The 57,671-nt window shown below is 45.8% G+C and carries 50 protein-coding genes (2 of these 50 cut by a window edge); 31 read left to right on the forward strand and 19 right to left on the reverse strand.

The window, feature by feature from the left end; all coding sequences use genetic code 11:
- The 3 genes from ACTHPG_RS15295 to ACTHPG_RS15305 all read left to right on the forward strand — a co-directional run.
- Positions 1-38, forward strand: partial view of a hypothetical protein gene (locus ACTHPG_RS15295; RefSeq protein WP_440390445.1) — the final stretch only. It extends 418 nt beyond the left edge of the window; the window shows 38 of its 456 coding nt (coding positions 419-456); its start codon lies beyond the left edge, outside the window; it ends in the stop codon at positions 36-38.
- 498 nt (positions 39-536) lie between these two features.
- Positions 537-1,544, forward strand: coding sequence for an ROK family protein (locus ACTHPG_RS15300; RefSeq protein WP_440390446.1), 1,008 nt, complete (start codon positions 537-539; stop codon positions 1,542-1,544).
- Between the two features lie 65 nt (positions 1,545-1,609).
- On the forward strand, positions 1,610-2,254 hold the full coding sequence (locus ACTHPG_RS15305) for a sugar O-acetyltransferase (protein ID WP_440390447.1): 645 nt from the start codon (positions 1,610-1,612) through the stop codon (positions 2,252-2,254).
- 56 nt (positions 2,255-2,310) lie between these two features.
- On the opposite strand, the gene ACTHPG_RS15310 is transcribed toward ACTHPG_RS15305, so the two are convergent.
- From ACTHPG_RS15310 to ACTHPG_RS15320, 3 genes are all read right to left on the reverse strand, one after another.
- Positions 2,311-4,131 carry an ABC transporter substrate-binding protein gene (locus ACTHPG_RS15310; protein WP_440390448.1) on the reverse strand — a complete coding sequence of 607 codons (1,821 nt, stop codon included), beginning with the start codon at positions 4,129-4,131 and terminating at the stop codon, positions 2,311-2,313.
- 70 nt (positions 4,132-4,201) lie between these two features.
- Entirely contained in the window at positions 4,202-5,713 is a 1,512-nt protein-coding gene (locus ACTHPG_RS15315) for an ABC transporter permease (RefSeq protein WP_440390449.1), read from the reverse strand.
- A 12-nt stretch (positions 5,714-5,725) separates the two neighbouring features.
- Positions 5,726-7,168, reverse strand: coding sequence for an ABC transporter permease (locus tag ACTHPG_RS15320; protein WP_440390450.1), 1,443 nt, complete (start codon positions 7,166-7,168; stop codon positions 5,726-5,728).
- Between the two features lie 142 nt (positions 7,169-7,310).
- Here ACTHPG_RS15320 and ACTHPG_RS15325 point away from each other — a divergent pair, with 142 nt between their 5' ends.
- On the forward strand, positions 7,311-9,062 hold the full coding sequence (locus tag ACTHPG_RS15325; protein ID WP_440390451.1) for an ABC transporter ATP-binding protein: 1,752 nt from the start codon (positions 7,311-7,313) through the stop codon (positions 9,060-9,062).
- Positions 9,063-9,171: 109 nt separating this feature from the next.
- Here the strand turns inward: ACTHPG_RS15325 and ACTHPG_RS15330 are convergent, their stop codons facing one another.
- The 3 genes from ACTHPG_RS15330 to ACTHPG_RS15340 all read right to left on the reverse strand — a co-directional run bounded on the left by ACTHPG_RS15330 (position 9,172) and on the right by ACTHPG_RS15340 (position 11,949).
- Positions 9,172-9,951, reverse strand: coding sequence for a hypothetical protein (locus tag ACTHPG_RS15330; RefSeq protein ID WP_440390452.1), 780 nt, complete (start codon positions 9,949-9,951; stop codon positions 9,172-9,174).
- A gap of 107 nt (positions 9,952-10,058) precedes the next feature.
- Complete coding sequence (locus tag ACTHPG_RS15335) at positions 10,059-10,820, reverse strand: LuxR C-terminal-related transcriptional regulator (RefSeq protein ID WP_440390453.1); 762 nt, start codon at positions 10,818-10,820, stop codon at positions 10,059-10,061.
- A gap of 64 nt (positions 10,821-10,884) precedes the next feature.
- On the reverse strand, positions 10,885-11,949 hold the full coding sequence (locus ACTHPG_RS15340; protein ID WP_440390454.1) for a suppressor of fused domain protein: 1,065 nt from the start codon (positions 11,947-11,949) through the stop codon (positions 10,885-10,887).
- A gap of 147 nt (positions 11,950-12,096) precedes the next feature.
- Between ACTHPG_RS15340 and ACTHPG_RS15345 the strand changes: the two genes are divergently transcribed.
- The 5 genes from ACTHPG_RS15345 (at position 12,097) to ACTHPG_RS15365 (ending at position 18,870) form a co-directional block, all read left to right on the forward strand.
- A complete protein-coding gene (locus ACTHPG_RS15345; protein ID WP_440390455.1) occupies positions 12,097-12,390 on the forward strand; it encodes a hypothetical protein in 294 nt (97 codons plus the stop codon).
- Between the two features lie 288 nt (positions 12,391-12,678).
- Complete coding sequence (locus ACTHPG_RS15350) at positions 12,679-14,136, forward strand: glycoside hydrolase family 1 protein (protein ID WP_433745939.1); 1,458 nt, start codon at positions 12,679-12,681, stop codon at positions 14,134-14,136.
- Between the two features lie 191 nt (positions 14,137-14,327).
- Positions 14,328-15,752, forward strand: coding sequence for a glycoside hydrolase family 1 protein (locus ACTHPG_RS15355; RefSeq protein ID WP_440390456.1), 1,425 nt, complete (start codon positions 14,328-14,330; stop codon positions 15,750-15,752).
- A 233-nt stretch (positions 15,753-15,985) separates the two neighbouring features.
- A complete protein-coding gene (licT, locus tag ACTHPG_RS15360; RefSeq protein ID WP_253439676.1) occupies positions 15,986-16,837 on the forward strand; it encodes a BglG family transcription antiterminator LicT in 852 nt (283 codons plus the stop codon).
- Positions 16,838-16,965: 128 nt separating this feature from the next.
- Positions 16,966-18,870: a beta-glucoside-specific PTS transporter subunit IIABC gene (locus ACTHPG_RS15365; protein ID WP_440390457.1), complete on the forward strand. Its 1,905-nt coding sequence runs from the start codon at positions 16,966-16,968 to the stop codon at positions 18,868-18,870.
- 72 nt (positions 18,871-18,942) lie between these two features.
- On the opposite strand, the gene ACTHPG_RS15370 is transcribed toward ACTHPG_RS15365, so the two are convergent.
- Positions 18,943-19,848, reverse strand: a complete 906-nt coding sequence (locus tag ACTHPG_RS15370) for a LysR family transcriptional regulator (protein ID WP_440390458.1) — start codon at positions 19,846-19,848, stop codon at positions 18,943-18,945.
- A gap of 183 nt (positions 19,849-20,031) precedes the next feature.
- Here ACTHPG_RS15370 and ACTHPG_RS15375 point away from each other — a divergent pair, with 183 nt between their 5' ends.
- Both ACTHPG_RS15375 and ACTHPG_RS15380 read left to right on the forward strand, forming a co-directional pair.
- On the forward strand, positions 20,032-20,625 hold the full coding sequence (locus ACTHPG_RS15375; RefSeq protein WP_440390459.1) for an ankyrin repeat domain-containing protein: 594 nt from the start codon (positions 20,032-20,034) through the stop codon (positions 20,623-20,625).
- A 53-nt stretch (positions 20,626-20,678) separates the two neighbouring features.
- Entirely contained in the window at positions 20,679-22,022 is a 1,344-nt protein-coding gene (locus tag ACTHPG_RS15380; protein ID WP_440390460.1) for a uracil/xanthine transporter, read from the forward strand.
- 83 nt (positions 22,023-22,105) lie between these two features.
- Here ACTHPG_RS15380 and ACTHPG_RS15385 read toward each other — a convergent pair whose 3' ends face one another.
- The gene (locus ACTHPG_RS15385; protein ID WP_062835701.1) at positions 22,106-22,483 is read right to left on the reverse strand and encodes a PilZ domain-containing protein; all 378 of its coding nucleotides are present in this window, start codon (positions 22,481-22,483) and stop codon (positions 22,106-22,108) included.
- A 182-nt stretch (positions 22,484-22,665) separates the two neighbouring features.
- On the opposite strand from ACTHPG_RS15385, the gene ACTHPG_RS15390 reads away from it, so the two are divergent.
- The 10 genes from ACTHPG_RS15390 (at position 22,666) to ACTHPG_RS15435 (ending at position 32,025) form a co-directional block, all read left to right on the forward strand.
- Entirely contained in the window at positions 22,666-23,136 is a 471-nt protein-coding gene (locus tag ACTHPG_RS15390; RefSeq protein WP_440390461.1) for a DUF6386 family protein, read from the forward strand.
- 28 nt (positions 23,137-23,164) lie between these two features.
- On the forward strand, positions 23,165-23,845 hold the full coding sequence (locus tag ACTHPG_RS15395) for a hypothetical protein (protein WP_440390462.1): 681 nt from the start codon (positions 23,165-23,167) through the stop codon (positions 23,843-23,845).
- Between the two features lie 25 nt (positions 23,846-23,870).
- Positions 23,871-24,521, forward strand: a complete 651-nt coding sequence (locus ACTHPG_RS15400; RefSeq protein WP_440390463.1) for an SMI1/KNR4 family protein — start codon at positions 23,871-23,873, stop codon at positions 24,519-24,521.
- A 14-nt stretch (positions 24,522-24,535) separates the two neighbouring features.
- Positions 24,536-24,862 (forward strand): hypothetical protein, encoded by a 327-nt coding sequence (locus ACTHPG_RS15405; RefSeq protein ID WP_440390464.1) that lies wholly within the window; start codon positions 24,536-24,538, stop codon positions 24,860-24,862.
- Between the two features lie 342 nt (positions 24,863-25,204).
- Complete coding sequence (locus ACTHPG_RS15410; protein WP_440390465.1) at positions 25,205-25,753, forward strand: sigma-70 family RNA polymerase sigma factor; 549 nt, start codon at positions 25,205-25,207, stop codon at positions 25,751-25,753.
- Positions 25,743-26,882 (forward strand): DUF4179 domain-containing protein, encoded by a 1,140-nt coding sequence (locus tag ACTHPG_RS15415; RefSeq protein ID WP_440390466.1) that lies wholly within the window; start codon positions 25,743-25,745, stop codon positions 26,880-26,882. The genes ACTHPG_RS15410 and ACTHPG_RS15415 overlap by 11 nt, the downstream gene beginning before the upstream one ends.
- Before the next feature lie 201 nt (positions 26,883-27,083).
- The gene (locus ACTHPG_RS15420; RefSeq protein WP_440390467.1) at positions 27,084-28,127 is read left to right on the forward strand and encodes a pectate lyase family protein; all 1,044 of its coding nucleotides are present in this window, start codon (positions 27,084-27,086) and stop codon (positions 28,125-28,127) included.
- Between the two features lie 310 nt (positions 28,128-28,437).
- Positions 28,438-29,916: a methyl-accepting chemotaxis protein gene (locus tag ACTHPG_RS15425; protein ID WP_440390468.1), complete on the forward strand. Its 1,479-nt coding sequence runs from the start codon at positions 28,438-28,440 to the stop codon at positions 29,914-29,916.
- A gap of 138 nt (positions 29,917-30,054) precedes the next feature.
- Entirely contained in the window at positions 30,055-30,744 is a 690-nt protein-coding gene (locus tag ACTHPG_RS15430) for a DUF4274 domain-containing protein (RefSeq protein WP_440390469.1), read from the forward strand.
- 57 nt (positions 30,745-30,801) lie between these two features.
- Positions 30,802-32,025, forward strand: a complete 1,224-nt coding sequence (locus ACTHPG_RS15435) for a GNAT family N-acetyltransferase (RefSeq protein WP_440390470.1) — start codon at positions 30,802-30,804, stop codon at positions 32,023-32,025.
- A gap of 114 nt (positions 32,026-32,139) precedes the next feature.
- Here ACTHPG_RS15435 and ACTHPG_RS15440 read toward each other — a convergent pair whose 3' ends face one another.
- Together ACTHPG_RS15440 and ACTHPG_RS15445 are read right to left on the reverse strand one after the other, a co-directional pair.
- The gene (locus ACTHPG_RS15440; protein WP_440390471.1) at positions 32,140-32,505 is read right to left on the reverse strand and encodes a VOC family protein; all 366 of its coding nucleotides are present in this window, start codon (positions 32,503-32,505) and stop codon (positions 32,140-32,142) included.
- A gap of 161 nt (positions 32,506-32,666) precedes the next feature.
- Positions 32,667-34,289: an alkaline phosphatase gene (locus ACTHPG_RS15445; RefSeq protein WP_440390821.1), complete on the reverse strand. Its 1,623-nt coding sequence runs from the start codon at positions 34,287-34,289 to the stop codon at positions 32,667-32,669.
- Positions 34,290-34,940: 651 nt separating this feature from the next.
- Between ACTHPG_RS15445 and ACTHPG_RS15450 the strand changes: the two genes are divergently transcribed.
- The gene (locus ACTHPG_RS15450; protein ID WP_440390472.1) at positions 34,941-37,184 is read left to right on the forward strand and encodes a carboxylesterase/lipase family protein; all 2,244 of its coding nucleotides are present in this window, start codon (positions 34,941-34,943) and stop codon (positions 37,182-37,184) included.
- 484 nt (positions 37,185-37,668) lie between these two features.
- Here ACTHPG_RS15450 and ACTHPG_RS15455 read toward each other — a convergent pair whose 3' ends face one another.
- Complete coding sequence (locus tag ACTHPG_RS15455; RefSeq protein WP_440390473.1) at positions 37,669-39,255, reverse strand: choice-of-anchor I domain-containing protein; 1,587 nt, start codon at positions 39,253-39,255, stop codon at positions 37,669-37,671.
- Between the two features lie 228 nt (positions 39,256-39,483).
- Positions 39,484-40,266 carry an SDR family NAD(P)-dependent oxidoreductase gene (locus ACTHPG_RS15460; protein WP_440390474.1) on the reverse strand — a complete coding sequence of 261 codons (783 nt, stop codon included), beginning with the start codon at positions 40,264-40,266 and terminating at the stop codon, positions 39,484-39,486.
- A 147-nt stretch (positions 40,267-40,413) separates the two neighbouring features.
- Here ACTHPG_RS15460 and ACTHPG_RS15465 point away from each other — a divergent pair, with 147 nt between their 5' ends.
- From ACTHPG_RS15465 to ACTHPG_RS15480, 4 genes are all read left to right on the forward strand, one after another.
- Entirely contained in the window at positions 40,414-41,307 is an 894-nt protein-coding gene (locus tag ACTHPG_RS15465) for a LysR family transcriptional regulator (RefSeq protein ID WP_440390475.1), read from the forward strand.
- A gap of 369 nt (positions 41,308-41,676) precedes the next feature.
- A complete protein-coding gene (locus ACTHPG_RS15470; protein WP_440390476.1) occupies positions 41,677-42,129 on the forward strand; it encodes a helix-turn-helix transcriptional regulator in 453 nt (150 codons plus the stop codon).
- A gap of 110 nt (positions 42,130-42,239) precedes the next feature.
- Positions 42,240-43,442 carry an MFS transporter gene (locus tag ACTHPG_RS15475; protein ID WP_440390477.1) on the forward strand — a complete coding sequence of 401 codons (1,203 nt, stop codon included), beginning with the start codon at positions 42,240-42,242 and terminating at the stop codon, positions 43,440-43,442.
- A 191-nt stretch (positions 43,443-43,633) separates the two neighbouring features.
- Positions 43,634-44,077: an Hsp20/alpha crystallin family protein gene (locus tag ACTHPG_RS15480; RefSeq protein WP_440390478.1), complete on the forward strand. Its 444-nt coding sequence runs from the start codon at positions 43,634-43,636 to the stop codon at positions 44,075-44,077.
- Between the two features lie 139 nt (positions 44,078-44,216).
- Here the strand turns inward: ACTHPG_RS15480 and ACTHPG_RS15485 are convergent, their stop codons facing one another.
- Positions 44,217-44,774 (reverse strand): DUF1697 domain-containing protein, encoded by a 558-nt coding sequence (locus tag ACTHPG_RS15485; RefSeq protein WP_440390479.1) that lies wholly within the window; start codon positions 44,772-44,774, stop codon positions 44,217-44,219.
- Between the two features lie 34 nt (positions 44,775-44,808).
- The gene (locus ACTHPG_RS15490; RefSeq protein ID WP_440390480.1) at positions 44,809-45,459 is read right to left on the reverse strand and encodes a hypothetical protein; all 651 of its coding nucleotides are present in this window, start codon (positions 45,457-45,459) and stop codon (positions 44,809-44,811) included.
- 331 nt (positions 45,460-45,790) lie between these two features.
- Between ACTHPG_RS15490 and ACTHPG_RS15495 the strand changes: the two genes are divergently transcribed.
- Complete coding sequence (locus ACTHPG_RS15495; RefSeq protein WP_440390481.1) at positions 45,791-47,425, forward strand: nucleoside hydrolase-like domain-containing protein; 1,635 nt, start codon at positions 45,791-45,793, stop codon at positions 47,423-47,425.
- Between the two features lie 84 nt (positions 47,426-47,509).
- Here the strand turns inward: ACTHPG_RS15495 and ACTHPG_RS15500 are convergent, their stop codons facing one another.
- The gene (locus ACTHPG_RS15500) at positions 47,510-48,073 is read right to left on the reverse strand and encodes a TetR/AcrR family transcriptional regulator (RefSeq protein ID WP_440390482.1); all 564 of its coding nucleotides are present in this window, start codon (positions 48,071-48,073) and stop codon (positions 47,510-47,512) included.
- Positions 48,066-49,280 (reverse strand): MFS transporter, encoded by a 1,215-nt coding sequence (locus ACTHPG_RS15505; protein WP_440390483.1) that lies wholly within the window; start codon positions 49,278-49,280, stop codon positions 48,066-48,068. The genes ACTHPG_RS15500 and ACTHPG_RS15505 overlap by 8 nt, the downstream gene beginning before the upstream one ends.
- Before the next feature lie 219 nt (positions 49,281-49,499).
- Here ACTHPG_RS15505 and ACTHPG_RS15510 point away from each other — a divergent pair, with 219 nt between their 5' ends.
- Both ACTHPG_RS15510 and ACTHPG_RS15515 read left to right on the forward strand, forming a co-directional pair.
- Positions 49,500-50,306, forward strand: coding sequence for an alpha/beta fold hydrolase (locus ACTHPG_RS15510; protein WP_440390484.1), 807 nt, complete (start codon positions 49,500-49,502; stop codon positions 50,304-50,306).
- A gap of 24 nt (positions 50,307-50,330) precedes the next feature.
- Positions 50,331-51,314, forward strand: coding sequence for a sensor domain-containing diguanylate cyclase (locus ACTHPG_RS15515; RefSeq protein WP_440390485.1), 984 nt, complete (start codon positions 50,331-50,333; stop codon positions 51,312-51,314).
- 133 nt (positions 51,315-51,447) lie between these two features.
- Here ACTHPG_RS15515 and ACTHPG_RS15520 read toward each other — a convergent pair whose 3' ends face one another.
- A complete protein-coding gene (locus ACTHPG_RS15520; protein ID WP_440390486.1) occupies positions 51,448-52,935 on the reverse strand; it encodes a DUF5123 domain-containing protein in 1,488 nt (495 codons plus the stop codon).
- Between the two features lie 102 nt (positions 52,936-53,037).
- On the opposite strand from ACTHPG_RS15520, the gene ACTHPG_RS15525 reads away from it, so the two are divergent.
- Positions 53,038-53,694 carry a DUF2625 family protein gene (locus ACTHPG_RS15525; protein WP_440390487.1) on the forward strand — a complete coding sequence of 219 codons (657 nt, stop codon included), beginning with the start codon at positions 53,038-53,040 and terminating at the stop codon, positions 53,692-53,694.
- Between the two features lie 152 nt (positions 53,695-53,846).
- Here the strand turns inward: ACTHPG_RS15525 and ACTHPG_RS15530 are convergent, their stop codons facing one another.
- Positions 53,847-55,187, reverse strand: coding sequence for an MFS transporter (locus tag ACTHPG_RS15530; protein WP_440390488.1), 1,341 nt, complete (start codon positions 55,185-55,187; stop codon positions 53,847-53,849).
- Positions 55,188-55,432: 245 nt separating this feature from the next.
- On the opposite strand from ACTHPG_RS15530, the gene ACTHPG_RS15535 reads away from it, so the two are divergent.
- Complete coding sequence (locus ACTHPG_RS15535) at positions 55,433-55,822, forward strand: VOC family protein (protein WP_440390489.1); 390 nt, start codon at positions 55,433-55,435, stop codon at positions 55,820-55,822.
- Between the two features lie 35 nt (positions 55,823-55,857).
- On the opposite strand, the gene ACTHPG_RS15540 is transcribed toward ACTHPG_RS15535, so the two are convergent.
- On the reverse strand, positions 55,858-57,671 hold the 3' portion of the coding sequence (locus ACTHPG_RS15540) for a cation-translocating P-type ATPase (RefSeq protein WP_440390490.1). The gene runs 838 nt beyond the window's last position; 1,814 of the gene's 2,652 nt are visible here — the last part of the coding sequence; the start codon falls outside the window, past its right edge — the gene reads right to left on this strand; it ends in the stop codon at positions 55,858-55,860.

Below are 57,671 nucleotides of genomic sequence, written 5' to 3' on the forward strand. Positions count from 1 at the left end.
CTTTATTGCCTGCTGTACAGCGAATATACTCGAAATAAACTGCTTGTATATGGGACAAACGGCTGTCGAAAGAATCGTTGAATGATTCTTTCGGCGGCTAATTGTTATGGACATCGAGTGGAAATATGTTGCTGTAGTTGACAAAGAACTGATATCCTCGCATACTTACTTAATATACTTTATAAAGCTTATTTATTAATTAAATAATGAAGCACATGTGAGGAATATCGCAAAATCATAAATCTGCAGGAAACAGGGAGGTGTGCATGAATGGCATATGTTATTATGGCGATTATAATTTGGGCTGGTACCTATGCTAGTATGGCCTTGTCGAAACAGCCGATTGAAGTGAAACCTGTGAAAACGATGGATGATTTATTTGAGTGAATAGAGCAGCTTTGACGATTTCGATTATTGGTGAGCACGAAGGAATTCGTGGGTTCGAGTAAGGTATTGCGTTGTGCTATGATATGGAGTGAAATGACATCCATACCATTGCTTTGGCTCCATTGAACCAGAGTAGAAACGAGAGGATTATGAAAAAAGCCAATGCTACAATGATGAAATACATCAATTTGAATAATGTGCGTGAAGTCATGCAGCAGATTGAGACGGCGACCAAACCGCAATTAGCCTCACTAACCAATCTTAGTGTTGTTACCGTTAATGCACTGATCCAGGAGTTATGTGATGGCGGAGAGTTGTTCCAGGATAAAGTGGTTCCCTCGAATGGCGGTCGTCCTGCTCAGGCATATCGATATAATTATAATTTCAAGCTTGCTTTGGTTCTTTACATCAAAGAGATGAAAGGCCAGGAGTTGATTTCGGCTACGGTCATGAATCTGGAGAATAAGGTTGTTTTGAAGGAAGAGAGCATCCTGCCTACTTTTGATAAACAACATGTGCTGCAACTTATCGCGCGTTTCGTTGCGGAGTACCCCTCCATTGATATGATTGGCATCGGCATTCCAGGACAAGCCGTGGACGGGGACATCACCGTGAGCAGTCATGATGAGCTGATCCATTCCCATCTGATCCGGGAGATCGAGAGTGAGTTCCAACTGAACGTTCTCGTGGAGAATGATGTGAATGCAGCGATTAGCGGGTACTGTACACAGCATGCAGATATGAAGGAACAGAGTGTAGCAGGAATTTATTTTCCGAACCGATATCCGCCGGGTATGGGCATGATGTTGAATGGACAGATGATTCGCGGGAAAAACGGGATGTTTGGTGAAATTAAGTATCTTCCTTATTCACCAGATTGGAAACGTGACATAAGCAAAGATGACTTTGTAGTGCAGGTATGTCATATTCTGCAAACAATCAATGCCGTCGTTGCACCGCACCAGATTGTTATTTATCAGGAACGTGTGGAGAGAGAAGAGCTGGATTTGGCGTGGAAACAGTATGGGGAGCAGCATCCCATGCCGTCATTGCCCGAGATCGTGCATCAGGACTCGTTCCAACATGATTTTGATGCTGGATTAAGGGGAATGGTTCTTCAGGCATTGAAATCAAGCATTCTATCAGAAGCCCTATAACCCCGCAGGTCATGTCAGCGGCTTTTATTTTTATTTTATAAGTGAACTCGTGATGAGGAGGATTCATGATGCGTGAAGAGGAGAGAATCATGAAGGGCATCTTGTTTAGTCCAAGTGATTCGGAATTAAAGACCATCAAAAGGCGGGCCCATAATCTCAGTCAGCGTTACAGTCAGACCTTTGAAGAACAGACTGAGGAAAGGAATGAGATATTGCAACAGCTACTGGGGCAGATCGGTGAAGGTGGATTTATGCAAGGCCCCATCTTCTTTCATTATGGTGTGCATACCCGGATAGGCGATCACTTCTTCGGTAATTACAATCTGACCGTACAAGATGATGCACAAGTGACGATCGGGGACTATACCAGTTTTGGTCCCAACGTTACGATTGTTACCCCCATTCATCCCATGATTGCCAGCGAGCGGAGACAGATGGTGGATCAGAAGGGTGATGTGAAGTCGCTGTGTTATGCCAAACCGGTCACGATTGGTAACGATGTATGGATCTCGGCAAACGTTACCGTTTGCGGGGGAGTTACGATTGGAGATGGATGTGTCATCGGAGCAGGCAGTGTCGTGACTCGTGATATTCCACCACATTCATTTGCCGCAGGCGTTCCGTGTAAAGTGATTCGCAAAATTACTGAAGCAGACAGCATGCGAAATTACCCCGATATTTTGGCAGATTGCCGTGTGCCGGAAGAATAAAAAAAGGCTGTCACCAGGATCGGTAGATGATCCGGTGACAGCCTTTTTGGTAACGTTTATTTGGAGGCGTTATAGTTGCTCAAGAATTCTTTTACTTTTGCAGGATCAGCTTTCAATTCATTCCCCGTCTGAACGAGCGGGCTTACTGTGGAGTATGCTTTGAGTTTGTTGTTCTTGTAGAAGCTCAAAATCTCATCCTGATTAATGGAGTACAGTACGGCTTTTCTCAGGTCGCTGCTCTTGGCAACATCACGATTGGCCGTGTTAAACAGGAGATAAGAAACGGCGTTGCTTGGGATACTTTGCAGTGTCAGCTTACTGTCATTTTCGATGATGTCATACTTGGTTTCAGGTACGCCGTAATATAAGTGAATTTCACTGCTGCGAAGAGCAGAGAGGGCGCTGTCTGCATCCGCGATGAACCGGACATTGACCTGGGCGATTTTCGGCGCATATTCAGTGCCTTTGCGGTATCCCGGATTTTGCAAGAATACAGCTTCGTAGTCATTTTTATAAGACAAAATATAAGGTCCGCTAGTATAGAGGGTGTTATTATATGCTGCGCCTTCAGTTACCGTGTTCTGATCACCGTAAGGAATATCTTTGTTGACGTCAAAGGAAGCTACATCATATGTGTTGATGCTCTCCACCTGTTTTTTGGACACGATCCCGGCAGATTGGTGAGCCAGGTAGTTCAGTACTTGTGGGAAAGGTTCCGTTGTTGTCAGTTTAACGACCTGATATTTTCCTGCGCTATTATCCGCTTTGGTTTTGTCAGTTACGAGTTCTGTAATTTTGCTGCCCAGTCCTTGTTCCAATGCTTCGAGGATTGTGCCGTTACCGCTGGATTGTTTAATGGATTGCAATGCACTCAGATCCGTTACAACCTCAGCTTCTTTGATGTGTTCATGCAGACTGTATGTCCGGTGATCCGGAACGGAATCTTTGTTTTTCGCACGATCCAGGGAGAAGATGACATCATCTGCACCCACACGTTCGCCTGTATCTACAGCTTTTTTGTTATCAATCTTCGCAAAGTTGATATCGTCTCTGAGAATGAAGTAGTAGTCTGAATTACCTTCGGCAATGCTGAAATTATGAGACAGTGATCCTTCTGCTGTCAGTTGATCGTCATCCGTGAGGTTAACGAGACGTACATACATATTCGTATTCAACTGGTTGATGGAACCGTCATTTCCTTTGATCGGATCAAGGGAAGTCAGTACGGATGCGCTTTGCGTCAGAATCAACGGATCTTTGGCATTTTTGGAGCTGTCTTTGAACTCAATCGGTTCCCAAGCCATCGCGCGGGATTTGGAGAGACGCACGGTGTCGACATTCAGAATGTCTTTGTTCACAGCCTGACTTTTCAGGGAAATGTACAGAGGAGCGATGTACGCCTGATCGGTTACCAAACGATCCTCCAATTGTTTATACGTATCCTTGTATTCGTCTGGTGTTTGGGTAGCGGCCTGATCAATGAGCTTATCAATCTCCTCATCTGCGAGGATGCTGTAATCTCCACCTGTTTTGAAAAGGGAACGTACCGCATAGTCGGGATTTCCCGTTACCGTAGTCCAGCTGGACAAGGCAATGTCATAATTCCCTGCATCCTGCTGGGATTTGAAGCTGCCGTAATCCGGCTGCAGGTTCAGCTTCACATTGAAGCCGTTTTTGGTCAGCTGGTCACGGACAATGTTTACATCATTTTCGGAAGAACTCATGGCGAGCAGCTCAATGTCTGCCGGTTTTTGTGCAGTTTCTGTGGTGTCCGCTGGTGCGGTCTCCGCCTGGGATTCGGTTTTCGTTTTTACACTGCAGCCGGAAATCACAATGACGAGAATTAATAGCAGTGAGATCAGTGTCCGTTTTTTCATGGGATTACCCTCCATATCTAGAATGTGTGATGTGTGAATTTTTATATATTTTCTTCATTCAACCAATCATTTAGGCCTTCTCCAGTTTGGGATCAAGCGCATCACGCAGACCGTCTCCGAGGAAGTTAAACGAAAGAACCAGCAAAATAATAGCCAAGCCTGGATAAATGGCCAGATAAGAGTGAGTCTCCAGGTATGTGCTGCCCAGCTTCAGAATGTTACCCCATTCCGGAATATGCGGCTCCACGCCGAGTCCCAGATAACTCAGACTGCTGGTAGCAATAACAGCTCCGCCAATCGTGAGTGTAGATTTGATAATCATGGGGGCAAGGGAGTTGGGAATAATGTGTTTGAATATAATCGTACGATTGTTGTACCCCAGTGCACGCGCAGCTTCCACAAATTCAAAAGTAGATACATAGAGTACACTGGCTCTCATCGTACGGGCGTACGTTGGAATGGAACCCAGACTAAGCGCCAGAATAAGATTGACGGTGTTGGCTCCGAACGCTGCAATAATCGCAATGGCGAGCAGAATTCCCGGAATCGCATAGAGAATATCAAGCAGACGCATGATGATATTATCCGTATGCCTGCCGTAGAAGCCGGAGAGCGCTCCGAGGACTCCACCGATCAACACAGGAATGATCGTCGACATGCAACCTACAATCAAGGAGATCCGTGCACCGAATACAATCCGGGAAAATAAACATCGTCCGAAGTCATCCGTTCCCAACGGATACGCCAGGGAAGGGGATTGAAGCAGAGCGGAATAGTTATTTTCCACAGCCATGCTGTAGTCAAAGGTAAAGAAACTGCAGATGGATATCGAGAACAGAAAAATGATAAAAAACAAACCGGACATGGCCGTCATATTCGGAGCAAGGCGCTCCCACAGATCATTCCAGAAGTTTGATTTTTGTTTCCCCTGTCTGCGAATGCGTCCAATGATGGAAATACCGAGCAATAGTGCAAATACATTACCTGTGATCGAGGTCAGCATCAGCACTGCACTGACACCGATCATCCAGCGAGGAAGGATCGAGGTCGCGTTATATCGGGATACGATAATCAGTACGACCAAGTCAATGACCAGAATAAATATCAGCACCGCCATGGCTGGCAGAAAGTTGTCAGCCACATAAGGTTTGAAGATATTTAACGCGGATACACCGATCACGAACAGCTGGGTTAACAGCATGTATACCGCAAAGGTATAATCCACGTTTCTGGATTTTCGAATCAGATGAAAGGCTGCCGTCACGATAAATATATTGCCTGAAATGATAGCAAGCAGCTGAACCCATGCCAGCCTGCGAGTCAGAGCAGAGACGGTACCGGTGCGAATCAAGTCTTTTCGAATCCGAAACGTGATGACCGTTTGAACCAGTGTGAAAAATAAGTAGATCCCAAGGATCGTTAGCAGAAATGGTTTGAACGTCTGCTCGCTCCAGTCATAACTGTTGAACAGGAACAATGCAGTCAAGAGAAGGGACGTGACCCAAGCGAAGCTAGCCTGACTGTATTCACGAGAAGACTTAAGCCGGAAACGCATTTCTTGTGTTAAGGACGAGTTTGTCATAGTACACCTGCTTTAATATTGTTTCATCTTGGAGCGCACTCTTGGATCAACAAAAGCGTAGAGCAGATCAACCGCTACATTGATAATGGAGATCGTAATGGCAGTGTATATTACTCCGCCCATGATACTCGGAATATCGGGAATGAATTGCTTATCCACAATGTAACTGCCGAGACCGCTGATATTGAACACTTTCTCCGTTACCGCTGCCCCGCCCAACATGGCCCCGAACTGAAGTCCAACCACAGTTACAATTGGAATCAATGCATTGCGTACTGCGTGTTTCAGCATGACTTGACGTTCGCTTAATCCTTTGGCACGGGCGGTCATCACATAATCCTCATGAATGACTTCCAGTGTGGAAGACCGGGTCATCCGAGCCACTGCAGCGGTCAGTCCCGTACCCAGCACAATGGTGGGCATAATGATCGACAGCCAGTTCTGCGGGTTAAAGGTGGCGGGAAGCCACTGCATTTTGATCGAGAAGTTCAGAATGAAAATAAGTCCTTGCCAGAAATTCGGGATCGATAAACCAATCAGAGCAATAAACATGAAGGTGTAGTCGAACCACGAATTAGGCTTAATTGCAGAGATGATACCAATGGGCAATGCAATGACGAGTGCTAATAGCAGGGAGATGACCGCCAGCGTCAAGGTAATGGGAAACTTCCTTGCAATCGTTGCAGTTACGTCTTCATTTCCTGCAAAAGACTTGCCAAGATCGAAGAAGGCGACTCCCTTGATATTGTTCCAGAGCTGTGTAAGATAAGGCTGATCCAAGCCATAGACTTGATTGAATGCTGCAATCTGTTCCTGCGTCGCTGTCTCTCCCAGAATGTTAGCTGCCGGGTTGAACGGAGACAGATACAAAATCGTAAATACGAGTGTGGCTACGCCCAGAATGACAAATACCGTCATCAGTATTCTTTCAAATATGTACTTTAGATAAGGATTACCATACAAAAACAGGATGCCATACATCAGACAGCCTGGAATAATGGATATCGCGAAAAACCATGGTTTATCGATCAATGAGTGGAACGTATCGGCCATTGTAAGACGTTGATTTCCCTGTTCCTGAAGTATGCGGGATGTCCGCTCCTTCAACGCTGTCTGAACACTTTCTTCCAACCAGTCCTCGGTCTGACGCTTGAATTCTACCTCACTGACCTGCTGCTGGAAAAAACGATGTTTGCGACGCAGTTGTTCTTCCACTTCCAACTTCAGCTTGTTCCGGTAGGAAGAAGCGAGCAATTCTTGCTCAGCCGCCTGCCTGGCAGCTACCCAGCCGTCATTTTTTCGATTCGAACGCCATATTAGAAACACGACCAGATTGATCGGTAATCCAAGAATGAACAGAACATATCGGTAAGAAGGATGAAGCAGCATTTTGCCATAAATAAAACTTAAATTGTCCACCAACCGCGAGATCCTGCTGCCTTCTGCAAAATTCAAACCAAACGTACCTCCTTTCATTCAGGTTTAAATTGCATTATTCCGATTGATATAGTATATATTATTTAGGGTCTAAACAATTGTCAAGGTAATAATTGTATACATATGGGTAGGCGAAAAACGGATGAGAGCTGGTGATATCATGGAACCTTTACTGAAAGTTAATGATCTATCTGTCTCTTTTCACTCCGGAGAGAGTGAGTTTCAGGCAGTGCGAGAAGTGAGTTTTGAAGTGCGAAAAGGCGAGACGCTTGGCATTGTAGGAGAATCGGGTAGTGGAAAGAGTGTAACCGCACGTTCCATTATGAGGCTGCTTGCCTCCCCGCCTTCACAGATGAAGAATGGAGAAATTCTATTTAAGGGTGTCGACCTTGCCAATAAAACGCAGAAAGAGATGGAGAGCATCCGTGGACGTGATATTGGCATGATCTTTCAGGATCCGATGAGTTCCCTTAATCCGACAATTAAAGTGGGTAAACAGATCTCCGAGAGTTTGATCAAACACCAGAAGGTGTCCAAAAGGGAAGCCAAGAAACAGGCGATTGCCATGATGGAGCGGGTGGGAATAACTCGCAGCGAAATACGCTACAACCAGTATCCACATGAATTCTCCGGAGGTATGCGTCAGCGGGTTATGATTGGTATTGCACTTGCTTGTCGTCCTGAATTACTCATTGCCGATGAACCGACAACCGCACTGGATGTTACCATACAGGCACAGATTCTGAACTTGATGAAAGATATGCAGGATCAACTGGGCACATCGATTATCCTGATCACCCATGATTTGGGCGTAGTAGCAGGCATGTGTGACCGGGTTGTTGTGATGAAAGAAGGGCAGATTGTGGAGACCGGGACTACGACAGAGATTTTTGCTAATCCCAAGCACCCGTACACAATCAGGCTTCTGAATGCATTGCCACGTCTGGATCAGAAGAAAAAGCCCAAACCGGTATCATTGGTCCCGCGAGATCTGGAAGATGAGAAGCCGCTGCTTGAGGTGAAATCGCTCAAACAACATTTTAATCTGGGCAAAGGGAACACCTTAAAGGCTGTGAATGATATCAGTTTCCATATTCGGCAAGGAGAGACACTCGGTGTTGTAGGGGAATCTGGCAGTGGAAAATCAACCACGGGGCGGGCCATTCTGCGATTGCATGAGCCAACAGGTGGGGATGTGCTGTTTAAGGGAGTTCCGCTTAATCGTCTGTCCGCTTCGGAGATGAAAACGATGCGCAGACATATGCAGATTATTTTCCAGGACCCCTATGCATCTTTGAATCCCAAAATGAGAATTATGGATATTATTGGAGAAGCGCTTGATATCCATCAACTTGCTGGCAATGCCGCTGAGCGGGAGAAGCGGGTAGAGGAACTACTGGAAATGGTGGGTCTTGATCCTACCCATGCGCAGCGTTATCCTCATGAATTCTCAGGTGGACAGAGACAGCGAATTGGTATAGCGCGAGCACTGGCTGTGGAGCCGGAATTCATCGTATGTGACGAACCGCTATCTGCACTGGATGTTTCCATACAGGCTCAGATCGTTCAACTGCTTGAAGAGTTGCAGCAGCGACTCGGATTGACCTATCTCTTCATTGCGCATGACTTGTCCATGGTTAAACATATCAGTGATCGAGTGGCTGTTATGTATAACGGGAAAATAGTGGAGCTCGCTGAGAGTGAAGAATTGTATTCTAACCCGCAACATGCTTATACCAAGGCATTGCTATCTGCTATTCCTGTGCCTGATCCGGCAATAGAAGCGAAGAAAAAGAGGCATGTTGTCAAAGAAGCGGCTAGGGAAAATGTGGACGTAGAGGACCGTTATAATCTGGAACATTCCAGTTGGGTAGAAGTCACGGAAGGACATTGGGTTGCCATATCTGGCTAGTGTTCATATCTGTGTTATTTTATAAAAGAAGCCCCGCCAACGATCTAAGGAGATCGTTGGCGGGGCTTTGTCATGTATAATCGGTACAATCGTAATCTTGGAAATTCAATTATTTGAATTGAACCGATTTCTTGATGGTATCAATCTCGGCTTTGGTCGCATCATCCATGTATGTGAAGATGAAATTGAAAGCATAACCTTCAATAATTGTACTATAGTAGTCCTGAGTAATGGTTGAACCATCACCTGCATCCATCGTAATTTGCATCAGATCCATCTCTTTACCACCGATAGTTTCGGTTGTGAAATCCTTGTAATCGTAAGGGAACTGGCTATCCACCATGAATTTTTTGGTTGCTTCCAGGTAGTCTTTACCTGTACGAATGCCCTGCAACAAGCTTACTTTCTCAGCAATCGCCATTGCGGAAGGACCAACTTGACCTCCATCCAATGGGTACTGTGAAGCCATAAGCAGATTCAATGTTTTGGTCTGAGACAGTTCAATTTGTTTTTTCTTGGTTTCATCATCACCAGCAATCGCTTCGGATGAGGCACTTGTCAGTTCATTCATGCCTGCAGCATCCTGGAACTCCCAAGCTTCCGGGAACTTCAGAGATACACCAAAGTAGTCGTTGGAATAAGATCCTTTTTCCGTAGTCCCCAGCTCAACGTCTTGGGAGTTGTCGGTTTCCTTTGATTCTTCACTTGCTGGTTCTGTGTTATCTGTTTCTTCCGTATTTGCTGTTTCGGAATCTGTGCCAGTTGTTGTTTCAGTCGCGGCAGGCTCTTTTGTTGCTGCGGTGTTATCTGCTTTGTCACCGCAAGCAGCTGCAACCAGCATAATCATAATGAGCATTGCGAATAAAGAAGCTTTCTTTGGAATTGTCATATTACCCTCCTGAAATGTGTGTGTTTTCTCTCTCTACATCTTGCTTGTTACCTAAATTGTAGCACAAACGTTCTCATTTACTACCTATAGGAATCTATAGGGGTCCTTTATAAATAAGACAATCGGCTGGCAATTGAAACAGCTTCGGTGCTGGACTGCACACCTAATTTGTTGAAAATCACTTTTTTGTGATGATTCACGGTGCATTCCTTGATTTTCAATTGTAAAGCAATGGCTTTCACGGTGAGGCCTTCCGCTATCATTTCCAGAATGGTTAACTGACGCTTGGTGAACTCCACTGCTGGTTTCTCACAAGGTTCAGCAGCCTTTTGACTCTGGTAACTGTTCTGCATATATGCGGGAATTAGCTTGGCAATAGCAATCAGCTCACCCTGCATATTCGCGTTAATGGTAGACACATCCAGATAACCGAAATGTTGCGATCCCATATATAGAGGTGCAGCGTAACAATGCCAACTTTGGAAATAGGGGCTTTCGTGCTGCTCGGGCAATAGCAGTACGGGAGTATTGTTGTCCATCGTTACAGATATGGCGTTTACACCACAGCACTCTGCAGTGAAGAACATGCCCGGACGAATGGGGGAATGTTCTACTACATCTTGAAGATCTGAACTGTAATTCATAGAGAGGAGCACACCGTTGGTATCTGTCAGTAGAAAAAGATAAGTGCCCGTTAGATTTTCTTGGATAACCGAGATGCTGTTCTGGAAGGCATGGATCAGGAAATGATTGATTTTACGAAGCCTATCCAGACTGGATTTCGGTAAATATTCAAACGAAGCCGTTCCTGTTGCATGCGAGCAAGAATGGGACTCGTCGTGTCGTGAGACAGATGTAATGGCAGGCATATGGTTTCCTCCTTGCTGCACAATCGTTAAATACTAAACTTCTTATATCGAATCTGATATGTTCTTATCCAATCGTTTGAATGATGTTTCCTTCCTGATCCTTAATTTCTGTTTTAACGATCTGAACGAGCATATGATCCAATGAAGTGATCTGGAATGTTCCTTCAGCCGGACGAAGGTTCTGAGCCAGCTCCTCAACAATCTGTGTGTTCACCGTCACTGTAATTTGTTTATCTGATTCCAGTACTGCAGGAACTTCTCCAGCTTCAAAAAGGATATTAATATCCGGTCCGATCAAGGACAGAGATTCACCTTTCGAGATTCGGCTACGAAGGATGGTACCAACTAATGCGGCTTGTTTGGCACCAAGCTGGAGTTTGGCCGGCACCGACTTTTGAAGTAATTTTTTGTGAGGCGACTCCCAATCCAGTTGTTGTATGAATAAAAACGCTGTGCTGGACCCGTCCTTTTCAATTCCTTGCTCGACCGCTTGTATAACCGAGGGAATATCTGCGTACGAATTTCTCATCAGATCCGTCACATAGTTGGGCATGAATATGGAGGAGGCCGACAGGAAGCCACGAGCATTCCAGCTCTGGATCATTTCCAGTTCCCGACCTGTAATGCCAACCATCTGAATAAATTGCACTGAACCATTAGGCGTAGAGATCGCGGGTAAATCCGGGTCCTCAATGAACGAGAGTGCAGTCAGCAAAGTATCGGAATCCAGACAGATCGGACCATTGGCGTCCATGTAATCTCCTGGCTGAAAGATATTTCCGCTGCTGAAAACGTAACGTCCTACATTTTGTAGCAGATTCAGCGCCCAGGCTGGCGGTTCAGTCTCTTCTTCACTGCGTGTAAGACGAAATGTGAGTTCAAAACCATACCCGCTTTTGGATGTATCCTGTATCTCTTTTTCATATAATTCAGAGAAACCATATGTGACAAAATGCCAGTGAGACATAGGGGTGTTCACCGCATAAACGCTTATGCCATCAAGTGGATCGGGACCTCCGAGCATATAAGGAATGGAGGTGCCATAATGCTTCGGTTCCTGCTCTCCGTACAGTTCTTCGATAGCTTTGTCAATCGCATCCCAACCGGATGTATTTTCTTCGTGAGTCATTTTTGAATCCTCCTTGACTGTTCTTTCCCCCGAAAAACATTTAAAATTAAGTCTACCTGTTACAGAAGTGGTTTCAAGCGGCTTAAGGATGAATTGTGTGATATAGGACCACAGGGTTACAAATGGCAATATGGGGAGTGAAGTTACATGAGTATGAAAGATATGTATTTAAGTGAGTTTAATCAGGCAAACTGGGACTCATTTTCCGAACTGTTTGAAGAACTTGGGCAAGAGCTGGACCCCAAGTGGGTTGAACGTGCGCGATTACAAGAGATTCCGGCGGATATAAGTCGGGTGCTTTTGTGTGAAATGGGGGAATATGCTTTTGAATGGATCGCAAAAGACATCCCGGCTCTAGGGGACCAAAGTCCTGCTGCTTACCTGAAAATGGAGGGAGGAGCGCTGGCATTAAGGGCAGCCATTATGCATATGCCACGCTAATTTTTCCGCTGGTGAGATTGTGCGACGATCATATGATCTAGTGAAGTTGATTTTGCAAAATAGATATGTTACGCTTACATTACAAGAGCGAACACAACAGAATATGCAATAACATCTTTTGATGGATTGTAACTGTGAAGACAGGCAAAACCTAAACTGATGGTGAAATGAAGGCTCCTTTTTTTGGTGCTATTTTACCTTGAGTTTAGGTTTTTCTTGTTTTCTGCTCTTCATTACAGTTCGTTACCTTGAAAAACCAAAATAAATTTCGAAAAGAGGTTGTTGTTCATGACCACGGCAAAAAAAGGATTCCCCGAAAACTTCCTATGGGGCGGCGCTACAGCTGCCAATCAATTGGAGGGTGCATTCGATAAGGACGGCAAGGGCCTCTCCACAGCGGACATGATCGCTCATGTTCCCAAAGAGAAGCGTACAGGCGGACATGCCATGGAAATTTCCTCTTCCCGAATTGAAGAGATCCTCTCCGGCAAAATTGAAGAACGTTTCCCGAAACGTTTTGGTATTGATTTTTATCATCACTTTAGAGAAGATATTGCGTTGTTCGCTGAAATGGGCTTCAAAGTATTCCGTTTGTCCATTCACTGGGCCCGTATTTTCCCGAACGGTTATGATCAAGAGCCGAATGAAGCAGGCTTGAAATTCTACGATGAAGTATTCGACGAGTTGTTGAAATATGGCATCGAGCCACTCGTTACATTGTCTCACTATGAGACACCGCTTGGCTTGACGCAAAAATATAATGGCTGGGCTGGTCGTGAAGTGATCCAGCACTACGTTCGTTATGCAGAAACGGTGTTTAACCGTTATAAAAATAAAGTGAAATACTGGCTGACGTTTAATGAAATTAACGTTATGCTGTTCAGCCCTTACACTGGCGGCGGCATTCTGATCGATAAAGTGGACAACAAGCTGCAAACAACCTATCAAGCGCTGCATCATCAATTTGTAGCAAGCGCATTGGTAACGAAACTTGCACACGAGATTATCCCTGGTTCCCAAGTGGGTTGTATGCTTGCGCGTATGGAAACGTATGCTGCAACATGTAATCCGGTTGATGTTCGTCTGGCTCAACATGAGAACCAGATCAACCTCTTCTTCACAGACATGCATGCTCGTGGTAAGTATCCGAATTACATGGCTCGTTATTTTGAAGAGAATAACATTGTCATTCAAAAAGAAGCAGGCGATGACGAGATCTTGCTGAACAATACAGTAGATTTCATCTCCTTCAGCTACTACATGTCCGTAACCAAATCTGCATCTGCAGACAAGGAAGAAACAGCGGGTAACCTGACTGGCGGCGTGAAAAATCCTTATCTGGAAGCGTCCGACTGGGGCTGGGAGATCGATCCGATCGGTCTGCGCGTAACCCTGAACAACTTCTGGGATCGTTACCAGAAACCATTGTTCATCGTAGAAAATGGTTTGGGTGCCTATGATAAAGTTGAAGAAGACGGTTCGATCCATGACTCCTATCGTGTGGATTACCTGAAAAAACACATCGAACAAATGAAAGAAGCCATCAAAGATGGCGTGGATCTGATTGGATTCACAGCATGGGGCCCGATTGACCTGGTGAGCATGTCCACTTCCGAAATGTCCAAACGTTATGGTTTCATCTACGTGGATCTGGATGACGAAGGCAACGGAACACTCAAACGCTCCAAGAAAGATTCGTTCGACTGGTACAAAAACGTAATCTCCAGCAATGGTGAGCAGCTGTAATTCTCCCGTTTCAAGGATTGTTACCGCATAAAAGCGGGCAAAACCTAACACAAAAGTTGGCATGGAAGGAATCTGATATTCCTGACAGCCCTTTTAGTTGGAGATTGTCCGCTTTTTCATGTCGGCAAAGGATAGAGTAATGCGTTTAGACAAAGAATGAAAATATCGTTAATTAGAGAGGAATGATTGATATGACTACACCATTTCCGAAGGATTTCCTATGGGGCGGCGCTGTAGCAGCCAACCAACTTGAAGGAGCTTATAATACAGATGGCAAAGGCCTGTCTGTCCAAGATGTAATGCCACACGGGATTACAACACCCAGAACGGAAGCACCTACGGAAGATAACTTGAAACTGATCGGGATTGATTTCTATAACCGCTACAAAGAGGATGTTAAACTGTTTGCCGAAATGGGCTTCAAAGTGTTCCGTACATCGATCGCTTGGTCCCGGATCTTCCCTAAAGGAGATGAATTGGAGCCGAATGAGAAAGGTCTGCAATTCTATGATGACCTGTTCGATGAGTGCCACAAATACGGTATTGAACCACTCGTAACGATCTCTCACTATGAGACACCGCTGCATTTGTCCAAAACGTATGATGGCTGGGTTAACCGTAAAATGATTGACTTCTACGAGCGGTATGTAACGGTTCTTTTCAATCGTTTCAAAGGCAAAGTAAAATATTGGCTGACGTTTAACGAAATCAACTCCATTTTGGAAGAGCCATTTATGAGCGGCGGAATCTACACGCCAAAAGCTGAACTGTCCAAGCAGGATCTGTACCAAGCCATCCATCATGAGTTGGTAGCCAGTGCCCTCGCGGTGAAACTGGGTCATGAAATTATGCCTGAAGCCAAAATCGGCTGTATGGTTCTGAGTATGCCTACCTATCCGCTGACTCCGAATCCGGATGATGTGGTTGCAGCGATGCATGCTGAACAACGTAATGATATCTTTGCTGATATTCATGCACGTGGTTACTATCCGAAATACATTAATCGTTATTTCAAAGCAAATAATATCAATATCAAGTTTGAAGACGGTGATGCCGAGATTCTGAAGCATACCGTAGACTTTATCTCGTTCAGTTATTATGTAAGTATCTGTGAGACTGGTGATCCCGAGAAACGTATCGAAGGAAAAGGAAACCTGTTCGCAGGTGTACAAAACCCTTATCTTAAAGCGAGTGAGTGGGGCTGGCAGATCGATCCGCAAGGATTGCGCGTAACCTTGAACAAATACTGGGACCGTTATCAGAAACCATTGTTCATTGTCGAAAATGGTCTGGGTGCAGTGGATGAACTGATCACGGACGAAGATGGCAATAAAACGGTGAACGACGATTACCGTATTCAATACTTGAATGACCACCTGGTACAAGTGGGCGAAGCGCTTGAGGATGGTGTAGAAGTAATGGGTTATACGTCCTGGGGCTGTATTGACCTGGTAAGTGCTTCAACAGCAGAGATGAAGAAACGTTATGGTTTCATCTATGTAGATCGCAACAATGACGGTTCAGGAACATTGGATCGTTACAAGAAAAAATCATTCCACTGGTACAAGGACGTTATTGGTACCAATGGCGCAAGTCTTAAGAACAACAACGCGTAAATACTAGTTCTGAAAGCTTAGTTGTAGAAGCGCCTTCTTATGTCACATTAACGCACATTAACCGCTTTCACAAAAACATTGTCATCTGGATAATTATATGGTAAGATGGGCCTAAGGCTAATGAATACTGGATTGTTACTGTTCAATCAGGCAAAACCAGAGGCAGGGCATGTTTCATGACCTGCTTTGGTTTTGCCTTTTACTACTTTGACGGTGCAAGGTGATGTGAAGAAATGAAAATTGAGAAGGTGCTGAATAACAACGTAGTTACCGTAATAGATCCGGGAGGAAACGAACTGGTCGTTATGGGACGTGGAATTGCCTTCAAAAAGCATACTGGTGAATCGATAGACGAGAGTCTCGTCGAAAAAATATTCTCGCTTGAAAGTAAGGAAGTATCACAGAAACTCAAAACACTTCTGTCTGATATCCCTGTTGAATATGTCGAGTGCTCGGATGAGATTATCCGTTATGCCGAGACAGTGTTAGGTGAGAAGTTGCATGAAAGCATCTACATTTCACTGACGGATCATATTCATTTTGCCATTGATCGACATCGTCAAGGATTGCAGATTCGTAATGCACTTTTCTGGGAGATCAAGCGCATGTACCGGAAGGAATATGCCATTGGACTCAAGGCGCTACAGATTATTGAGGAAACGTTGGGTGTCCTGCTTCCCGAAGACGAATGCGCATTCATTGCGATGCATCTGGTTAATGCCCAGATGAACGGTGAGATGAGGGAAACGATTAGCATCACAAACATCGTTAAGGACATTCTTAATATCGTAAGACGTAGCTTTGTGATCGAGCTTGATGAAGATTCATTGAGTTATTATCGATTTTTAACTCATCTGAAGTTCTTTGCCCAACGTGTTTTGCAAGGAACGGCGATTGAAGATAAAGAAGAAGATAATCCGCTTCATGACTTGGTGAGCAAGCAGTATCCGGAAGCACATGCATGTGCAGTAAGGATCAGTGACTATACGCGTAAGATCTATAATCGGGTGTTGTCCAAGGAAGAAATACTGTATTTGACCATTCATATTGAACGCATTGTCAGAAATGAACAAACAATTGAATAAAGTTGGGATTGTTACTGCTAAAAAGGCAAAACCTAAACGTTGAATAATGATAAGCTTTTCTGCTTTGTCATTATTCAGTGTTTAGGTTTTTTTTTAACCTTCATTACACATAAAAGGAGCAAAACACAATGGATAAACAACAATTGTCCAAGGATATTTTGAAGCTTGTTGGTGGCGAAGAGAATATCGATCAAGTCACTCACTGTATGACAAGACTCAGATTTAACCTGAATGACAACCAAAAAGCGGACAAAGCGACGCTAAAAAATACACCAGGCGTTATGGGCGTGATGGAAAACGGTGGACAGTTCCAGGTTATCATTGGTAACGATGTACCTGTGGTGTATAACGCACTCGTTGGCAACATGTCCAAATCACCAACCGCAGATAATGCATCAGCTGCTTCAACTGGAGAAAAGAAAAAGAGAAATCCAATAAGTGCGTTGTTCGACTTTATTTCAGGAGTATTTACGCCAATCCTGCCAGCGATTACGGGCGCAGGTATGATCAAAGGGATCGTGGCGATCCTTGTAGCCCTGGGCTGGTTGTCTGATACTAGCTCGACCTATATCATCTTGTCTGCAATCGGGGATGGTGCCTTCTACTTCCTGCCAATCATTCTGGCAATTAGTGCTGCGCGTAAGCTCGGCAGTAATATGTATATTGCTGCAGCGCTCGCAGCGGGCATTATGCACCCGACGATTACAGCGTTGCTTGCCAATGGTGACACTACATTTGTGGGAATTAAGGTTATAGCAGCAACATATTCTTCTACGGTTATTCCGATCATTCTCGCCATCTGGATTGCTTCTTATGTAGAGAAAGCCGTTGATCGTGTTACACATGCTTCATTGAAGCTTCTGATTGTTCCGACGGTTACCCTGTTAATTATGGTTCCGCTGACGTTGATGACTGTTGGACCATTGGGTACGGTTCTTGGTAATGGTTTGTCTGGTGGTATTTCATGGTTGTTCGATAACATGTCCATCTTTGCAAGTATCCTGATTGGTGGTACGATGTCACTGTTGATCATCACAGGTATGCACTATGCACTGTTGCCGATCATTGTCGGTTCAATGACAACACTGGGTTACGACTTTATTATTCCACTGATGTTTGCAGCTAACTTGGCACAAGGTGGTGCAGCATTTGGTGTGGGTCTCAGATCTAGAAATAGCAAAACCAAATCGCTTGCCTATTCCACAGGTCTTACGGCTATTATGGGGATTACGGAACCAGCGATGTATGGTATCAACATGAAGTTCAAAAAACCATTTATTGCAGCTCTTATTGGTGGAGCTATCGCAGGCGGATTCATGGGGATTGTAAATGTTAAAGCTTATGTACTTACAGGTCTAGTGGGTCTCCCGAGTATAGCAGCATTTATCAGTCCAGCAATTAGCACACTGCTCTATGCTTTGGCAGGTGGTTTGGTTGCCATCGTAGCTGCGGCAATTCTGACGTATATTCTTGGATTCGAAGAAGAAAATGCATCGGAGCCAGCTGCACCAGTGGCTGAGCCAGCAACAGCAGCAGCAACAACTTCTGCTCCTGTTGTAACTGAAGAAGCAAAAGCACAAGATGAGCAAGTATTCAGCCCGATCACGGGTGAAGTTAAACCGCTGAGCGAAGTGCCGGACCCTGCATTCTCTGAAGAGATTATGGGTAAAGGATTCGCGATTCAACCATCTGAAGGACGTGTGGTATCTCCAATTAACGGTACAGTATTCTCATTATCGAAGAGTGGACATGCTATTGGTCTGGTGAGTGATACTGGCGCAGAGATGTTGATTCATATCGGAATTGATACCGTGAAATTGAAAGGTCAATTCTTCTCTCCTAAAGTTCAAGCAGGTGCGAAGGTTACCGTAGGTGATGTATTGATGGAGTTCGACCGGGAACAGATCGAAAAAGCCGGTTACACAACGATTACACCTGTTATTATTACAAACATGCATCAGTATGAGTCCATTGAGTCTGCTGGTCGCACGACGATCAAAGAAAAAGACTTGTTGTACACAGCGAAAGCTTAATTATACGAATGAAACAGCAGCAGCTTCATCGGAACTTAATCCGGTAAAGCTGCTGTTTTTTACTTATAGCCTTTACACCAGGGGAAGCATACCCTGTACCAATTGCACAAAGTGTTGTGCAGGCTTGGACAGATAACGGTTCTGCAGCCAGACCAGCGCCGAGCCAACCGTGGAATGCTGATCTTGAATGCGGTATACGTGGAAAGGGTGCTCTTGGTATAACTGTAGTACCGTGTGAGGCACGATGGAACTGGCGAAGCCAAGTCGGACCAGCTCCAGCAACATATTAATGTCCGAGCACTCACCCATGATGGAGGGTGTGACCTGATGTTCACGGAATTTGTCCAAAATTAGCTCGAACATACCGAGTCCTTCTGTACTTGGAAGCAGTAGAGGAATTCCTGTAAGCTGGTTGAAATAAGTCCCCATCTCCCGTCCTGGACTCATCTTCATTGGGGCATCTAGCAGTGTTGAAGAAATATAGAAGAGTGGCTCCTGAGGCAGGTGCAGCACCTCATAACGTTCGGTCTGGACAGGCATGCGTACACATGCAAGTTCAACTACGCCATCCTCCAGCAATCGGCATAATTGAGCCGATTCATTTTGTTGAATTTTATAAGTAACCTGTGGATGGGTGGTGCGGAACTGTTGCAGGGCTTGCGGGATCAGACGATCCGATATGGTATTGATGCCGATGGCGAGTTTGCCCCTTATGCCGTCACGGAAACTTTGCATCTCCATTACAGCTTCCTCCATATATTTGGTCAAGGTGACCGCATAATCATAGAAGCTGCGACCGGCCTGCGTTAGTTCCATCATACGTCCTTTGCGTTCAAACAACATCACACCAAGCTCTTCTTCCATTAACTTAAGCTGCTGGCTTAAGGGGGGCTGAGCCATGTGAAGTCTTCGGGCTGCTGCTGTAATCTGTTTCTCCTCAGCAATGGCAATGAAATAGCGACACTGTTTGATATCCAAGTGGTGGTCTCCTTCGTTTGCAAACTATATGTAATTCATATGGAAAGCCAACAAAACATGTATTTTTCATATACTATGTTCTTATGTTACCATACATTAGATTTGCATACCTGACTAACAGGGCTTGGTTTCTCTATGAATGTTACAGCATAAGAAAAACCTTGAATTGGAGGATGAAACAACGTGGCTAGAACAGATAAAACAATACATGATGCCGCTCAAGAAGGGCATACCGATGAGGTCATTCGGTTTATTACACAGGGTAGCCGGTTGAATGAACAGGATGCATTGGGGCGAACACCCCTGATGGCTGCTGTACACGGTAAGAAGATGGACACGGCAAGCATGCTAGTGGAGGCTGGAGCGGACATTAACCTTCAGGATGCACGATTGGATAACATGCTGTTATATGCGAGTGCCGCGGGCATGTATGACATGGTTGAACTGGCTATTGAAGCAGGTGCGGATACAAGGTTAACGAATCGTTTTGGCGGTACAGCCCTTATTCCAGCAGCTGATCGGGGCCATGTGGACATTGTCCAGCTTCTGCTGACACGCAGCGATGTGGATGTGAACCATATCAACAACCTGGGCTGGACAGCCTTGCTGGAAGCAGTCATTTTGGGAGATGGCGGACGGCGTCATCAGGAGATTGTTGCCCTGCTTTTGCAATATGGTGCAGATCCAAAGATCGCGGACCGGGACGGGGTTACACCGCTCGCACATGCGCGCCGGCATCAATATGCCGAGATGGAACAACTATTGACTGAAGTCTGAAGTGACATAGAGTTTTTTATAGATACTGTAGAGCGAAAGGATATTTCTTATACATGAACAGACATCAAGAGCACTTTTTACAAAAGAATATGAAGGACGTATCTTCACTTATTTTGGCAGGCATACAATGGTTTTTCTTCCTGTTCACCAATACTGTTGTTGTTCCGCTATCCATTGGACATAATTTTCATCTGTCCCCGGATGCAATCGCAGCCTCGATGCAGAACGCATTCATACTTACTGGAGCAGTATGTATTTTTCAAGCCGTATTCGGTCATCGATATGCGGTTATGGATGGTCCGTCAGGATTATGGTGGGGATTAACGCTAAGTTTAACGGTATCTGCTTCATCGGCCGGTATGAGTCTGGAACGTATTGGTGGTGGATTGGCTGCTGGTTTTCTGTTAGCGGGACTCACAATGATGATTTTGGGTTGGCTGGGGGCAGCGCAAGTGCTGCAAAAGCTGTTCACGCCCATGGTCAAAAGTGCGATGTTATTTCTAATGACGATTCAATTAACCATGAATTTTTTCAAAGGCATGATTGGATATACGGAGTTTGGCCGCTTTGATTTGCCGGTTGCCGCGCTTTCCGTTGTCATTGCATTTCTGGTCGCCTGGATTCAATTAAAGGGTAAGGGGAAGCTGGGAAACTATGCGATCCTGATTGGAATTGTGGCAGGCTGGATCGCCTATAGTTTATTGTTTCCTGGTCAACATGGTGGACAGCCGAATCAGACTTCGGCAGGTCTCACCCTGTTTCCATGGGGAGCACCTAGATGGGAACCAGGCATTGTTATTACTGCATTTTTCGTGGGGTTGGTGAATATGACGAATTCAATCACCACATTAAGTACGGTAGAGAAACTATATCAGACAGAGACAACAAGCCATCAGTACCGACGCTCTTACGCGTTAACAGGTCTATTCTCGATGTTGTCAGCCTGTGTAGGTGTGCTGCCATTTGGTTTATTTGCGTCATCGATCGGCTTCCTGGAGAGTACGCGAATTCTGCGTCGTGCTGCCTTTGTTATTGGAGCGGGGTTGTTATGTATAATAGGTCTTACACCTTCTGTCACAGCCTTTTTTGCACAAATACCACCAAGCGTTGGCAGCGCGGTTCTGTTCGTGGCGTATCTTCAAATGTTCGGTACGGCATTAAGAACGCTTGAAGGGACGACATTTAATTCTAAGACGATCTATCGTGTAGCCTTGCCGGTTCTCACAGGAGTTGCTGTAATGAATATTCCTGCTGAAGCCTTTCAAACCTTGCCCATGTACCTCGTTCCGATCATAAGCAACGGTCTCGTCATTGGTGTAGTGGTCTCACTGGTTCTTGAAAAAACCGTCAATTGGTCCAAAATGGAACAACCCGTGACAGTTAGTAAAGCGGCATAATAAGTTTCGTCTAGTGACAGTCCAATTTGATTGGGCTGTTTTTTGTTTTTGTTTTTTTGGTTACCGGGCTATAGGGCCACTTCCTATTTCACGATTATTTTACCTTGTCCTGCAAGCATTCGCATCTCTCTCGATAGACGGTCCTGGTTCCCGTCCTGCATTTCGAGCTGAACACCATAATGCCATGACGTATTTTTTTCTTGACCCCAGCGGAGAGTGCCTTCCATATATAAAGGGTCTTCAAAAAGCAGCATATTCATTCCGATCCGAATATCGTTGTTCTCTACGGGAAGAGACAGCGGAAATGACAGCTGACAGCCGGATCGACTGATATCACATAGTTCGGCCTGAATGGGTTTGGGAGGCGCGTTGACTCCGTTGATGCTGAGAATATAGATCTCAAAGCTGATCGGTTCCTTCAACGTGTAGCGAAAGGGTTCTTTTCTATTGTTTATTGACATGGCTTCCTCCATCAAGTTCAAAAAAGTCAGTTATGCTTATATCGACCGTTTGGAGCGAGAAATGAAGAGTTGCGCGAGCAGAGATGGTCCATGGGTTCCTTTTCCACGTGCATCAGGCTTGATATAATGATGGAATATATTTCTGGGGTCAGACCTGATTCAGACCGAAAGGATGGGCGAATATGAGCGGAACATTTCAAATGGTTACCGATACGGCAACATTGTGCCTGTATGATCTGGCAGCGCTAAAGCATCGTGTAGAGGATACTTCGGACTGGTGGTCCATTCCGGAAGATGAGCTGACTGAGGTGAATGCAGGTCATTGTTTGTTCCTGAATATGGGTGCGGACGGAGTATATGAGGTGGAGTGGAGCCTGGAAGAGGATGCAGAGGTGGGTTCAGGTCCGGATTACGTAGCGGAACGGGAAAAGGTTTATCATTTGCAGGTTCCGTCCGGGTATGTCTTTCTGGGAGCAGCAGAAGATGTCAGTGGTGGTGAACTGGAGCCGGATGAAACATGTGAAGGGGTTCTGCTTCAATTAAAGCCAGGGAACTATGCGTGTATCATCTCCAGAGAAGTCAGTCGGATCACGATTGTCATGAAACCAAGTATGCGGGGAAATAACTCGCTGAATGAATTAATCCGGATATAGTGTACACATGTGAACAGGAGGGATTCATATGCAGGATTGGCATGACACAACCATGATGAATGCAGATATCTTGCGTAAGCGGTTGAGAATACTCGCTGCACTGGATATCATCTTTTCGGAGGAAGAATGGCTACGCGTTCATCAATTCGAAAATGAATTTCAGCCAGGTGTGGCTTGGGGGAACATCAATAACGGCGCAGGTGATCATCTGCATGTCTTGTTTACGAACTCGGGCACATTGATCAAGGGATTTGATCATGAGTCACCTTTAAGTCCGCATGCTCGTGAGGATGGTGGGATCTATCCGGGCATGTACGATGAAGTGCCAGAGACTTTAATGGCTGTCCTGCGAGATCAGGAAGAGACATTGGATCTGGAGGATGTAACCTTTTGCCTATGGCAGGAAGGGGACGACTTGTCATGGAAGGTTGGTAACTGGATTCAGAGGGCGTTGGCCGAAGAAGATAAAGCGGACGCCAGCGGTGGCGCAGAATTTTTGTTAGGATATATGAATAAGAACTCGGAAGATTATGTTGATTGGGCCAAAGGGTACTACGATCTGCAGGATGTGTCGTTGGAAGCCGTAGCGGAAGTATATGAAGGAAAGACGGTGACTGCCAGCCTGATTAAGCGGTTGTGTCCTGAACGAGATGTGGCAGCCGCACTGGATGAGTTGCAGCACCGCGGGTACGCGGTAAATCAAACGTAGTAGCGTCGCGAAGGAGGAGCGGTAGATGATGTACAATGTACAACTGGAACGTATGCGTAAAAAGTTAATCAATCTCCGAAGTCTGGACCCGGATCTGGACCTGTTTGGCGCAGAAAACCATGAATATGAGCTGTCAGCTGTATGGACACAGGAGGATATTGCACAGTTCGAACAGAAATGGCGAATTAAGTTGCCGGAAGACTATAAGGTATGGCTTCTTCATATGGGGACGGGTGGCGCAGGACCTTATTACGGACTGGAAAACCCGGATGATGGCGTATATGCTGTGCTTGGTTATGATGATGAGCTGAATGCGATCTCGGACCCTTTTCAATTCACGGAAGCATGGAACTGGAACTATGACTGGTTCGATGACAGTATGGAAGAAGAGGAATGGTATGTGTTAGAACACGAATATTTTGATCCAAAATGGTCGGCAGGCATGCTGCGTATCAGTGATTTTGGGTGTGGCATTTCCATGAATCTCATTGTTAAGGGAGGCTCCTACGGAGAGATCTGGGTTGACGACCGGGCCAACCGAAATGGAATCTATCCTGACCAGTATTGGGGCAATACGAATCGACTGCATTTTCTGGACTGGTATGAATTGTGGTTGGATCGTTCGATTCAGCAAATGCACGAACAAAAGCAACCCTCCGGAACGAACGAAGTCTGAAGGAGATTATACATATGGGCTGGGAATATGGGATTAGAACAACGGAGTCTGTGAATTTACCCGAAGTTGTGAAGCATCTGGCAAGTGCATTAACATTTACCGAGGTGTATAGTTTGGAACACCAAGTCAACGGCTTTGTGCTGAAACGTGAAGATCCGTCCTGGCCTACAGCCCTTGAAGTGTGGATAGAGCAGGCATCCGGGTTGGAAGAGGTTGCGGACGGGGATTCGTATATCTACTGTTTGTTTCATATCTGGGGTGAAGAGGGCCGGAGTTGGATGCAACAGATGGAGATGGAAACCAGGCAGGTTGATGGCGATTTAATCTGGTTTGAATTCTGATCGGTAGAGAATTTGTCTGAAACAGGAGTGATCCTATGGCAAAAAACCAAAGAAAACAATTCCTGCGCTCATATAGCAGTATACTGGTCCTCAAAGGAATGTAGGTTTTGTATTATCCCCTTTATACATATAATCGCGTATTTCCTTTAACTGACCCGCGAACTGGAGAAGAGATGAAAGTGCTTGATCCCTGCCGGGAGAATCCGATTATGAAGGAAATAAATAACCAAGCTCCCTCATGGTGATGGCGGAGCTTTTTTTGATGAGTAAATATGTAAAACCGTTTGCTTCACTCACCCGTCTAATACCAAAGAAAGAAAGAGAGAGGAGGAGGGATGCGGGGTGGAAACAAAAGCAGAGATCAATCAGAGGATCTATGTACAGACCGAGGACGAGACGGCATTCGTACAATCGATTATGGAACATCAAGATACGCTCATGTCCATTGCCTACAGTTATCTGCGTAATCAGCAAGATGCGCTTGAAGCGGTACAGGAGATGACGTGCAGGGCTTGGGTCAAACGTCGTACGCTGAACAATGAGAAGGCGTTCAAGTCGTGGATCATTCGGATTCTGATCTATATCTGCATCGATGAACAGAGGCGCCGTAAGCGGGCGACACCTTTGGCGAAGGAAGACATAGAGAACAGCATTCCAGCCTCTTGGATGATCAGCGTTGATGATAATCGAATCGCGATGGAATCTCTTTTGCAAAAAGTGAAACCGAAATATCGCCATGTATTATTGCTGAAATATTATAACGACATGACACTGGCGGACATCGCCTCCATCCTCGGCAAACCGGAAGGAACGATCAAGACCTGGCAGCACAAGGGACTCCAGCAGTTGCGCAAGTTGATGAAGAACAGGAGGGATTGGCATGACCACTAACCCGGAGGAGAAAGCACTTCTTGCAGATGCATATCAGGTGAAAAGAGAGAAACAGCACTGGAATCCGGCGGACACAACTGCTGCGATTCAACGTGGTATTACAAAGGCCAGAACCAGACGATCAGGCAGGAGCGTTCGTATCAAATGGATTACGGGAGTGCTGGTCACGGTTCTGGCTGCAGGTTGGTTTCTTGTGGGCCCGCTTGGGAGTTACGGGCAAGAACAGGCAACATATACTGAGCCTATAGCCAATTGGGGGGTACTTGAACCCTTTCGCGAGCTGGCAACCGATATGGAAAAAACGATGATAACATCCGCGATTAATAATGGATACGTGCAATTTGTAGATCAGACGATAACATCGGGCATATATACGTTTACGGTGAATGCAGTTATGGCTGATGAGAATCAAATAACGGTATTGTATACTGCCCAAACGGATGGTTCACAGGAAATGTATTCGACTGTCAATATGAAGATGACGGACGCATCAACAGGCAACTTGCTTGACAACGGCAGCTCAGGCGGTGTGTATTTTTCGAAGAATAAGCATAAGGTGTATGGCCGAAGTACAATTGATCGAGATCGAGACAAACCATTGCCTGAGCAAGTGAATCTACAATTCCAGTTGTCCTCAGTTGTACCAGATGTGGTGAATTATGCAGACAACGGGGATAAAGAACGAAAATATAAATTTTCCAAAAAGATGAATGTTTCTTTCCCTCTGGATCCCAAGTTTTCTATCCCCAAAACGGAAATCATCAAGGTTAATCGGACTTTTACTCTTGGAGGCTATGAGGTCTTGTTGTCGGAGGTGGAGGTATCTCCGCTAGTAACTCGGGTCAAATTTGCCCATGCACCTGATCAAGAGATTGATTACAAAACGAGGTTATCGCTCAACGAGATCGTTCTGCCTATCGAGATCATTTCGATCTCCCGTAATGGGAAGCAGACCAAGTTATCCAGGGTAGGTGGGAGCGGAACGGAAGATGAAATGATGTATTCTTTCAGCAGCAATTTTCTGGATAATCCAGAGTCAATGATTTTAAAACTTCATGGCAAACCAGGTAAGGTCTATGATGACTTACAAGAAGCTAAGAAGGATGAACTGGGGATCAAAATTAAATAAGATAGGATCGTATTGGTGAGATGAGGTCATGGCAATAGTCGTGGTTTGATCTCATTTTTTTTGTTTTTTCACGATATCTGATCTGCTGTTGCATAAAAGTGATATTTGTTGTCTTTTTGCAGTTTTTGTATTGTCACAACCAAAGTTACACGATATAATCGACTTGTCTTTAAGGATAATATTATAAAGGATGGTGAAATTTTGAAGAAATTTTCGATGCTTTTACTCGCTGTAACTCTATTGTTGTTAACGATCTCAACCGCTCCTTCTACCTATGGAGCGGCCAGTTATCCGAACACGGGTACGAACGGGTTGACCGGTTTTGCAGGCAGTGCCAAGAATGAAAATGGTGTATCCAAATCAGCCACGACAGGCGGCAAGAATGGTCAGGTGGTTTACGTTAGTAATCTCAATGACCTGAGAACACATATGGCGGGCGCTACAGCCAAGATTGTCGTCGTTGAACAGAATATTTCTTCCTCTACGTTACAGAAGGTTGAATTTGGAGCGAATAAGACACTCGTAGGTTCCTTTGACAAACATACATTAACGAATATTCATTTCAGATCGACAAGCAGTTCAAACAATGTGATTTTTCAGAATCTGACCTTTCAACATTCAGCGAATATTAATGCCAATGATGATATCCAGATGTATATCACTTCAGGCTCCAATTACTGGATTGATCATGTGACGTTTGCTGGACACAGCTACAGTTCTGGTGGTAGTGATCTGGACAAACTTCTGTATATTGGTGATCGCGCAGATTATATTACAATTAGCAATTCCAAATTTGCAAACCACAAGTATGGCGTTATCCTCGGTCATCCGAATGATGGTAACAGCAGTTACAATGGGGTACCGCATGTGACGATGTCCAACAATTACTTCGAGAATTTATATGTACGCGGTCCTGGACTTTTAAGATACGGTTACTTCCATCTCAAGAACAACTATGCCAACAACTTTAATCAGGCCATTACCATTGGTGAAAAAGCACGGATATATTCCGAAAACAATTACTTCGGTGCTGGTGCTGAAAAGGGCGGCATCCTGGATGACAAAGGAAAAGGTGAATTTACGGATACGGGCAGTACACCAGCGCTTAATAGTCCGACTTCTCCTAAAACGAACTGGAGACCAAGCTCCAATTACAGTTATCAGGTAGAGAGTGCCAGCTACGCACGTGAGTTCGTCACCAAGTATGCAGGCTCTTCCAATACGACACTTGTATTCGGAAAATAATAAATTGCTCAATACCCCACATCCGCAATATGCCAACAAAGCCTGTCTTGTACGCTATAACGTATATGACAGGCTTTGTTTTGTCTGTAAAATGATATGGCTGTATATCATTTTACAATTCGTATTCATTTTTAATATTGAATACCGATATACATAAAGTAGCGCTGATTTCATATTTATGAAGTTAATATGTACTATGCTAAGGCGCTGCGTATTTGCGATTTGCGCATAAGCAGGACCAAAGACTAATAGATGTAGTACAGTAAGGCCCTACAACCACATTTAACCTACATAAAAGGACGGGGTATGCATGGATCGTATGGACGAAATTATTTGGAAAAGGAACAAATTAATCGGTATCATTTTGTGGATTATCGTTGCGATTGGCATGGGTCTGGCCTTTATCATGCCGAAGCTACTTGTTTCCAATGGAGTAGCTATAATTTTTGTAGTTTGGATTACATACGCTAATGCGAAAAAGAAACATATTTATCTCATTCCATGGTTGATTACCGTATTGCTGACCATATGTGGAGTTTATGTTGGTTGGGGAACGGTCAACTTTGCGTTAAGTTTGGTTATAACGGCAGTTCTGCTTTTATTTCCTAACAAGAAATTTTTTGTGGTTGGATTTTCGGTCCTACTCGTCAACAGTGTTCTTCAGTTATTTGTTATGAATACCGTTGATTCTGTTGAACTTATAGGTAATATTGTCAATGTGGGGTTATTTGCTCTCACAGGAGCCATTTTAATGCTGGTCTCACAGCTGAATCAAAGGCTCTTTCATGAAAGTGAAGTACGCCAGAATGAGGTCGAACTCGCCAAACAAAGGGTCGAAATCATGCTGGAACGTGTGAAGGAATCTGTCGAAGGATTGTCTCGGTATACAGATCAATTGAAGCAAAAGGTGGATTCTACGGGTTCCATTACCCATGAAGTCACCCTCGGATTCAGTGAAGTTGCCAAGGGCGTGGAGTTCCAGGCGACCAGTGTGGCTGAAATTTCGGAATCCTTGTCTGTATCGGATCAGCATATCAAGGATGTTGCGTTGTACTCCCAGCAGATGAAAGAGTTATCTGCAAGTATGGCAACGAGCACGCAAACAGGAAGCGTACAGATGGACCAGCTGAACCTTCAGATGCAAGAGCTATATGACACGATCAATACAACGGCAAATGACATGCGAAAGTTCAACGAGGAAAGTGAATCCATGACGCTTATGCTGAACAGCATATCGGATATCGCAAGTCAGACGAACCTGCTCGCGCTCAATGCAGCCATTGAAGCAGCTCGTGCAGGCGAGCATGGACGCGGGTTTGCCGTTGTATCAGAGGAAGTACGCAAGCTGGCCGAGAGCTCGGGTCAATCCGCGACTGATATTTCAACCATTTTGACGCGATTAAAGGGACAGACGCAGGCACTGACAGATCGATTCGAACGCATTCGTCTTTCGTTACAACAAGGAAGAGACAGTGTGCAAACGGCAGATGAAGTGTTCCGCACGATCAACAGCAACTCTCAGCATGTGTTAAATCAAGCGACAGATATTGAGATTAGTTCGGCTACAATGAAGGAATCCTCCACCAGAGTAGTGAATGAAGTTTCCGAGATTTCGAGTGTAACAGAGCAATCCAGTGCAGCGACAGAAGAGATTCTGGCGAGCATGGAAGAACAGCGCAACCTGACACAGAAGATGGTGGAGAGCTTCGGAGAACTGGAGCAACTCATTGTGGACCTGAATGAATTAGTCTCGGATCATCAGGCTTCTTCTGTTGAGAATAAACGTTAATCATTAATAGTGGAGGGCCTGTCGGTGCGTATATTGCGTACTGGACGGGCTCTTTTCGTCTGGAGTATATCTTGATGCCGACATTTTTTTCCTATACAGTGTTTTGTAGAGTATGAAGAGGATGGAGGAAAACGAACTATGAATTGGGTGGAGATTAGCAAATCCAAAGATGTGGAACAAGTCAGAGCAGCCGTCGGTGTATTGGATATCAACGAACAGGATAATCGTGGGCGTACACCGCTGATGCTCTTTTTGACAAATCGTATGCCGACTGAAGCGATCCGGTGTCTTCTGGAATCTGGTCCGGACTTGGAAGTAGAGGACAAGCTTGGGGATACCGCACTGAAAAAAGCCGTGAAGTTCAAGCAGATTGAAGCCATTCAGCTATTGCTTGAATATGGAGTCAAACTGGACGCTCCCCTTGGAATTCAGGCCAGTGCCTGGAACGCAGCTAGACGTAATCCGGATATAGCCGATATGCTGCTAAACACCAAAGGTGCAGTCAGACTGAACCTGACTCCGGCGGAGCAAAGCATTGTAGATGAAATTTTGTACGAGGAGTCTCCAGACAAGGCAGCTGCCTTAATCCGTACACTGGATTCAGCTATAATCCTGCATGCTATCGTGAATGGGTACAACTGGGACGACAGCCCTGAGCCGATGATTGCGGCATGCGAACATCCCCAATGTGCAGACATTACGCGATTGGATATGGCAGAACTGTTGGATGCGAACTATTGGATGGAGATGGATGAAAATGAAGTTAACGAGAGGGAAGATGGACCGGCGTATCGTCAGCTTGCAGAGCAATTATCCCGGAGAGGATAGCACTGGAACTGTAAATGGTTGTTAAAAGAAGATGTTATCTCATGGGGGAGTAAAAGGTTGAAGACAACAGTAATGAGAGACAGCTCGGCCTACGATGACCGTACATATGAGCATAGGAATAATAATGGCGCTGAACGCGTGCGTTTTTATGATCAGCATTCGTTCATAGGCATGGACTGGCCTGATACGGAGGACGGCAGATATGCCAGAGCTTATCTGGAACCCATGATGCAGTACGGATCTCAGAGCTATATGTCCAACGTAGAAACGATATTGCTGCTCGCCCGAATCGATGATCTTGTTATTCCGCTAACCGTTAATGATACGGAGTATGACAATGCTTACGTCTGTTCGCCGTATACACATTATGTGAGTTACGCCAAGCAGGAATTGACCATGTTGCAGAAGCCGGTGTTGGAAAAAGGACTTTCTGCGCTGCTTAGCCTAATCGGCTGGGGAATGAAGCGATCACAGATTAACAAAGTCGTGCATGTGAATAATTGGTTGTTGTCCACCAATCTGTATCCAGCCATGTCGGGTGAACAGGCAGCATGTCTGCTTGCAGCGGTACAAGAGCGATACCCGGAGCATGTCATTGTGTTTCGTTCATTATGCCCCGGACTTCATCCTGATCTGATGGCGAGGCTAACAGAAGCGGGGTGTCGACTGATTCCGAGCCGACAGATCTATCTGTACCGAGCGCATGATCCGAATTTTGGCAACTCGAAGTCCCGCTGGTTGTTGAAGCGGGATTACGAATTGTTGGCCAAGCACGGATATGAATTCGTATCCGCAGCAGATATGACAGAATCAGATAACCCACGAATCGTGGAGCTGTACAAACTTTTATACCTTGAAAAATACTCCTATCACAATCCTCAGTTCACCGAACAGTTCATGGCTGCTGCAAAGGCATCAGGAACACTCAGGCTGTACGGACTGCGGAAGGAGGGGCGACTGGACGCGGTCATGGGTTATTTCTGCCGAAATGGAATCATGACAACGCCATTGTTCGGATACGATACAGCGGTGCCCCAGTCCGTCGGCTTATACCGCATGTTATCCGCTTGTCTGATCGGACAGGCTCGTGAGAATGGCCATCTGTTGCATGAGAGCGCCGGGGCGGCGCAGTTTAAGCGCAATCGGGGTGCTGTGGCAGATTTTGAGTATTCGGCTGTGTATGAGCGTCATCTTCCGTGGGGAAGACGCTGGTGTTGGTTATTGCTTGATCAGTTGTTGAATCGTGTTGGCGTGCCGCTGATGCGTCGCATGAAACTGTAAAGAGACACAATAACGTTTTGTGCTGCCCTATGCGGGGGTCTCCCGTACAAGTGACTTCACATCTGCATACACAACTGGGTTAGCGTAAAATGAGCATTATTTACACTGGTCTAATCATACATGTTCTGCGAGTTGCACCTCGAAGCCGTCCGGGTCTGTAATGTAAATAAACCGTAGATGCGGATTGGGCTGGATGGGGCCGCGCACAATCGGAATGTTCAGCTCTGCCAGTCGTTTCATGACTTCCTCCAGCGAGTTCACCTCATAACCGATTGACACGCCGGCCTCTGGTTTAAGAGTGGATTCACTGCCCTCAATCAGTTCCAGATTGGCTTCATTCTCCATGCCGAGCATGGCAATCTGCCGTCCGCGGCTTTCGAATCTGCGCTGAATGGGAAGTCCGAGCATGTCGTGGTAGAACTTGAGCGAAGCTTCCAAATTACTGACTCTCAGCGTGATCCAGTTTAATTTGATTAACATGGATGAATCTCTCCTTTTGTATCCTAATTCTCAACATTACGTCCATTATACGATAAGCTGGAACAGGGACATACTGCTTATCGGAAAACACCCAAATGGCTGCCGAAATATTCGGCAGCCATTTGGGTGTAATCTCCTGTCGTTCTATAAGTTCTGACGAATTATTGAATCAGATCAACGGCCATCTGTGGTACAAAGGCTTCTACACCGTTGTAAACAATGACACCTTCCAAGGCTGTCTTTTTGCCGTTGACCAGAGCAATATTTTTATAGATTTGCAGTTCGAGCTTGGTGTTGCCTTTGGTAACGAGGATCTTCGGATTTTTGGCGTCGGTAAGGTCCAGCTTGTACGTCGCGCCTTTGGCTGTAAATGCCTGTTTGGCAGGTACAAACAATTGTTTGCTCACGCTGTCCAGATCCAGATCCAGTACACGAGCCATATATTTGGCGACATCCGTGTTGTCAATCACACCGAATGGACGGTCATTATTCGGAGCATACGTATACAGCACAACATCTCCACCTGTATGACCACCGGTTGTCCAGCCAATTCCTGCACGTTTGCTGATCATTGGACCGATTGTATAGTTAAGACTGCCTGGCTCGGCCGCTTTAATGGTGGCAATCTCTTCGGAAGTCAGATCGGTAATGCCATAGTACTGTTTCATCACTGCTTTGATGTTTGTGCGTTTCGCATTCAGCTTCGCTTCTACGCCTTCACCTGTCAGCTTGGCCTTTTTCAAAGGTCCGATAAATGTGGACAACGGCTCTTTGTCATACGTGCCAGATGTGGCGTTGTTACCAATCGTGAGTCCACCATTACCATGGTCCGTAACAGCCACCACAGCAGTCTCTCCATCGGCTTTGGCAAAATCCATCGCTACTTTTACGGCATCGTCAAAAGCCAGCACGTCACTGATAATGCCAATCGGATCATTGGCATGAGCTGCCCAGTCCACTTTGCTGCCTTCAACCATCAGGAAGAAGCCGTCTTCGTCTTTGGACAGAACTTCAATGGCTTTGGATGTCATCTCGGCAAGACTTGGCTGCTTCGCAGGATCACGGTCCATATTATAAGCCATGCCCGCTGGCGCGAACATACCCCACAGCTTGTTCGAATCGGATGCTTTCATTGCGGCTGGTGTAGTGACGTAATCATAACCCAGTGCTTTGATGGACGAAACCAGATTCTCGCCGTCTTTGCGTCCCGCAGGCTCAAGGTATTTGCTGCCTCCACCCAACACAACATCCATGCCATTGTAGACTTGTTGTTTGCTGAGTGCATCATAGTTTTTACGGTCAGGGTAATGAGCGGAGAAGTCCGCTGGTGTGGCGTGCATAATCTCGGATGTTGCTATAATCCCGGTCGCTTTACCGGCGAGTTTCGAAGCTTCGAGTACAGAAGCGACCGGTTTTCTTGCGTCTCCAGGTGCAATAGCCTTCTGTCCAGGCATCGTAGCCTTGTCCGGCAGTACACCAACAAATCCGGTATGAGATTTATACCCTGTGGCAAAAGCGGTTCCGGCTGGAGCCGAGTCCGCAATCGGGGCATCGGCGGAGTGTGTACGAACCATGCCGCTTGCCATGGAGTCCAGCGTCAAGGACGAGCCTTTATACCAACGAGCCAGAGCAGTGGCATCGTTAGCCATGCCATCAGGGATGAGAATAATCACATTTTTAATCGGTGATGCAGATGTTGTTGAGGTGGTGCTGTCTTCCACAGCCCATGCTGCACTGCTTCCTCCGAGTGTAGCCGTAACAATTGTTGTCACCGCGAGCATCATTTTGGCTGCACGGACATTAAAACGGTTTAACATGAATGCATCCTCCTAGAGTATATGTATAGTTGGTATCCCAAACCAAGTGTATACAACAATTGCTAAACTAACGTATGAAATGGGTTAACTATATGTAAAATTTACGATTAATGGAGGTATTAGAGTTCGGGTCTGCACATTATCACCCCGAAATGAAAAGGTACTTGGCTTCGTATGAAGAGTGAGAGAATGAGTATTTTTGATGTTACCCTGTCAGAAGTCCTTCGGAGTACGATTCGTAAAAAAGATATTGCGAACGCTTACATTTTGTGCTAACATCACGATAACAACAGGATTGTAACCGTTTTTAGGGCAATACCTGTGTCGGTTCATTCGTTGGTTATTTATTCATCAAACGATTGATTGCGTTTACATTTTTATATGGAATGAGCCTCATTCCTCAGGGTTGTTACTGATTGCAGGCAAAACCTGAATTGAGGGCAGTAGACCACGCTAAAGCGATGTCTGTTTGCCTTCGGTTCAGGTTTTTTTATATAGAAAAATGCCTGATGGCATGATCGCAAGCGCCGTAGCTGATATGTTGAGCAGAAAGGAGCGCAGCAGATTTAAGTTTTCGTAAAATCCCACACACTATTTGACAGCGAGGAGATTTATAACATGAAAACGATTAAACGTTCGATCGCCGTAGCAACAATTTTGGGATTATGTGTCGCCGGTATACCGGCATATGCAGCAGGAAATACAGCATCTTCTGCTTCAGCAGCGATGGACAAGCTGATCCAATCCGAGCTTATTCGTGGTAATGGTCAAGGTGTTAATGCGGCATATCTGAACAAAAAGGCTACACGTATTCAGGCGGCAGTTCTTTACTTGCGTTTGTCCGGACTTGAGAAAGAAGCACTCGCTTATCAGGGAACGGAAACCTATGACGATGCCGTTCAGGCAGGCAAAGTATGGCAACCCGTCGTTGGTTACTTGAAGCAGCATCCGTATGTGGCCGAGATCGTGACAGGAACGGAAAAGTTTGAACCTAATGCACCACTCACAGCGGAAGGTTATGCCGGAATGCTGCTGAAGGTGCTTGGATATGAAGCGGGTACGGATTATGAGCAGGGAGCGGCTTCAACCTATGCGGCTGGGAAAGGAATCAATGCACTTCAAGGTAAAGACGCGAGTGAGCTTACCAATCGGCTGATGGCGGAGGCAACCGCACAGGCTTTGCAAGTACAGCTCAAAAATGGCAGTGGAACCTTGGAGCAGAGTTGGTTGAAACATAAAGAAACGGGAGCATTCAAACCACAAACGTTGCAACAGACCAAGTATGGTGCGATTGATGGCAAAACCTATGAGCAATATGGAACGCTCGGCTGGCTCGGTGTTCCTTATGCGGCACCTCCTGTAGGTGAACTGCGCTGGAAAGCTCCGCAAGAACCGGAGGCATGGACAGGAACCAGATCGGCCAAGGAATTTGCTGCGAACAGCTTGCAGATCTCTGGCAAAAATACAGTGGGCAGCGAGGATTCATTGTATCTCAATATCTGGCGTCCTGACACAACCAGTTCAAAACTTCCGGTGATGGTGTTCCTGCACGGCGGCGGGAATATGACCGGATCAGGCAAAGATTTTCAAGGTGAACAGCTTGCACGGAGCACCAACAGTATCATCATCTCGGTGAACTACCGTCTGGGAGCCCTCGGATTCTTCGAGAATGCAGCGCTGAAAACCGGCAATGCCCTGGATGACTCAGGTAACTATGGTCTGCTTGACGCATTCCGTGCACTGGAGTGGGTACAGGATAATATTGAAGGGTTTGGCGGAGATACAGACAATGTTACATTAGCCGGACAATCTGCTGGTGCGCGTGATGTGCTGGCAACCCTGATCTCTCCACTTGGCAAGGGACTGTATCAAAAAGCAGTTGCTTTCAGCGGAGGATTGACAACAGCAGCACCGGCAGAAGGCGAGCAAAAATCTCAGGATGTACTTGTGAAGCTGCTCGTACAAGAAGGGAAAGCGGCTAACGCAGAAGAGGCAAAAGCGTGGATAAGCAAGCAATCCCCGGCAGAACTGGAGAGCTACCTGCGTGCACTGCCTGCGGACAAGCTGGTCACAGCGTTTGGTGCGACTGCAATCCGTATGGAACCATTCCCGCATCTGTTCCGGGACGGAACCGTGATTCCAAAGGAAGGATTTGACGCCATCCAGAGCGGTAATTACACGAAAGTTCCTGTATTGCTGGGCAGTCTGGAAACGGAGTTCTCCGGATTTGCTTTTGGTGATCCAAACTTCTCTCCATCCATTACGGATGGAACCCTGTTTACCGATAAAACCAAGGCGGAGCAATATGCGGCTGCTCTGAAATACGGTAGCGAAGCTTATGCAGGCTTTAATGCAGAGCGTGTAGCGGAACAATTGACGAGTGAAGCAGATCAGCCGCCGGTATATGCGTATCGTTTTGCATGGGGCACACAAGCTGGCGTCATCTCTGAGCGTCTGCTCACGTTACTTGGTGCACCACATGGTGCGGATATGGACTTCTATACAGGACACGCGGACGGCATTGCTGCTTATTTCCCTGAGGGGTACTTTAGCGAGACAAACAAACCAGGACGTGATGAGTTGTCCACCGCGATGGCAGCTTACCTGAAACAGTTCTTGTACACAGGCAATCCAGGTACAGGCGGGTCCCCTGATCTGGCGGCATGGACACCTTGGACGAAAGATGCCCAAGCACCGATCATGCGTCTGGATGCAAGCAACACAACGGCAGAGATTGGCATGTCCACACAATATAATCAAGGCAAAGACGCCGTTATGGCGAAGATGAAAAAAGAATTGCCTGAAGAAACATACAAGCTGTTGACGGAAAAAGTGTTCGCAGGCCGATTCTTCTGGGAATAAAAATCACTGGGTAGGAAGGAATATATAGATAAAAGGTATATAGATAAATTGAAAGCCAAGGGACCATATTCTCTTGGCTTTTTGTACTGTTCGTCATGCTTAAATATGGTATTGTTGTAAATATAAATTAATAACATATAGAGGGGAGACGTGTACATTATGGATGGAGCTAGCTCTATAGGAATTGCTGGGATTATAACGCTATTGATTTTCTTAATCATGATGGGTCTTGTATTATATCTGATCTTCTATCTTGTGATGAAGAGGTCTGGCGTGAAAGAGGAGGTATCCGCATTAAGGATGGAAGTACGAGTGTTACAAGAGGAAGTAGAGCGGAACAGGCGGGAATTGGAAAATATAAAGTCTCGTAAACTGCCGAAAGGCTAGTTATGGGTCAGTATGTACAACCGCATGAGAGAACAGGGGCTCTTCGCCCCCCCTCCTGCTCAATACAGCGTGTGCTCATTATGCTATAAGCCCTGACCTATTTCTTGGCAAAAAAACTAAGTGTTCCGGTGCTTTCATCTGCACTTACAAACAGGCTGCGGCCGTTAACTCGATGAATTCCTTCTGGTGATTCTCCTGCTGTAGGGATCAGACCCAGGTAGTCCGGATTGACCGGATCAGCAAGATCGAAGAACAGAATGGCATCTGCCCGTTCGGAAGCTACGGCGGCGTATGTTTTTCCGTCCACAGTAGCAACAGTGAGATTCTCTACTTCACTGCCTTTGTTGGGACTGCGATCATCTGGATACAAGCCAACCATAGCGGTTGCCTCGTCAATGAGATTCTGGCTATCGTACATCCGCTTGCCTTGCAGATCCCAGACTGCAATATTGCGTCCACCCGCTTTTACACCATCCTCAAATTCATTCTTGCCCAAGTCCCCTTCATTCGCTGTCAGCAGGTATTTACCATCGGCGGAGAAAGCTATTCCATCCGGTTCATAACGAGCTGTCAATGTTTCTTTAAACTGAACAATCCCGTCATCTTTCAGATCCGCTTGGTGTGAGGTGGTCCCAAGAGCGAAGAGGGAGGTGATCTTTTTTGTTTCTAGATCTACGATGGCAACGACGTTGTTCTCCTGTAACGTGATCGCTGCTGTTTTGCTATCTGGGCTGATAGTGACATACTCCGGTTGTGGATCATGCGGATAGATGGCACCTTCTACATTGTCCAGAGATACTGGCAAGTTGGTAATTTCACCCTCCAATACATTTCCGTCAGCAAAAGATACAACCATAATGCTACCCGGACGTTTGGTATGGGCATAGTCAATTTCATCGGCAGCTTTATTCAACTCTTCATCCTCTATGGCGATCACCGCATGCAGACCGTCAGGTGACAGTGCAATCGAGTCAGGACCAATACCGAGTTCATATGTTTTTACCGTTTTGTAGGTTGTCAGATCCACAATGGCAAGCAATCCTTTGTTTGCTTCACTGTCCGTATCCCCTGTACGAATAACAGCCAGACCGTAATTGCCATCTTTGGACACCGTTACACTGGTGACTTCAGCTTTGGGGGAGAGGTCATGGAAGTTGACCGTCTTCAATATGTTGATGTTTTTCAGGTCAGCAATGTCCAGTACGGAAATGCTGCCATTGTCCGCTTCGGTTACGAGCAGGCGCTGTCCATCTGGCGTAGAGGCTGATATTTCTGCTTTGCCACCAGGCATCTGGAAGGAAGCGGTCCGCTCAAAACCGGTTTTATTTTGTTTCAGGATCAATTGATTCGTGATTAAGTTAAGCGTTTGGGGAGATACATACGTTATCCCGTTGGTGATGTAACTTTTACTGTCCAATGGAGTTTTTATACCGTTGATGGTAGCTGAGGGCGTTCCTATTGGAAGTTGTACTTTAGTATCTGCGATCTGGATATCGACACTGCGACTGCTACCGTTCCATGTGACCGTGCCCTGCATATTTTCGATGGCTGTACGCAGTGCGATGTGTTCGTTAGCGGGTTGAGTTGCGTCAGCAGCATTAATCATTGATGAATAGCTGGTTGCCCCTATGCTAAGAATGGCGGTCATCGACAGAGCGGCAAGCCACTGATTTCTCTTTTTCAATGTTTCCAGATCCCCTTTATCGTTTCGAGTGTAATAACATGTACAACTGCTTCAGTATAGAGAGCTTATGTTAAGGAGAGGTAAGGGGAGTCTGCAATTTGTGTAAAAATGATGTTTTCCAGATATCAATGAAAACAAAGAGCCTATTGGCAGAAAGATTTCTGTCCAATAGGCTTTACTTTGCGTTAGTATGAGTCACTACACGAGAGGGTTATACCTTTTGAAGGGTTAGAACCAGCGGCTCAAGTCCGGATAACCGGTAGTCGCCCACGCGCCATCCACGATCAGACTGGAACCCGATACATAACCCGCATCCTCACTCGCGAGGAACAAGGCAGGTCCTGTCATTTCCTCTGGTTGTGCAGCCCGTTTCATAGGGATGCGTTCCATGTAAGCTTCTTTAATATCTGCATTGGAGAGCAGTTCCGCAGTTAACGGCGTATCGATCAGGCCAGGAAGGATAGCATTCACACGGATACCGTTGCGAGCCATTTCAAGCGCTCCGTTCTTCGTGAGCATTTCGACGCCAGCTTTGGCAGAAGCATAAGCCGATCCGGCATACATAGGCACCTGGGAGTTGAGAGAAGCTACGTTCACAATGGCTCCGCCACCATGTTTGGCCATCTCAATAGCTTCGTGTTTCATGCTTAGGAAGACCCCCTTCATGCACAGGTCCACGGTAAAGTCCCAGTCCTTCTCGGATAGTTCAGTGATTACACCTGCCCGGGATGCACCAGCCACATTAAAGGCTAAATCCAGCTTTCCGAATTGTTTAACCGCGGCTTGAACCATTTCCTCCACATCTGTTTCAATGGTCACATTAGTTTTCACTCCGACAAAACGTTCCCCAAGTTCACCTTGGATGGCTTCCAAGCGTTCCGTATTCAGGTCAGCGGCAAGTACAGAAGCCCCTTCTTGGACAAGTCGTCTTGCAATGGCATAACCGATACCGGATGCCCCACCCGTAACAATGGCTACTTTACCTGCAAAACGGTTCTCAAACGTATTCATATATAGCGCTCCTTTGTCTAGTGAATAATATGATTTCGCTTACATTTAGCTTCTGTTCAAAGTATACTTAATTTTATGATTCATGTATATTTAACAAAAGTGTAGTTAACTTAAATAAAATTAATGATAGAAGAATAGAGGTCGTCTATGAATTTGGAACAAATGCAATATGTACTTGAAGTGGAAAAAACAAAATCAATTACACTGGCTGCTTCGGCCCTGTCAGTAACGCAATCCACCATCAGTCAGGCCATAACACGTCTGGAGACTGAGCTTGGCATGCCCTTGTTCAGTCGTTCCCGGAATGGTGCGTTTATGCTGGAGCAGGCCAAGCCGATTGTGGATAAAATGAAATCCGTCGTGGACATCGTACAAACAATCAAAGAGGATGCCCAATATATTGGGGAGTCGATCCGTGGAGAACTGCGATTGTCAGCCATACCCGGCGGTGTACCCGGTATTATACCTACCATCGCGAGTATGAAGAAGCGATATCCTGATCTGAGATTTGAACTTTCCGAGAGTGCTGCACGCAATATTATCAAAGATGTCCGTAACAAACAGGTGGATCTCGGACTGATTGCCCTTTACCAAGATGATATGGAGCAGCACCTGGCAGGCCTACACTTTGTACCGATTGATGAAGGAGTCATGCGCGCGTGCGTGAATCTTACGAACCGGTTGGCTAATCAAAAATCAATCTCCTTGCAAGAGTTGAAGAATGAGACGCTTGTGTTATTTAATGACGAGCTGGTGGATGATTTCATGAAGGAGCTTTCACAAAGGGTAGGTGAGGTGGATGTACTTTTTCGAACCAATAATTCTGAAGTGGTCAATGCTGCGCTTGCTCAATTGAATGCTGTGACGATTGGGCATGAATACTCCTTTACACATGACAGAAGTGTACTGCATCATGACTTTACCATCATTGAGATTGAGGGCATACAACGTGTTATTTCAATTGGCTGGGTCATGCGGGAGAATCAATCCTCCAATCTTATTATTCGGCGTTTTCTGGATCGGTTTCAGCTTAAAGGGTAACGATCTTGGACTGGACTAGTCGAAAAAAAGAAATTGCGATAGAATTAATTGAGAATTATTATCAATTAATTCAGGTTTTCTTTACTGGACAGTCTGATCAGTTATAAGGCGAGGTGACTACCATGCGTATTGATGATGCACTAGGCGTCATGTATCAGCATTATTTAACCCGGGCCCCCTACAGTCAGCAAGATGAACATACATACATGCTCTCTGCTAAGGCGGGCAGTGGAAGTATAAAGAGAGTGACCACATACAGTGGCATCGAAATTCTATGTTCTCATGTAGAGTACTATCAGCCATGCCCAACATATTTTGCTTCCGAGACACCCGTCGTGGAGCTGCAATTTGCCCTGGCGGGTCAACGGCATGTCGATATTTCTGGACAAGAATATTCGTTATCGATCATCCTTAATGATGGAAGCGACAGCCTTGGAGATCTTGAATCGATTTATGATCCAACTGTTTGATCTGGCGCCAATCCCCTCGGGATTCTCCAGAGAGGACATCCGGAAGTTACATACGGCACGGGAGATTATGGAGGCCTGTATGGTAGATCCTCCATCTTTGCTAGCATTGTCCAGACAAGTAGGTCTTAACGATTTTAAATTAAAAAAAGGATTCAAGGCACTTTTCGGGAGCACAGTCTTCGAATATTTGCGTCAGGTTCGTCTTGACAACGCCATGAAGCTGCTACGTAATCAGGATAATAACGTCACCGAGGCCGCCATTGCGGTCGGTTACAGCAATGTCAGTGCCTTTTCACAGCAATTTTATCGCAAATTCGGCGTGAAGCCCTCTGAGATGAAGAGGATTTATTAATAATCCGGTTAGCCGTGAATTGTTCCGTATAGAGGCAGTGGGGATTCTCTCAGCCTTGTATACTCCAGGTACAGTGAATACTGTACTGAAATATAGAGGAGTGTATGAGTATGAAACGAATCAAAGGAAGTATTTTTTTTAGTGTGTTTGCAGCGATGTTGGGTCTGATGCTTATTGCACCCATTATGCCGCCGCTTATTCGGGAGTTGGGCATGAAAGAAAGTCATTCCGGTCTTATTATCTCACTCGGGTCCATTATGATGGGCGTCATGGCTCCGGTATGGGGCAGACTCAGTGATATGAAGGGTAGGAAGCCTATCATATTGATTGGATTTATAGGGATGTCAATTAGCTGTGCATTATTTGCCCTGGCATTGTATGGGGGATTAAATGCTTGGATTGAAGGAGGCCTATTGCTTACCCTTCTGATTGTGACACGCAGTCTGATCGGCATGTTTATTCCAGCCGTGCTCTCTTCTGCCCAGGCCTATATAGGTGATGTTACAGAAGGGAAGGAGCGGGGAAGCGGGATGGCCATTATCAGCGCTGCGAATGGACTTGGCCTTGTATTTGGACCCGCTATTGCTGGAGCATTTACTATCATTGGTCTCCTATGGCCGCTTTATTTTGGCATTTTTATAGCAATTGCTGCGTTTATTATCGCTTTGGTGTTAATCCCGGCAGCCAAACCGCTCATTCAGGTAAAGCCGTCTAAAGTTAACCCATTCCAACGAGGGTTACGAATGTACCTTGCTGCGGGATTGGTTACGATGATTGGCATTATGACATTGCAGGTTGTCGGAGGATTTTATTTTCAGGATCAATTGGCTCTATCCCCGGCGGCGACGGCCCGAATGGTTTCGTTTGGACTCATGTTCTCCGGGGCAGCCATGCTGATCATGCAGGTCATTCAGATGAAATGGTTGAAATGGCAGCCGCGTCCGATGATTTTGGTGGGTTCACTTTTTCTGATCGCAAGCATGATCCTGTTTCTTGTATCCACCCAATTGCCCATGTACTATCTCTCATTCTTTCTGTTTGGTATGGGTTCGGGTCTGATGATGCCTGGCTTCATGGCAGGTGCTTCGCTCGCGGTTAGCAAAGAACAACAAGGAGGAGCAGCGGGATTGGTAGCAGCGATTCAGGGGATATCCGCCGTCATTACTCCAATACTTACAACGACACTCTATCAGGTGGACAAACATATTCCGTTTATGCTCGTAGCTGTTCTGGTTGTCATGCTGGCAATCACGATACTGGGAATAGGGAAAAATAAATCCAATACTGTTTCGGACCCTATTCATTCAATATAGTCAGACAAAGTCAGAAGATCAAAAAAGGTCAAAATAAAAGAAAAAAGGATCTATTTTAAAATAGTGAACCATGGTGAAAGATAATCGTTTTTTTTCGTCTTTTACGGACTTTGAGCCTTATTTGCACGGGTATTATAATAATCCATGTAAGCAACACCAATAAACCAACCACACAAAAGGAGCTGATTTTCATGTTTGATCTGATTCCGTTTCGTAAGCGAAATGAAGACCCGTTCGGACACATGTTGAAATCCTTCAATGACATGGTTGAGACCTCATTCCTCTCCCCTTTTGGAACTGGCTCCCAGCCATTTCGCACGGACATTCGTGAGGAAGAAGACAAATATTGGGTAGAAGCCGAGCTTCCGGGCATTGCCAAAGAGAATATAGACATTCAAGTTGAAGGTAAAGAATTGATTATTCGTGCCAAACGTCATGACATGGTCGAACAGAAAGATGACTCCAATCGGATCATTCGGCAGGAACGCCGATCCGGCGAATTTATCCGGCGTTTCTATGTAGATCATATTGATGAGGAGAATATTAAGGCCAGATTGGAAGACGGTGTGTTGAAGCTTGAGATTCCGAAACGTCCTGGGGATGATCAGCCTCGCAGACGAATTCAGATTAACTAATATACGAAAGAAAAGAAAAGCATCGTTTTTTAAACAGGGTAAAAAGCATGCAGGAGACATCCGTAGGGATGTTTTCTGCATGCTTTATTTTCATACGATTCGGACGAAATAATGGGATGTCCATTTTGCTTGTTCCGAATTATTTTTCAGCTGCTGCTTGCATCAGGGCGTATATCTTACGTGTCGTATTCACGTTTCTTACGGTCATATAAGCATAGACTTTGGAACCCACGAGCTTGTTCATGCCACTTTTGGATGCATCCTCTCTGCTGACTGAATACAAAATAGCTCTGGGAACATAAATCAGTGTGCCGATTTCCGGTTTAATGGGCAATTGGTCCAGTACGGAGGGCTCATTGATCTCATCCCATAGGAACATTACATCACTTTTGGCCGTGTCATCATTAGTCCATTCTTCTGGCAGTGCTTCAATAACACTCTGGATCTCATCGATACTCCGTACCATCACCCTGATCTGTAAGCCGAAGTCGGCGGCGATAGCCTGTTCCAGCACAAGGGAAATCTCCCTATTTGCATCGGCACGTTCCTGATGATCGGCAAAAATAATATTGCCAGAGTTGATGTATGTAACGACATCAAGCATGCCTGCTTGTTCAAACGTTTCTTTCAGCTGTTTCATATTAATTTTATTGTTCCCGCCTACATTAATGCCCCGTAGCAAAGCCACATAGATCATAGGGATGCCCCTCCAATTCCTTTAGTTCAATGGTTTAGCAAAATGACAGATACTCGAAGAGATGAGCAGTATGTTCTTCTCCCAACAGATCCTGCAATAAAGGCTCCACTTGCTCCAGAACCTCTGGCTTGGTCTCATAGGTCTCTTCATCTTTCAATTCTCCGGCATAGGTGCGTGCCGCTGCAATCAGGATAGATAGTGCATTGAAAAAGTCAGACAGCGAATCGGCAACGCGGTTTGGTTCTCCACCTGTAAAAGCGACATATACGGGAGAGTTCGGTGCTTCCACATCTACAATTAAAGGATCATCGTTAAAGTTTGCGATGACGATATGATTTTTTGGCCAAGTAGGGGACTCCTCATAGGGTTCATTCATGCCAATCCAGCGGAAACCCAGTTGCTGACGAAGCAGATGTTCAGGTGCGACAAAGAAGATCAGTGCAGCATCACCGATCTCAACAGCGGCATTTTTCATTTTGAGTGTACCTTCAGCTTGACCATCTACCATTTCATAGTGACTGTACAGATACTCAAGTTCTGGAGAAAGAGTGATTCGTGTATCTACTTCCACCTGGTAGTGTTGTTCACGAGGGCGCAGATCATGATTTTTGAAAAGTCCATAAGCTTCATTATATAAATCCTGCTGTTCTACAAAACGGTTTAAGGCCGCATCCAGTTGTTGCATGATGGCTGATTCCTCCTGATAATATGATGTAGTATCATGCCAATTCGTTTGATTCTTTTGTTCGCTATAGGCATTATACAATATCAAAGATGAATTAAAAAACAGTTGAATACGTTTACATTCATTGTTGAACATGATATACTTTCACTCAAATAAGGATTGTTACTGCTTCGGGCAGGCAAAACCTGAGTATCATTATGCGTGGACTTTGTGCCATTCATATTGATGTTCGGGTTTTTTTGCATGTTACGGTCCATATTAACGATAGAAAAACAGAGTACGTACCTATCCCAACACTAACATCACGCTGTACAGAAGAAAGGGGAGCATCATGAACAAGAAAACATGGTTAAAAGGATTGGCCGCAGGTTGTCTTAGTTTAATTCTGGTAATTAGTGGATGTGCATCCAAAGCGCCACAGACTGCGAGTGACACACGAAATCCGGCGACAGAGCAGACCGAAAATGAAACCCAGAAACCTGCAAATAACCAAGCTGCCAAAGGCAGAACGGTGATTACAACCGACGGTGAAGTGGATGATATGAACTCGGTTATTCGGTTCCTCTTGTATTCCAATGAGATGGACCTCGCCGGGATCGTACTGACCAGCTCAGTGTATCATTATGCTGGAGATGAGGAAGCAGGGATCAAACCGTTCCGCTGGACAGGAACACAGTGGGTGTACGACATGATTGATGCCTATGGCGAAATCTATCCCAACTTGTCCAAACATGCCGAGGGTTACCCGGAGCCGGAACAGCTTCGAGCAATGACCAAGATCGGTAATATCTCCGATAAAGGGGAGATGGAGAAGGAAACCGAAGGTTCCGAATTTCTCGAAACTCTTTTCCTCGACGATGATTCCCGGGACCTGATTGTTCAGACATGGGGTGGCACCAATACCACAGCCAGAGCGCTGAAATCGATTGAGGAACAGTACAAGGACACGGCTGAGTGGGAAACGATTCGCAAAAAAGTGAGCGACAAACTGGTTCTGTATATCATTTTGGATCAGGATGACAGCTACAACGAATACATTGCGAAAAATTGGCCGGATATCCGCATTCTCAACGACCAATCGAACTTTTGGCATTTTGCCTATGCATGGAAGATGCATGCCGAAGAAGTAAACAGCAAGCTTCATGGTGACTGGATGGTCAAGAATATCCTGAACGGACATGGCAAGCTAATGGATATGTACGCATCGATGGGTGACGGCAAAATGATCGAAGGCGAACTGGCCGAAGAACAGCGGGGAAGTGCTGAATATCTCAAGAACAATCCGCAATATGACAAGTACGATTTTATATCCGAGGGTGATTCTCCTTCCTTCTTTTATCTGATCGATAATGGGCTACGCAGTATGGAAGACCCTTCCTACGGCGGTTGGGGAGGACGCTTTGGCGTTGTAAACGACAAGCTGTTTAGAAACAATGTGCTTGATTACGATCCCTACACCAAACGCTATGAAGCCGAATACTCTCTGATGAGATGGTTTGACGATATCCAGAATGATTTTGCAGCACGTGCCGATTGGGCAGTTGCAGACACTTACGAAGGTGCCAACCACAATCCGTCCATAACCATTAAGGAAGGGCTGGATCTAACTGTAAGTCCTGGGGAGGAAGTTACTCTTCACGCGGAAGGCACGGACCCGGATGGAGATCAACTGACCTATTCGTGGTGGAGATATTTCGAAGCGGACACCTATAAAAATTCCAAAGTAGAGCCGAACCAAGTTCAGCCCGAAATGGCGGGTGATCTGCAGCTTGGCTTGCATCGTGAACTTGCCAAGGACGAGCAGGTGGATACGATAAAATTGCAGGGAAGTGATACCGAAGCGGTGACCTTTACCGTTCCTGATGATGCCAAATCGGGTGATACCCTTCATATCGTTGCTGAAGTACAGGACGATGGAGAGCATCAGTTGAAGCATTATCAACGTGTGATCTTAACTGTGAAATAAAACAAAGAGGGGCTGTCCCAAAAGTCATCAACATGGCTGACGGGGCACCCCTCTTATTGGTGTAGTCTAATCGTAATCAATCCATTAGCGCTGGATGCCTGACCAGAAGACATTCCAAGTGATTGTCAAAGCTTGTTCATAGGATTGCCGTGTCTCATACACGAGCTGAACATCCAGTCCATCCATCACGGTGACAAAAGCTACGGTGGCTTCTTCCGGACTCAGGCGTATATCGGAATGTCTGGTAAATACGGCTGCCAGCTCTTCCTTCAGTGTCCCGAGGTACGTCCGATACTGGGCCAACACAAAATCATGCACCTCCAGAGGTGTAATGAAAGAAAGGATATACATAAAAGCGACATTCGGATGAGTCAAGAAACGATTTTTGTGTTCATGCAAGAAGGCATATAGTTGCTGATCCAGCGTTTGGGTTACAGACTCACTGAAAAATTGACGCACAAACTGTTGTTCCTCCTGCACGACTTCCTCATATAACTCCAGCAATAGCGCTTTTTTGGATGGATAATGATAAGCCAGAGATTGCTTGCGAATACCTGCCTCCTCGGCAATCTGGGCCATCTTCGTCCCCTCGTAACCCAGACGATTGAAATGTTGAATGGCAATGTCCTTGATTCGTTTTTTACTCAATGTCTACCTCCAGTTGGTGAGCGGTATACCTCTGCTGTTTCTGGGAGTATACCAAATATAACAAGATATATACCACAAAAATGCCTATAGAGATAGCATACACCACCGTATAGGAAAATGCAGAAGCCATAACGCCCAGAATCAACGAACCACCACCAATTCCGAGGTCAAAGAAGTTAAAGAAGGAAGCCATCGCATTTTCATGCTCATGTTCTTCTACAAGATTCACACACCAGGTCTGAATCGCCGGGAATATGGCACCAAAGCCAAAGCCGTATAACGCGCCGGCGATCAGGAATTGCACATCACTTTGGGCGATAATCAGAACCAGCAGTCCTGCGATTGCAAACAAGGCAGAAGGCAGCAACACGGATCCCGGTCCCCATCGATCAAACATTTTCCCAGAGAACAGTCGGACGGCGAAGCTGGCGATGGCGACGATGAAGAAAAACCAGGCTATATCCTCGAACCCTCTTTCGGCGGCGAATAATGCCACAAAGGACATGATTGAACCAGCTGCAATGCCAACGAGCATAATGAGAAGGGAAGGGAACAGTACCTTCTTCTCAATCAATTTCACCGAAGGGACATGAGTTTGCATAGACTCGCTACTACCTCCTGTTTTCGGCTTGCGGGATACAAATATCGCCATCAGGAGAGCGAGCAGCAAAATGCACATGCCTCCCATAAACAGGCTCTGATAGTCGTACTTAAATAACAAGCTGGTGCCGATCAGTGGTCCGACGGATATGGCGACGGTCTCGCCTACTCCAAAATACCCCATGCCTTCCCCCCGGCGATCTCTGGGTATGTTTTCAGTCGCAATCGTCGCAAAATATGTTGTTGCCAGACCAAATCCCAATCCATGGATGATTCGGAATACGAGAATCATCCAAATACCTGACGAAAGGTAGTATGCGCCTGTCATTAATGCACAGATGGCAATACCGATAATCAATAAATATTTTTTGTCTACTCGAGCCGCTAAAACGGACGTGAAGGGTCGAATCAAAATGGCAGAAAACATAAAAATGCCGGTAACAAGCCCGATCTGGGAAGCTTCTCCTCCCAAGCTGGATACGAACAGGGGCAAGGTAGGGAGCAGCATTTCAAAGGCCATAAACAATAATGCGTTGGCTAACATGATGAAAATAAATGATCTTCCCCAGAGTTGCTGAGGTGTAGGACTGAATGTAGAAGTACTCATGGTTTTCCTCCGTAATGTTAATCTCTGTCGCGCGACATGTTGAACTGATTTTACCTGACGATAGTCAGATTGTAAAGCGTGTATTCAAATGATATATTTATGACTTTTTGGTAGATGAGAGAAGTTATTAAACATTTTTTATTCATATCCCAACATTTTCCGATATAATAGTCAGATATATTGATTCAAGTGAATACTACCTCGGAGAGGTGATATGAAATGACGATTGATGTGCTTGTAAGAAATAATGTAAAAGTGCTTGGCTCAGGCGGGCAAACGATTGTATTTGCTCATGGTTTTGGATGCGATCAGGATATGTGGCGTTACATTGTTCCAAGTTTTACGGAGAACTACCGTGTGGTTTTGTTTGATTATGTTGGATCTGGTGAATCTCAAATTAACTATTATGATGCTGGCAAATATAGCAACCTCCAAGGATACGCCCAGGATGTGCTCGAGATTATGGAAGCACTCGAACTAAGGGACACCATATTTGTCGGGCATTCCGTCAGCAGTATGATTGGGATGCTGGCATCCATTCGGAACTCCAAATATTTCAAACAAATCGTCATGTTAGGGCCCTCCCCACGATACGTGAATGATCTGCCGAATTATTATGGAGGATTTGACCGGAATGATATCGATGAATTGCTTGAGATGATGCAGATGAATTTTATTGGATGGGCAAGTTATATGGCACCCATTGTGATGAACAATCCGGAACGAAAAGATCTGGCGGAAGAGCTGGAGAAAAGCTTTTGCTCCAGAAATCCGCATATTGCGAGACAATTTGCCGAAGTGACGTTTCTATCGGACTGCCGGATTGATCTGGAGCAGGCAACTGTGCCAACATTGATTCTTCAGTGCTCTGATGACAGCATTGCTCCGGTAGAAGTCGGGGATTACTTGCACGCTCATCTGAAGAATAGCAGGTTGCAACAGATGACGGCTAAGGGACATTATCCACATCTAAGTCAACCGGAAGAAACGATCCGAATGATTAAGGATTATTTGACGAGCGCATAAAACTCGAAAGAAAGGCAGTTATTCATGGATATACAATTAGATCTTGCTCCCTGTGGATACTTCTCTATCTCTGATTCCGGTATCGTACAGTCGATTAATCAAACATTTCTTACGATGCTTGGATATAAACACGATGAGCTGATAGGGCAACATATTGAATCGACCATGTCGGTGAGCAACAAGGTGTTTTTCCATACGTACTTCTACCCCTACATCCAGTTATATGGACATGTGGACGAGATGTATTTCACATTCCGTACCCGGGATCAGCAGGCGGTTCCTGTTCTGCTTAACGGTGTTCGCCAGACCCGTAACGGGGAAAGTGTTATGGATTGTGTCGTTGTTATCATGCGTAAGCGAATCGAACATGAGAAGGATATTTTGCGTACCAAAACCAAGCTGCAGGAGCTGTATCAAGCGACGCAAGAAGCGAACAAAGAGCTTGAACAATTGCATGAGGAATATAAAGTCAAAGAGCAGGCGTTAATCAAAGTGAATGATCAGTTGGAGACACTGGCTTCCACGGACCTGCTGACAGGACTGAGGAACCGCAGGTTTTTCCAGGAAAAAATGCTTGAAAGCTTGATGTTGTTCCGCGAGCAACAGCGTTATTTCTCGCTTCTGGTTGTGGACATTGATCATTTCAAAAGCATTAATGATACGTACGGCCATCCCATCGGAGATCTGGTACTCGGCAATCTGGCAGGGCTGCTTCAATCGTTGTCGCGAAGTACCGATGTGGTTGCACGTTATGGCGGAGAGGAATTTGTTATCATTCTTCCAGATTGTGAAGAGCAGCAAGCGATCGGTATCGCAGAAAGATATCGTTCACAGGTTGCTTCAGCCGACTGGGGTGAATATAACATTACCGTGAGTATCGGTGCGGCCACTGTTGTAGAGGAAGATACGGAACAGTCCTTGTTCCAAAAAGCGGACAAGGCCCTGTATGCCTCCAAAACCGGAGGACGAAACCGGGTGACACATGCAGCTCAGATGGTAAGAAGTTAACGGTTGGATTGCATCAAAAGAAAGCGAAAAGGAGCCTGTGCATTGTGAGGAAAACGATCCCACATCGCACAAGCTCCTTTTATTTGTGTGTAAATAGACGTGCTAATTTCACTTGAGTAGTACCAGATTAACTTTACCGCGGAGCAAGGTAGCCATACAACTTCGCCGGAGAATTAGCCTGAAGACGGAAATCTTCGTTGGAGTCATTCATAAATGCTGGATTCACATATATGGAGTGTGCATCGTTGCCAGATCCCTTCATGTAGGCAGCAATGCCGTAGTAGGCTTTATTTTTCCAGACCCATAGGGCATCTCCCTGTTCTCCTGTTGAGTAATAGACATTATGGTCAAACACATTGCCTGTATTGCTCGTATATTCATTGTATATCAGTACTTCCGAGCTGCCCGATACGAGAATGTTGCGCATGAATGTATTGTTCTTCGTCCGTGACTGCATGAATAACTGTCCGTTGCCTTCATTCAGGGTATCATTCCCCACGAGCGTATTGTACATAATCTTGCTATCCTCTGTAGCTCCTCTTTCCTCGTCATAACCTCCCATGGCAATGCCCGTCAATCTATTGGAATAGATCAGGTTATCACGCAAGGTAATGTTGCTGGTTGAACGTCCGGCATGCTCCGAGGCAATCTCAATTCCGATATCGCTCCGGTATACCCGGTTCTGGTCAATGATATGATCTTTCCCGCCATCTACATAGATGCCACCGGCCGAATGGGTACCATTGGGTAGGTCTGTTCCATAGGAAGGATTGTTATTGGATGAAATATCATAGACTTCGTTGCCTCGTACAATGCCGTTCCGAGCCTGATCGTACGTGTCGTCTTCGGATGTACCCTCGTACCCGATCAGATCAATACCAATATTGTCGGAATCATGGATGATATTGTCCTGTATGGCAAACGTATCGACATTGCCGTTGATGGCAAGGGCCTCGCTGGAGCCAAGGGTAAGATCATATAATTCATTATCCTTAATGATGATATTGCGTAATGCTCGAGGGTGTTCTGTGCCATATATGGCAATACCGTGGGCATCCCTGCCCCTCAAATCGGGACCCTCAGGAGAAGCGTAACTAGCGATCGCATGAATGGTGTTACCCAACAGCTGAATATGCTCACCCGCTCCGTGGACATAGATTCCGGTTGGAACCTGACCCCTGAGTGTGGTTGTGAAGTTACGAATTTCGAGGTTCTGAATCGTGATATAACTGGCATTTTCAATTTCGATCAGCCCTTCGATGCCTTCTGCAGGGAGGTCTTCCCCATCAATGATGACATTCTCTTGCGGATAGCTGGAAAATAGGGTCGGATTACCGGAGGAATGGCCACTCCGGGTGATTTTGACTTTCTGATGATACACACCTTCACGCAGATAGATCGTACTTCCTGGCGAAGCATGGTCGGCTGCGTGCTGCAACGTTTTCCACGGAGACTGAAGGGTTCCTTTATTCGAGTCGTTTCCTTGGGGAGATATGTAATGGATGACTTGAGGATCAGACTTTTGAACAGAAACGGGTGTCTTCATGGACAGGGTACGGTCCTGACAACCAGATGCGAATAACATTAGAATCGGCATAATCAGCAAAACTGTACGAAGCAAAGTTGTTCCTCCTTAAATTTACCTGTGAGCTAGATTATAGCAGATTTGAACGGGTTAATATGCCATGATATGCTTTTTACAAAATCAGTGAGGAGACTGCTCATGAATACATTAACGATAGCTGAATTAGTAGATCGAGAGAATCACGCATGGGAAGAACTTAAGGAACTCCTGGATAGCGGGCAAAATACATATGTGTATGTTCCAGCAAAGCAGGAGGCCGGAGAGGATGTCCTCTATCGTCTGCAAATAAGCACCAAATCCTATTTGGGAGCTGTTGCTTATGAGACAGAAGGTATTGTACTGGACCATGGTTGGATCACGCTGCTTGGTGCGGGTGGTGACAGTACATATGGAAGCTTGACCAGTTGGAATGGTGTAAGTGATCAACCTTGGGTAGATGTTCTGGAAGGTATGATGGTCGTCGCATATGATGCGGCAGGTGGTTTCTTCGGGCTGGATACAGGCAAGTATGGCCGTACGGGACACATCTATTATTTTGCACCGGATACACTTGAATGGGAATCAACAGAACTGACATATTCGGAGTTCATCAACTGGCTGGCGGATGGTGATCTGGGGCAGTTCTATCAGACGTTTCGCTGGAAAGATTGGCAGGAGGATATGACACAGCTTCAGACGGGACAAGTATTCGCATATTATCCACCACTTTGGACGAAGGAAGGTGGCGGCGAGAGCAGCAGCAAATCCCCAATTAGCATCATGGAGGCCTGGAAGTCGGCACTGGACGGGGAATAGTTGTCATGCTGCTGTAGGATGAAATAAGGTAAGTAACCGGTAAGTTCAAGTTCATTGCGTGATTCATTTGAAAAAAAGAGTTTCTGTTCCAAACTAAAAGAGGCTCGCGCTTGGCGCGGGCCTTTTTGTTCTGAACATTAAACATTCAAGTATCAATTGTCCAATGCAAGAGGTTCAATGCCTGAGCGTGAAGCTCTGCTATGCCAGACGGTCAGACCCAGAGAAACAACGCAGACGAGCAACAGACAAGCGTATACCACATGATAAGCTTCCTCTACTGATACTCCCGGAATGCTGTGCAACAGCAACCCGCACACGGCTACAGATACCGATCCACCGAAGAACTGAATCAATTGTAACATCCCCATACCAGAACCAATCTGTGCTTTGGGCAGCACACGTGACGCTTCATTATTCAATGAAGCCATGGATGCCGAGAGTGCCGGTGAGAAAAAGAGATAACCACTGGTAATGATCAGGGCGGATTGATCCAGTCCGAGCATGAATAAGGCAAGTACCGCTGCGAGCAGGATGTGTCCGATGATCATAAATCGCATATTGCCATAACGGTCGATCCAGCGTCCGACGTAACGGGTGCAGAATGCTGCAACAATTGCTCCTGGAGCAATCAGCAAACCAATGGCGAGCGATGAGCGTCCATATAGATCGGCAAGCACAAGCGGCATCAAAAACAGATTACCCAGATTCACGACCAGCACGCAGAATCCGATAAGGATTAACCGGGTGTATCCTGGCGTTCGGAACACGAGTGGATTCACAAATGGAAGACTCGCTTTCCGAATATACAGGAGGTGTGCAACAAGTGAAATCACGCCAATGGCAAACCATAACCAGGACTGCTGGGTGATCGCTACCAGAAGTGTAGTGGCGTTAATGACGGTTAGTATGGCTCCAATAACATCAAATGGCTGATCCGTTTGGACGGATTCACGTGGGAGAAAATAGAGCAGTACAGGCAGGGCGAGCAGCACAAGCACGGTTATGGCAAAAAGTCCGTTCCAGCCCCAGTACTCGCTAATGAGTCCGCCGACAATGGGGCCAAGTCCAAAAGCCATGGCACTGCCTGATGAGATGAGTGCGATGGCAGCTCCGCGCCGTTCCACCGGGATGTAACGGCTCGCGATGACGAGACCCAGACCGGCCATCACCCCTGCACCGGCAGATTGCAGAATGCGTGTCAGCAACAGGATCGCGAAGTTATGCGCGAACAACCCCAGCAATGAAGATAACCCCAGGATCAGGAGCCCAACCGTGAGCAGTTTGCGCACCGGAATACGGTCTGATAATCGACTGTATATCACCGTCGACAGGGCGTAACCAATGGAATAACTTGAGATGACCCAAGAACCCAGGTTCGAGGTAATCTGCAAATCGTGAATAATGACGGGCAAAGAAACATTGAACATGGTGGTGTTCATCACAACGATGAACAGACAGCACGTCCAGAGTGGCATGACAATTTTATCTTTCACGTAACCATTCCTGTCTTATCTATGAATGTGAATTGGGATAGAACTTTGATGAAAATGTGTTGAAAAGCAATATATTATTTTACACTTCATTTTATTATATGGCAATAATGTCATACTATATTTTGCGCATTCTAAGTAAAATTTAAGTGATGCTGAGTCGGATTTATAGACTTTTTCCCTGAAATTGGGTAATGTGGTCGTTGGAATACATAACTAATTTAATTATATTTTAAGGAGATTACAGTATGAATCACTTACTATTAATGTCCCACAGCGTATTTCCGACGTTGGATATGAAGCGAACAGCACAGTTTTATGAAAAAAAGATGGGCTTTCGTGTGGTCGAATACCTCGATGCCACGGAACCTCATATCTGTCTTTATCGTGATCTTACCGAAATTATTTTAACCCAAAGTAATGGACAAAAGGTAATTCCCAACAGAGAATTATATGGTTATGGATATGATGCATATTTTATTACCAAGAACCAGGAAGAGCTTCAAAAGGAATGGATCGACGCAGATGTGAAAATCGTTCGTACCCTCAATCATACAGACTATAATAACAAGGAGTTTGTGATCGAGGATATCGATGGACGATGGATTGCTTTTGGCATAAAACAGGCGCTCCGATAAGGGGCGCCTGTTTGTGCATATGATATCTGCAGAGCTTATGCCGCAGTAACTTGTTTGCCACGATTGCGAATCCACTTGATGACATCCATCAGAATGACGGCAGCAAGAGCGAGTCCACCTGCAATCAGGAACTCATTCCAGCCGAAGGTGTCCGGGATGGCGAAGACACCGCGCACACCTGGAATCAGTGTGATTGCGTAGAGACAGAGACATACCAGGATGGAGCCAAGCACGAATTTATTCGTCATGAAGCCCACCTGGAAGATGGTCTGTGTGTTGGAACGTGCTGCAAATGTTTGCAGACTGCGTGCCAGAATCAAGGTGGTGAAGGCCATAGCTACACTGATTTCCTCCGAGATACCAAGTCCGATATATTGGGACACAATAACAGCTGCACCAATCAGGACACCACGCGTAATCACAGCCTGCAGGGTTCCACCTGCGAAGATACCCTCGTTAATATCACGTGGTTTACGACGCATGACATCTGGCTCGGGCTTCTCTGTACCCAAAGCAATGGCTGGCAGGGAGTCGTTCACCAGGTTGATGAACAGCAGCTGAAGGGCTGTAAATGGATTAACCCAGCCGACGATCAAGGCAAATAAAATGGCGATAATGGCGCCGAGGTTACCGGCAAACAGGTAAGCGATGGCTTTTTTGATATTATCAAATACCATCCGCCCTACACTGACCGCATTCACGATGGAGACAAAGTTATCGTCTGTCAGAATCATGGCAGCCGCATCCTTGGCGACATCCGTACCGCTACCCATCGCTACGCCGATGTCGGCCTGTTTTAGTGCAGGTGCGTCATTGACCCCATCTCCGGTCATGGCTGCAACTTTACCTTTGCGCTGCCATGCACGCACGATTCGGATTTTGTTCTCAGGTGATACTCTGGCGTATACCGAGATATGTTCGAGTTTTTGATCCAGCTCTTCATCGGACATTTTGTCCAGTTCGGCTCCGGTAATGGCAAGATCATCCGGTTCGGCAAGTCCGATATCCACACCGATGGCCTGAGCCGTCGTTTTGTGATCTCCGGTGATCATGATGGTGCGAATGCCTGCTTTTTTGGACTCTTCAATAGAGCTGTATACCGCTTCACGCGGTGGGTCAATCATTGCAGTCAGTCCAACCAGTGTCAGATCATGCTCGTCATCAATCGTAACCTGGTTTTTATCATCAAATTTTTTGTATGCATAGGCCAATACACGGAAGGCGCGTTTGGAGAATGCCTCATTTTTTTCTTCAAATTGTGTGCGAATCTCGGGTGTGAGGGGCTGAACTTCGCCGTTGATAAACACATGACTACAGCGGCTGAACAGCACATCGGGGCCACCTTTGGTCAGCAAAGCCGTCTGTCCCTCAAACGTATGAACCGTACTCATGAGTTTCCGATCCGAGTCAAAAGGAAGCTCGGCTTCACGTGGAAACTGGTCACGGATTTCATTGTAATCCTTGTTCACCCGGTTGCTGAAGGCGATGAGAGCCACTTCGGTAGGGTCACCCAGCTCCTTGCCTTCCTGGTTAATATTCGAATCATTGCAGAGCACTGCAATATGTAATAAACGTCGTTCCTCTTCCGACCACTGATCGGGATCATCGGGGAATTCGTCCTTGGTGCCATGGGGAATGTAATAATCCACGACAGTCATCTTGTTCTGAGTTAGCGTTCCTGTTTTGTCCGTACAGATGATGCTGGCAGAACCGAGTGCTTCCACGGCAGGCAGTCTGCGAATGATCGCATGTTGTTTGGCCATCTTATTGGTTCCGAGTGACAACACGATCGTCACAATGGAGGATAGTGCCTCAGGAATGGCAGCAACTGCAACAGCTACAGCAAACA

The organism is Paenibacillus sp. SAF-068 (assembly GCF_051967555.1).
Lineage (GTDB): Bacteria > Bacillota > Bacilli > Paenibacillales > Paenibacillaceae > Paenibacillus.

What these genes read in the sequence shown, in the direction of transcription:
- ACTHPG_RS15300 (WP_440390446.1), top strand. Translation starts at nt 537, where the DNA reads ATGAAAAAAGCCAATGCTACAATGATGAAATACATCAATTTGAATAAT.
- ACTHPG_RS15305 (WP_440390447.1), top strand. Translation starts at nt 1,610, where the DNA reads ATGATGCGTGAAGAGGAGAGAATCATGAAGGGCATCTTGTTTAGTCCA.
- ACTHPG_RS15310 (WP_440390448.1), bottom strand. Translation starts at nt 4,131, where the DNA reads ATGAAAAAACGGACACTGATCTCACTGCTATTAATTCTCGTCATTGTG.
- ACTHPG_RS15315 (WP_440390449.1), bottom strand. Translation starts at nt 5,713, where the DNA reads ATGACAAACTCGTCCTTAACACAAGAAATGCGTTTCCGGCTTAAGTCT.
- ACTHPG_RS15325 (WP_440390451.1), top strand. Translation starts at nt 7,311, where the DNA reads ATGGAACCTTTACTGAAAGTTAATGATCTATCTGTCTCTTTTCACTCC.
- ACTHPG_RS15330 (WP_440390452.1), bottom strand. Translation starts at nt 9,951, where the DNA reads ATGACAATTCCAAAGAAAGCTTCTTTATTCGCAATGCTCATTATGATT.
- ACTHPG_RS15335 (WP_440390453.1), bottom strand. Translation starts at nt 10,820, where the DNA reads ATGCCTGCCATTACATCTGTCTCACGACACGACGAGTCCCATTCTTGC.
- ACTHPG_RS15340 (WP_440390454.1), bottom strand. Translation starts at nt 11,949, where the DNA reads ATGACTCACGAAGAAAATACATCCGGTTGGGATGCGATTGACAAAGCT.
- ACTHPG_RS15345 (WP_440390455.1), top strand. Translation starts at nt 12,097, where the DNA reads ATGAGTATGAAAGATATGTATTTAAGTGAGTTTAATCAGGCAAACTGG.
- ACTHPG_RS15350 (WP_433745939.1), top strand. Translation starts at nt 12,679, where the DNA reads ATGACCACGGCAAAAAAAGGATTCCCCGAAAACTTCCTATGGGGCGGC.
- ACTHPG_RS15355 (WP_440390456.1), top strand. Translation starts at nt 14,328, where the DNA reads ATGACTACACCATTTCCGAAGGATTTCCTATGGGGCGGCGCTGTAGCA.
- licT (WP_253439676.1), top strand. Translation starts at nt 15,986, where the DNA reads ATGAAAATTGAGAAGGTGCTGAATAACAACGTAGTTACCGTAATAGAT.
- ACTHPG_RS15365 (WP_440390457.1), top strand. Translation starts at nt 16,966, where the DNA reads ATGGATAAACAACAATTGTCCAAGGATATTTTGAAGCTTGTTGGTGGC.
- ACTHPG_RS15380 (WP_440390460.1), top strand. Translation starts at nt 20,679, where the DNA reads ATGAACAGACATCAAGAGCACTTTTTACAAAAGAATATGAAGGACGTA.
- ACTHPG_RS15385 (WP_062835701.1), bottom strand. Translation starts at nt 22,483, where the DNA reads ATGTCAATAAACAATAGAAAAGAACCCTTTCGCTACACGTTGAAGGAA.
- ACTHPG_RS15390 (WP_440390461.1), top strand. Translation starts at nt 22,666, where the DNA reads ATGAGCGGAACATTTCAAATGGTTACCGATACGGCAACATTGTGCCTG.
- ACTHPG_RS15395 (WP_440390462.1), top strand. Translation starts at nt 23,165, where the DNA reads ATGCAGGATTGGCATGACACAACCATGATGAATGCAGATATCTTGCGT.
- ACTHPG_RS15400 (WP_440390463.1), top strand. Translation starts at nt 23,871, where the DNA reads ATGATGTACAATGTACAACTGGAACGTATGCGTAAAAAGTTAATCAAT.
- ACTHPG_RS15405 (WP_440390464.1), top strand. Translation starts at nt 24,536, where the DNA reads ATGGGCTGGGAATATGGGATTAGAACAACGGAGTCTGTGAATTTACCC.
- ACTHPG_RS15415 (WP_440390466.1), top strand. Translation starts at nt 25,743, where the DNA reads ATGACCACTAACCCGGAGGAGAAAGCACTTCTTGCAGATGCATATCAG.
- ACTHPG_RS15425 (WP_440390468.1), top strand. Translation starts at nt 28,438, where the DNA reads ATGGATCGTATGGACGAAATTATTTGGAAAAGGAACAAATTAATCGGT.
- ACTHPG_RS15430 (WP_440390469.1), top strand. Translation starts at nt 30,055, where the DNA reads ATGAATTGGGTGGAGATTAGCAAATCCAAAGATGTGGAACAAGTCAGA.
- ACTHPG_RS15440 (WP_440390471.1), bottom strand. Translation starts at nt 32,505, where the DNA reads ATGTTAATCAAATTAAACTGGATCACGCTGAGAGTCAGTAATTTGGAA.
- ACTHPG_RS15445 (WP_440390821.1), bottom strand. Translation starts at nt 34,289, where the DNA reads ATGATGCTCGCGGTGACAACAATTGTTACGGCTACACTCGGAGGAAGC.
- ACTHPG_RS15450 (WP_440390472.1), top strand. Translation starts at nt 34,941, where the DNA reads ATGAAAACGATTAAACGTTCGATCGCCGTAGCAACAATTTTGGGATTA.
- ACTHPG_RS15460 (WP_440390474.1), bottom strand. Translation starts at nt 40,266, where the DNA reads ATGAATACGTTTGAGAACCGTTTTGCAGGTAAAGTAGCCATTGTTACG.
- ACTHPG_RS15465 (WP_440390475.1), top strand. Translation starts at nt 40,414, where the DNA reads ATGAATTTGGAACAAATGCAATATGTACTTGAAGTGGAAAAAACAAAA.
- ACTHPG_RS15470 (WP_440390476.1), top strand. Translation starts at nt 41,677, where the DNA reads ATGTCGATATTTCTGGACAAGAATATTCGTTATCGATCATCCTTAATG.
- ACTHPG_RS15475 (WP_440390477.1), top strand. Translation starts at nt 42,240, where the DNA reads ATGAAACGAATCAAAGGAAGTATTTTTTTTAGTGTGTTTGCAGCGATG.
- ACTHPG_RS15480 (WP_440390478.1), top strand. Translation starts at nt 43,634, where the DNA reads ATGTTTGATCTGATTCCGTTTCGTAAGCGAAATGAAGACCCGTTCGGA.
- ACTHPG_RS15485 (WP_440390479.1), bottom strand. Translation starts at nt 44,774, where the DNA reads ATGATCTATGTGGCTTTGCTACGGGGCATTAATGTAGGCGGGAACAAT.
- ACTHPG_RS15490 (WP_440390480.1), bottom strand. Translation starts at nt 45,459, where the DNA reads ATGCAACAACTGGATGCGGCCTTAAACCGTTTTGTAGAACAGCAGGAT.
- ACTHPG_RS15495 (WP_440390481.1), top strand. Translation starts at nt 45,791, where the DNA reads ATGAACAAGAAAACATGGTTAAAAGGATTGGCCGCAGGTTGTCTTAGT.
- ACTHPG_RS15505 (WP_440390483.1), bottom strand. Translation starts at nt 49,280, where the DNA reads ATGAGTACTTCTACATTCAGTCCTACACCTCAGCAACTCTGGGGAAGA.
- ACTHPG_RS15510 (WP_440390484.1), top strand. Translation starts at nt 49,500, where the DNA reads ATGACGATTGATGTGCTTGTAAGAAATAATGTAAAAGTGCTTGGCTCA.
- ACTHPG_RS15515 (WP_440390485.1), top strand. Translation starts at nt 50,331, where the DNA reads ATGGATATACAATTAGATCTTGCTCCCTGTGGATACTTCTCTATCTCT.
- ACTHPG_RS15525 (WP_440390487.1), top strand. Translation starts at nt 53,038, where the DNA reads ATGAATACATTAACGATAGCTGAATTAGTAGATCGAGAGAATCACGCA.
- ACTHPG_RS15535 (WP_440390489.1), top strand. Translation starts at nt 55,433, where the DNA reads ATGAATCACTTACTATTAATGTCCCACAGCGTATTTCCGACGTTGGAT.